56 protein-coding genes (1 of these 56 running past the window's edge) are annotated in these 57671 nt (G+C 41.6%); 45 read left to right on the forward strand and 11 right to left on the reverse strand.

The features are described from left to right. Positions 1-415: 415 nt before the first annotated feature. A complete protein-coding gene (locus ACTWP7_RS09045; protein ID WP_443122914.1) occupies positions 416-1684 on the forward strand; it encodes an L-lactate MFS transporter in 1269 nt (422 codons plus the stop codon). A 48-nt stretch (positions 1685-1732) separates the two neighbouring features. On the opposite strand, the gene ACTWP7_RS09050 is transcribed toward ACTWP7_RS09045, so the two are convergent. The 3 genes from ACTWP7_RS09050 to ACTWP7_RS09060 form a co-directional block, all read right to left on the reverse strand. After that, complete coding sequence (locus ACTWP7_RS09050) at positions 1733-3208, reverse strand: outer membrane protein assembly factor BamB family protein (protein WP_443122915.1); 1476 nt, start codon at positions 3206-3208, stop codon at positions 1733-1735. 229 nt (positions 3209-3437) lie between these two features. Beyond that, the gene (locus tag ACTWP7_RS09055; RefSeq protein WP_443122916.1) at positions 3438-4835 is read right to left on the reverse strand and encodes a hypothetical protein; all 1398 of its coding nucleotides are present in this window, start codon (positions 4833-4835) and stop codon (positions 3438-3440) included. A 130-nt stretch (positions 4836-4965) separates the two neighbouring features. Further along, complete coding sequence (locus ACTWP7_RS09060; protein WP_443122917.1) at positions 4966-5496, reverse strand: YceI family protein; 531 nt, start codon at positions 5494-5496, stop codon at positions 4966-4968. 297 nt (positions 5497-5793) lie between these two features. Here ACTWP7_RS09060 and ACTWP7_RS09065 point away from each other — a divergent pair, with 297 nt between their 5' ends. From ACTWP7_RS09065 to ACTWP7_RS09095, 7 genes are all read left to right on the forward strand, one after another. Beyond that, the gene (locus ACTWP7_RS09065; protein WP_443122918.1) at positions 5794-6735 is read left to right on the forward strand and encodes an N-acetylglucosamine kinase; all 942 of its coding nucleotides are present in this window, start codon (positions 5794-5796) and stop codon (positions 6733-6735) included. Between the two features lie 18 nt (positions 6736-6753). Further along, positions 6754-7662 (forward strand): N-acetylmuramic acid 6-phosphate etherase, encoded by a 909-nt coding sequence (gene murQ, locus ACTWP7_RS09070; RefSeq protein ID WP_443122919.1) that lies wholly within the window; start codon positions 6754-6756, stop codon positions 7660-7662. A gap of 58 nt (positions 7663-7720) precedes the next feature. Continuing rightward, complete coding sequence (locus ACTWP7_RS09075; RefSeq protein WP_443122920.1) at positions 7721-9091, forward strand: extracellular solute-binding protein; 1371 nt, start codon at positions 7721-7723, stop codon at positions 9089-9091. Between the two features lie 83 nt (positions 9092-9174). Beyond that, positions 9175-10068, forward strand: a complete 894-nt coding sequence (locus ACTWP7_RS09080; RefSeq protein WP_224893511.1) for a carbohydrate ABC transporter permease — start codon at positions 9175-9177, stop codon at positions 10066-10068. An 18-nt stretch (positions 10069-10086) separates the two neighbouring features. Beyond that, on the forward strand, positions 10087-10926 hold the full coding sequence (locus tag ACTWP7_RS09085; protein ID WP_014644377.1) for a carbohydrate ABC transporter permease: 840 nt from the start codon (positions 10087-10089) through the stop codon (positions 10924-10926). Between the two features lie 14 nt (positions 10927-10940). After that, the gene (locus ACTWP7_RS09090; RefSeq protein WP_443122921.1) at positions 10941-11807 is read left to right on the forward strand and encodes a MurR/RpiR family transcriptional regulator; all 867 of its coding nucleotides are present in this window, start codon (positions 10941-10943) and stop codon (positions 11805-11807) included. A 181-nt stretch (positions 11808-11988) separates the two neighbouring features. Next, positions 11989-14160, forward strand: a complete 2172-nt coding sequence (locus ACTWP7_RS09095) for an FUSC family protein (RefSeq protein ID WP_443122922.1) — start codon at positions 11989-11991, stop codon at positions 14158-14160. 92 nt (positions 14161-14252) lie between these two features. Here ACTWP7_RS09095 and ACTWP7_RS09100 read toward each other — a convergent pair whose 3' ends face one another. Next, positions 14253-15116 (reverse strand): STAS domain-containing protein, encoded by an 864-nt coding sequence (locus ACTWP7_RS09100; RefSeq protein ID WP_443122923.1) that lies wholly within the window; start codon positions 15114-15116, stop codon positions 14253-14255. A 141-nt stretch (positions 15117-15257) separates the two neighbouring features. Between ACTWP7_RS09100 and ACTWP7_RS09105 the strand changes: the two genes are divergently transcribed. The 3 genes from ACTWP7_RS09105 to ACTWP7_RS09115 are packed head-to-tail and all read left to right on the forward strand — an operon-like array spanning position 15258 to position 16468. After that, a complete protein-coding gene (locus tag ACTWP7_RS09105) occupies positions 15258-15629 on the forward strand; it encodes a DUF3899 domain-containing protein (RefSeq protein WP_443122924.1) in 372 nt (123 codons plus the stop codon). A 21-nt stretch (positions 15630-15650) separates the two neighbouring features. Next, positions 15651-16253 carry a pyroglutamyl-peptidase I gene (locus ACTWP7_RS09110; protein WP_443122925.1) on the forward strand — a complete coding sequence of 201 codons (603 nt, stop codon included), beginning with the start codon at positions 15651-15653 and terminating at the stop codon, positions 16251-16253. Positions 16254-16270: 17 nt separating this feature from the next. Further along, on the forward strand, positions 16271-16468 hold the full coding sequence (locus ACTWP7_RS09115) for a hypothetical protein (protein WP_014644371.1): 198 nt from the start codon (positions 16271-16273) through the stop codon (positions 16466-16468). 41 nt (positions 16469-16509) lie between these two features. On the opposite strand, the gene ACTWP7_RS09120 is transcribed toward ACTWP7_RS09115, so the two are convergent. Further along, a complete protein-coding gene (locus ACTWP7_RS09120) occupies positions 16510-17607 on the reverse strand; it encodes an acyltransferase family protein (protein ID WP_443122926.1) in 1098 nt (365 codons plus the stop codon). Between the two features lie 216 nt (positions 17608-17823). Between ACTWP7_RS09120 and ACTWP7_RS09125 the strand changes: the two genes are divergently transcribed. The 21 genes from ACTWP7_RS09125 to ACTWP7_RS09225 all read left to right on the forward strand — a co-directional run bounded on the left by ACTWP7_RS09125 (position 17824) and on the right by ACTWP7_RS09225 (position 35037). Beyond that, complete coding sequence (locus ACTWP7_RS09125; RefSeq protein WP_443122927.1) at positions 17824-18582, forward strand: fumarylacetoacetate hydrolase family protein; 759 nt, start codon at positions 17824-17826, stop codon at positions 18580-18582. A 339-nt stretch (positions 18583-18921) separates the two neighbouring features. Continuing rightward, positions 18922-19665 carry a gas vesicle protein GvpQ gene (gvpQ, locus tag ACTWP7_RS09130; RefSeq protein WP_443122928.1) on the forward strand — a complete coding sequence of 248 codons (744 nt, stop codon included), beginning with the start codon at positions 18922-18924 and terminating at the stop codon, positions 19663-19665. Between the two features lie 20 nt (positions 19666-19685). Continuing rightward, a complete protein-coding gene (gene gvpA / locus ACTWP7_RS09135; RefSeq protein ID WP_443122929.1) occupies positions 19686-19988 on the forward strand; it encodes a gas vesicle structural protein GvpA in 303 nt (100 codons plus the stop codon). A gap of 67 nt (positions 19989-20055) precedes the next feature. After that, positions 20056-20322 carry a gas vesicle protein GvpO gene (gvpO, locus tag ACTWP7_RS09140; protein WP_014644366.1) on the forward strand — a complete coding sequence of 89 codons (267 nt, stop codon included), beginning with the start codon at positions 20056-20058 and terminating at the stop codon, positions 20320-20322. 17 nt (positions 20323-20339) lie between these two features. Continuing rightward, the gene (gene gvpN / locus ACTWP7_RS09145) at positions 20340-21248 is read left to right on the forward strand and encodes a gas vesicle protein GvpN (RefSeq protein WP_443122930.1); all 909 of its coding nucleotides are present in this window, start codon (positions 20340-20342) and stop codon (positions 21246-21248) included. Beyond that, entirely contained in the window at positions 21233-22027 is a 795-nt protein-coding gene (locus ACTWP7_RS09150; protein ID WP_443122931.1) for a GvpL/GvpF family gas vesicle protein, read from the forward strand. The genes gvpN and ACTWP7_RS09150 overlap by 16 nt, the downstream gene beginning before the upstream one ends. Next, positions 22024-22278, forward strand: a complete 255-nt coding sequence (locus tag ACTWP7_RS09155; protein WP_443122932.1) for a gas vesicle protein GvpG — start codon at positions 22024-22026, stop codon at positions 22276-22278. Before ACTWP7_RS09150 ends, ACTWP7_RS09155 begins: the two co-directional genes overlap by 4 nt. 18 nt (positions 22279-22296) lie before the next feature. Beyond that, positions 22297-23109: a GvpL/GvpF family gas vesicle protein gene (locus ACTWP7_RS09160; protein WP_443122933.1), complete on the forward strand. Its 813-nt coding sequence runs from the start codon at positions 22297-22299 to the stop codon at positions 23107-23109. A gap of 3 nt (positions 23110-23112) precedes the next feature. Beyond that, positions 23113-23373, forward strand: a complete 261-nt coding sequence (locus ACTWP7_RS09165) for a gas vesicle protein (protein ID WP_443122934.1) — start codon at positions 23113-23115, stop codon at positions 23371-23373. Beyond that, on the forward strand, positions 23354-23653 hold the full coding sequence (locus ACTWP7_RS09170; protein WP_014644360.1) for a gas vesicle protein K: 300 nt from the start codon (positions 23354-23356) through the stop codon (positions 23651-23653). The genes ACTWP7_RS09165 and ACTWP7_RS09170 overlap by 20 nt, the downstream gene beginning before the upstream one ends. Before the next feature lie 18 nt (positions 23654-23671). Then, a complete protein-coding gene (gene gvpJ, locus ACTWP7_RS09175) occupies positions 23672-23986 on the forward strand; it encodes a gas vesicle protein GvpJ (protein ID WP_443122935.1) in 315 nt (104 codons plus the stop codon). Positions 23987-24002: 16 nt separating this feature from the next. Beyond that, positions 24003-25271 carry a hypothetical protein gene (locus tag ACTWP7_RS09180; RefSeq protein WP_443122936.1) on the forward strand — a complete coding sequence of 423 codons (1269 nt, stop codon included), beginning with the start codon at positions 24003-24005 and terminating at the stop codon, positions 25269-25271. A gap of 30 nt (positions 25272-25301) precedes the next feature. After that, positions 25302-25667 carry a gas vesicle accessory protein GvpU gene (gvpU, locus tag ACTWP7_RS09185; RefSeq protein ID WP_224893494.1) on the forward strand — a complete coding sequence of 122 codons (366 nt, stop codon included), beginning with the start codon at positions 25302-25304 and terminating at the stop codon, positions 25665-25667. A 261-nt stretch (positions 25668-25928) separates the two neighbouring features. Then, complete coding sequence (locus ACTWP7_RS09190; RefSeq protein ID WP_443122937.1) at positions 25929-27665, forward strand: carbon starvation CstA family protein; 1737 nt, start codon at positions 25929-25931, stop codon at positions 27663-27665. Positions 27666-28335: 670 nt separating this feature from the next. Then, positions 28336-28719 (forward strand): hypothetical protein, encoded by a 384-nt coding sequence (locus ACTWP7_RS09195; RefSeq protein ID WP_443122938.1) that lies wholly within the window; start codon positions 28336-28338, stop codon positions 28717-28719. A 3-nt stretch (positions 28720-28722) separates the two neighbouring features. Next, positions 28723-28986 carry a cory-CC-star protein gene (locus tag ACTWP7_RS09200; RefSeq protein WP_014644354.1) on the forward strand — a complete coding sequence of 88 codons (264 nt, stop codon included), beginning with the start codon at positions 28723-28725 and terminating at the stop codon, positions 28984-28986. Positions 28987-29013: 27 nt separating this feature from the next. Then, complete coding sequence (locus ACTWP7_RS09205; protein WP_443122939.1) at positions 29014-29961, forward strand: ArsA family ATPase; 948 nt, start codon at positions 29014-29016, stop codon at positions 29959-29961. Positions 29962-30109: 148 nt separating this feature from the next. Then, entirely contained in the window at positions 30110-30868 is a 759-nt protein-coding gene (locus tag ACTWP7_RS09210) for a PRC-barrel domain-containing protein (RefSeq protein ID WP_443122940.1), read from the forward strand. 283 nt (positions 30869-31151) lie between these two features. Next, on the forward strand, positions 31152-32069 hold the full coding sequence (locus ACTWP7_RS09215; RefSeq protein WP_443122941.1) for a proline dehydrogenase family protein: 918 nt from the start codon (positions 31152-31154) through the stop codon (positions 32067-32069). A 29-nt stretch (positions 32070-32098) separates the two neighbouring features. Further along, positions 32099-33646, forward strand: a complete 1548-nt coding sequence (pruA, locus tag ACTWP7_RS09220; protein WP_014644350.1) for an L-glutamate gamma-semialdehyde dehydrogenase — start codon at positions 32099-32101, stop codon at positions 33644-33646. Positions 33647-33774: 128 nt separating this feature from the next. Next, positions 33775-35037, forward strand: a complete 1263-nt coding sequence (locus ACTWP7_RS09225; protein ID WP_443122942.1) for a PucR family transcriptional regulator — start codon at positions 33775-33777, stop codon at positions 35035-35037. Positions 35038-35150: 113 nt separating this feature from the next. Here ACTWP7_RS09225 and ACTWP7_RS09230 read toward each other — a convergent pair whose 3' ends face one another. Next, positions 35151-36041: a fructose bisphosphate aldolase gene (locus ACTWP7_RS09230; protein WP_443122943.1), complete on the reverse strand. Its 891-nt coding sequence runs from the start codon at positions 36039-36041 to the stop codon at positions 35151-35153. Between the two features lie 270 nt (positions 36042-36311). Further along, a complete protein-coding gene (locus ACTWP7_RS09235) occupies positions 36312-38042 on the reverse strand; it encodes an alpha-glycosidase (RefSeq protein ID WP_443123098.1) in 1731 nt (576 codons plus the stop codon). 276 nt (positions 38043-38318) lie between these two features. Here ACTWP7_RS09235 and ACTWP7_RS09240 point away from each other — a divergent pair, with 276 nt between their 5' ends. The 9 genes from ACTWP7_RS09240 to ACTWP7_RS09280 all read left to right on the forward strand — a co-directional run bounded on the left by ACTWP7_RS09240 (position 38319) and on the right by ACTWP7_RS09280 (position 48142). Beyond that, positions 38319-39611 carry an extracellular solute-binding protein gene (locus ACTWP7_RS09240; RefSeq protein WP_443122944.1) on the forward strand — a complete coding sequence of 431 codons (1293 nt, stop codon included), beginning with the start codon at positions 38319-38321 and terminating at the stop codon, positions 39609-39611. A gap of 77 nt (positions 39612-39688) precedes the next feature. Then, positions 39689-40978, forward strand: a complete 1290-nt coding sequence (locus tag ACTWP7_RS09245; RefSeq protein ID WP_443122945.1) for a carbohydrate ABC transporter permease — start codon at positions 39689-39691, stop codon at positions 40976-40978. Position 40979: 1 nt separating this feature from the next. Further along, the gene (locus ACTWP7_RS09250) at positions 40980-41822 is read left to right on the forward strand and encodes a sugar ABC transporter permease (protein ID WP_014644344.1); all 843 of its coding nucleotides are present in this window, start codon (positions 40980-40982) and stop codon (positions 41820-41822) included. Between the two features lie 169 nt (positions 41823-41991). Next, a complete protein-coding gene (locus ACTWP7_RS09255) occupies positions 41992-43029 on the forward strand; it encodes a LacI family DNA-binding transcriptional regulator (protein WP_443122946.1) in 1038 nt (345 codons plus the stop codon). Positions 43030-43292: 263 nt separating this feature from the next. Continuing rightward, complete coding sequence (locus tag ACTWP7_RS09260; RefSeq protein WP_443122947.1) at positions 43293-43688, forward strand: hypothetical protein; 396 nt, start codon at positions 43293-43295, stop codon at positions 43686-43688. Further along, a complete protein-coding gene (locus ACTWP7_RS09265; RefSeq protein WP_443122948.1) occupies positions 43640-45301 on the forward strand; it encodes an LTA synthase family protein in 1662 nt (553 codons plus the stop codon). Before ACTWP7_RS09260 ends, ACTWP7_RS09265 begins: the two co-directional genes overlap by 49 nt. 179 nt (positions 45302-45480) lie before the next feature. Continuing rightward, positions 45481-45930, forward strand: a complete 450-nt coding sequence (locus ACTWP7_RS09270; RefSeq protein ID WP_443122949.1) for a hypothetical protein — start codon at positions 45481-45483, stop codon at positions 45928-45930. 155 nt (positions 45931-46085) lie between these two features. Then, positions 46086-46853 carry a hypothetical protein gene (locus ACTWP7_RS09275; RefSeq protein ID WP_443122950.1) on the forward strand — a complete coding sequence of 256 codons (768 nt, stop codon included), beginning with the start codon at positions 46086-46088 and terminating at the stop codon, positions 46851-46853. After that, entirely contained in the window at positions 46850-48142 is a 1293-nt protein-coding gene (locus ACTWP7_RS09280; RefSeq protein WP_443122951.1) for a glycosyltransferase family 2 protein, read from the forward strand. Before ACTWP7_RS09275 ends, ACTWP7_RS09280 begins: the two co-directional genes overlap by 4 nt. Positions 48143-48278: 136 nt before the next feature. On the opposite strand, the gene ACTWP7_RS09285 is transcribed toward ACTWP7_RS09280, so the two are convergent. The 3 genes from ACTWP7_RS09285 to ACTWP7_RS09295 form a co-directional block, all read right to left on the reverse strand. Continuing rightward, the gene (locus tag ACTWP7_RS09285) at positions 48279-49724 is read right to left on the reverse strand and encodes an S-layer homology domain-containing protein (protein ID WP_443122952.1); all 1446 of its coding nucleotides are present in this window, start codon (positions 49722-49724) and stop codon (positions 48279-48281) included. Positions 49725-49840: 116 nt separating this feature from the next. Then, the gene (locus ACTWP7_RS09290; protein WP_443122953.1) at positions 49841-50044 is read right to left on the reverse strand and encodes a hypothetical protein; all 204 of its coding nucleotides are present in this window, start codon (positions 50042-50044) and stop codon (positions 49841-49843) included. 256 nt (positions 50045-50300) lie between these two features. Next, positions 50301-53066 (reverse strand): alpha-amylase family glycosyl hydrolase, encoded by a 2766-nt coding sequence (locus tag ACTWP7_RS09295; RefSeq protein ID WP_443122954.1) that lies wholly within the window; start codon positions 53064-53066, stop codon positions 50301-50303. Between the two features lie 301 nt (positions 53067-53367). Here ACTWP7_RS09295 and ACTWP7_RS09300 point away from each other — a divergent pair, with 301 nt between their 5' ends. The 3 genes from ACTWP7_RS09300 to ACTWP7_RS09310 all read left to right on the forward strand — a co-directional run bounded on the left by ACTWP7_RS09300 (position 53368) and on the right by ACTWP7_RS09310 (position 54650). Beyond that, positions 53368-53643: a YkvS family protein gene (locus tag ACTWP7_RS09300; protein ID WP_443122955.1), complete on the forward strand. Its 276-nt coding sequence runs from the start codon at positions 53368-53370 to the stop codon at positions 53641-53643. Positions 53644-53739: 96 nt separating this feature from the next. Next, positions 53740-54243 (forward strand): hypothetical protein, encoded by a 504-nt coding sequence (locus ACTWP7_RS09305; RefSeq protein ID WP_443122956.1) that lies wholly within the window; start codon positions 53740-53742, stop codon positions 54241-54243. A gap of 143 nt (positions 54244-54386) precedes the next feature. Beyond that, positions 54387-54650, forward strand: coding sequence for a hypothetical protein (locus ACTWP7_RS09310; RefSeq protein ID WP_041601400.1), 264 nt, complete (start codon positions 54387-54389; stop codon positions 54648-54650). A 109-nt stretch (positions 54651-54759) separates the two neighbouring features. Here the strand turns inward: ACTWP7_RS09310 and ACTWP7_RS09315 are convergent, their stop codons facing one another. Next, complete coding sequence (locus ACTWP7_RS09315) at positions 54760-55797, reverse strand: LCP family protein (protein WP_443122957.1); 1038 nt, start codon at positions 55795-55797, stop codon at positions 54760-54762. A gap of 241 nt (positions 55798-56038) precedes the next feature. On the opposite strand from ACTWP7_RS09315, the gene ACTWP7_RS09320 reads away from it, so the two are divergent. Next, positions 56039-57671, forward strand: partial view of an FN3 associated domain-containing protein gene (locus ACTWP7_RS09320; protein ID WP_443122958.1) — the start only. It continues 1643 nt past the right edge of the window; only the first 1633 of its 3276 coding nucleotides appear in the window; the start codon lies at positions 56039-56041; its stop codon lies off the right edge, out of view.

Here is a 57671-nt window from a genome sequence, read left to right on the forward strand (position 1 = left end):
AATGCGAGCTTCAATATATTGAAGGAGATTCAAAGAATCCTTACAACCGTCGGTGCGACGGGGCTAGCCTAATCATTTGAACGAACCGTTAGGTTCGTGCTCTTAGGAATCCCCCAACTTCAAGGAGAGTCAGCGAGTAAGTGGGGGTAGTTCAATTATTATCGTATTAGCGGTGGTCACAGATTTCTTCTGGTTAGATGTAGATCAAAAACGTTGGGGCTGGATGAAAAAAAGAGCTATGTTTCTTCCTAAAATTATCTCTAAAAAAATGGAGGTTCACGAGTACCTGACTCTCCCGATCCTTTACTGGTCGTAGTAAATGTAAATTATATCCTTCTATGCCAAAGTATGTTTGAAAAATCATAAGAAAGGAAAGAGGTAATAGATTCATATTTATCTCGAATGGAGGACAATTATGGCAAAACAGAAGGTGAAGAATCGATGGCTGATTGCTTTATGTGCGGTAGGGATACATATATCCATTGGCTCTGTGTACGCGTGGAGTAACTTTACAAATCCTTTAATAGAAGAATTTGGGTGGAGTTCGTCGCAAGTACAATTTACATTTAGTTTAGCTATCTTATTCTTAGGATTATCTGCTGCTTTTCTTGGCTGGTTTGTGGAAAAATATGGCCCGCGCGTAGCTGGTATTACGGCTGCCATATTTTTTGGAATTGGAGTATTCGGCTCAGGATTTGCTGTTAACCTCGGATCATTGTGGGCTTTGTATTTATTTTATGGAGTACTTGGAGGCATTGGGCTCGGTGTGGGTTACATAGCACCTGTCTCTACATTGGTTAAATGGTTCCCAGACCGACGTGGACTTGCGACCGGCATGGCTATTATGGGCTTTGGTTTTGCGGCCGCAATTGCCAGTCCCGTTATGAACTGGTTAATCGGCTCAGTAGGAATTGCTATGACGTTTTATATTTTAGGAGCTTCCTATTTTGTTATTATGATTCTATCTTCTCTCTACATGTCACGTCCGCCAGAAGGATGGACGCCGGAGGGGTATGATGACTCCGAGGAAGAGGATGTAGATAAGATGGACCTTGCCTTCATCGGAGCCAAGGAAGCCTTAAAGAAGAAGCGTTTCTATTATCTATGGATCATGCTGTTTATTAATGTCACCTGTGGAATCGCTGTAATATCCGCTGCAAAACCGATTGCTGAGAATACAGTAGGAATGACTTCAGCAGCTGCCGCTTCGCTGGTAGGAATTATGGGACTTTTTAATGGCGGCGGGCGAATTGCATGGGCCACAGCATCCGATTATATTGGACGTTCCACCACCTACTTGATTTTCTTTGCCCTGCAGATTGTGTTGTTCATCCTGTTACCAATGACCACATCTGTTACACTATTCGTCATTTTCTTCGGGATTATTTATACGTGTTATGGTGGAGGATTTTCAACTATTCCCGCCTTTATTGGCGACTTGTTTGGAACGAAGGAACTTGGAGCAATCCACGGCTATATTTTGACTGCCTGGGCAGCAGCTGGTTTAGTTGGCCCTACATTTGCAGCCTTCATGAGAGACACAGTAGGCAGCTATGAGAGTAGTTTAATTTATTTTGCTGGTTTATTCGTCATTGCTTTAATTGTCTCGATTTTAACGAAAGTGGATATTCGACGCTTAAAGGCGAATATAAGACATTCAGAAGATCAGAGAAAAGCTCAATAACAGAAATCAAAAGCCGCTCTTACGATAAGAGCGGCTTTTTTAATGTCATTATTTTGGCTGAGAGTTCTTTTTTTCAGAGTTTTTACGATACCAATAGATCCCTAAGAAAATGACTAGGGCTAATACGACAAGGATGATGATCAGGGTGGTGTTGGAGTTGCTGGATTCTTCAGAGCCTTCGGATGAAGATGTGGAGTCCCCCGCGTTTTCCTGATCCGATGATACCTCGGTAAATTCCTCTGACTTTTCGCCAGTGTACAGTTCGGATTCACTTAGGGTTCGAATATCTTTAAGCGGCTGAATGTAAACATTTCCGTCCTGGCTTCCAGAAATATAGTGCTCGTTCATAATAATCGCGCCGGCCGGGGCAAGCGTACCGCCAAGCTTCATCTGGTTAACCAATTCGCCGGATTCTGCTTCAAAGGTGAAGACGTCTCCCGCTGCGTTACCAAAATAAACATATTCGTTATAGGCAACAGGAGGGGCTTTATTGACGCCGCCTTCATACTCCCATTTCATCTCTTTAGCTTCCGTATCAAAGGCGTAGAATTTTTGTGTAATCGGGCTTCCCACAAAAATGGTTCCATCCTGCAGGACAGGAGCGCCGGATTTATTGTTTTTTACATGCTCTCCTGTGCCCAGGGATTCTTTATGCGTGATTTCACCCGTTTCTTTGTCCATTTCATACAGCATATGTTCATACATATTGTCTCCCTCGGCTTTTACGAGGGCAGTGGTATAGATCGAAGTTTCACTTACGACAGGGGGCACGTCATCCAGTCCTGCCGCCACCTGGTCAAATTCCGTTTCCCATTTTCGTTCCTGATTGGCAAGATTGATGGCGTTAAAATGAAACTGCTCTGCACTTCCACCTCCGCCTACATAAAGAGTATCCCCTTCAATGACGGGAGAGGACATACTGACGATACTTCCAAGATCAAACTGCCAGTCCAGTTCCCCTGATTCACGGTTCACGCCATATAGCTGTTCATCACCTGCCGTGATATAGACGTGATCTCCATGGATGGCGGGGGTAGGCATGACTTCTCCATTCGTATCAAACTTCCATACGGTTTCTCCTGTTTCCGCATCTACAGCCAGGACTCCGCTTTCACCAGTTCCGCGGTTACCATTCTCCTGATAATAACGGTTCCCGTAGCCGACAAAAAGAACACCGTCTTTGTATATCATTTCTGAATGTACCCAGTTAGGGGCAGAAGACTTCCATAGACGCTCGCCACTTTTCACATTAAAGGCTTGCAGGCTTCCGGTATTGTGGTTTCCGATGTAGAGGGTGTCATTAACCACTACTGGAGTAGCCCTGAGCTGGTTGTCGGTGGGGTACTTTTTTCGGATGGCTTCATCTACGGATCCTCCGTGGACAGGGTTATTTGTTTTGTTTAACCGGTATTGTTCCCAGGAGTCTGGACCGAACACTGCGGCTGAAACGTTGACAGGGAGCAGAAAACTTAGCAGTAGCCCAAGTCCTGTGAGACAAATTAAATGTTTAATTTTTACTTTCAATTATGTACACATCCTCTCTTGTTTTGGTATGTATTCCCTTATATAAAAGCCTAACACTCTTTTTTTACCCATGCACCACTGAACAAACCATACGTGGAAAACGGTACAAATTGCGGAGATACTCCTAGTTAATGGTATATTTCTTGATAAGGAAGCGTTCAAATTAAATATGTCAGCAAATAGAAAAAGCACAACACACTGTAAGTCTCGTGTTGTGCTTCTTGAATCTTTATGCTCGACGTTTCACCATATCAATGTACAGCTGTTTGTAGGCGTGATGTTCTTCTTTCATGCCCACTTCATGATACAGTTTAGCAAGCCACTGGACCGGTCGATGGTCTTCTTCACGAAGTTCCATATCAAAACTCATACATTCAATGGCTTTTTGAGGCTGGCGGAATTCATGATAAAGTTCGCCTAACTTCATTTGCTGGTTAGGATCCTCGATTAGTTCGTTCATCAGGTCAACTTTTTTTATAACGGGTTCTGCCTGGGGATGGTGCTTGAGAGGCTCTGCCCATTTTTTGATATAAGAAACTTCATGTTCATCCAGCAGGGAACTGACCGCCCGGGTAAGAATCTCAGCTGCCTCGGGGTCGCCGCTGTCCAGCAAATGCTCGAGAAGCATTCGTAATTCCTCAGGGGTCAATTCCTCAGCTGCGTCCTCATTTTCTTTAACCATCTTCACTAATTGACCAGACTGGTGAGAGGTTAGAGTGAGTCCGCTCTGGTGGATTAGTTTTAGTATGTCCTTGAATTTTTCATTTTCGATATAAGCATGCAGTAAATCCTGCTGCAGCGTCTCAAGGGCCAACCCGCGTTTATGCAAATCTTCAAGCAGGTGGAGACGGTCTAAGTCCTCGAATCGATTGTCTATCAGCGCATGCAGGGCTGCATAATCTTTTGGCTCCTGCGTGTGCACAGCTTGCTGAATGGAGATCGCCAGCAAGTCATTTATTCGGCCTTGTTTAGTATACATATTTGATAATTTCTGAAATGACTGATCATGGTGCTTGGAAGAATACAATTTTTTCTCCATATAAATTGGGTCGGAGGATAGAATAGTCTCATCATTGTTTTTGTAACGCTCATCATATCGGTTGAAATCAAGATCTCCTGAAAAAGCGTCCACTAAACGATGATGTGGGGAGAAGTCTTTAAGGATGTGAAGAATTCGGTAACATGACAGTAACTTTCCGTCACGGCGTTCTTTGTAAAAAAGGCTTTCGATAAAGTTTGATAATTTTTCTTTATTAATAAAGGATTCGAAGTAGGTGGCAATCAAAGCCGTTTCCTGCAAACTATAATAGTTCTGGAGTTTTTTAAATAATCCATTAAAACTTCGCTTGCTGAACTGAGGCTGGGAGGAGAGGACGAAATCAATCAGCGGGTGAGGAGGTAGGAATACGATCCCTTTTTGGAAGGCTTTATTCACATAAGACCGCTTGGTCAATTTCTTCGCGGAAGCATAATTCAAATACTGATCTTTATGAAAAAAAAGATAGTACGTTTCATCTTGATCATTGACGGCTTCAATAATTTTACACTGATTGAAGATCGCCATACGTTGGACTTGCAACTGGGATTCCTGCTTGTTTTCTTTAACCATTACAGTAGAAAAGGGCATAAATCAACCTCCTTATCGTTACTATTATCTTACCACGAAAGTGAGGGGGAATGATAGTTGGGGCATTATGTCAGAAGAGATAAAAAAATTCCAACCCTCTCGTGCATGAGGATTGGAATTTTTACCTGTATTATTCAGATACGATAAATTCAAAGTTTCCTTCGAATTTTACATCTTTACCTAGCATAAGGCCTCCGGTTTCCATGGCAGCGTTATACGTCATGCCATACGCTTCGCGGTTGACTTTTCCGTTTACGTCGAAGCCAGCTACCGTACTGCCGTCCAAAGGACTCTTGGAAGTTCCGTTATATTCTAAGTTGAATGTTTCTTCGTTCGTTACCCCTTTAATCGTAAAGTCTCCGGTGATTTTGTACTCGTCATCATCTACTTTTTGGATGGATTTACTTTCGAAAATCATATTCGGGTACGTTTCCGCTTCAAAGAAGTCACCAGCGCGAAGGTGATTATCACGGTCTTCATTTCCAGTATCAATGGATTGTACAGGAATGGTTGCTGTGATTTTAGCAGATTCAAGATCTGTAAAGTCACCATTCACCTCTATATTAAAATCAGTAAATTCTCCTTTAGCCTTCGAAACCATCATGTGTTTAATCTGGAAGTCGATAGCACTGTGTGCTTGGTCTAGTGTTAGTGTTGACATTTGGCATTCCTCCTTATGTTTTTATCTGCACGATTAAAGGTAACGTAGTTAATAGTTTGAAGTCAAGATATATGATTTAAGAGTATATAGCAAAGTTATTCAATGTAAACCACTGATCCAGACGTAGTCAATTATAATATTCCACATTGTTCCACCTCAGGTCATCCATAAAACCCCAACTAACAGTCTGAAACTATTTAACGCTAATAAAATTTTATGTCGAAATATAAATAGTTTTATTGACATAAAAAATCACGAACGTTATACTAAGTTCATAAAATAGTTTGGGGGATGGCCATGAATTATGTCATTGGGATTGATGGCGGAGGTACGAAAACGACCTGTTTGTTTATGGAAGACGGCCAAAACAAGCTCCCGGCCCAGCCGAAACGAATAATTGGAAAAGGTACCAATCCTCATATTATTGGTTTTGAAAAAGCAGGAGCAAGACTTGTTAGTTTAATCAGACAGGGGCTTGCGAAATTTATGATTGCGCCACATCAGATTGTTGGAGTGGGATGCGGACTGGCTGGCGTTGGACGCCAGGATGATGAAGAACATATGACAGAGTTACTGAGAAAAAAATTTTACTCTCTAAATTTTTCTGAAAATTTCCATTTGTTTGTAACCTCGGATAGCGTGATTGCATTGAAAGGGGCTCTTCCTGAAGAAGCTGCGAGCGGCATGCTCGTTATCGCTGGTACCGGATCCAATGCGATTGCCGTGGATGAATGCGGAAAGATCATTCGCTGCGGCGGTTGGGGACACCTGATTGGCGACGAAGGAAGCGGTTATTACATATCTTTGAAAGCGCTGTCAAAAGTGTCAAAAGCTGCGGATGGTCGTGGGCAGGACACCGCGATTACTTCTTTACTTTTAAGCGATCTTCATTTGGAGCAACCAGCGCAGCTTATATCGTATTTATACGGCCGTCCCCATGAAAAGCACGAGATTGCGCGATTAGCCAGGCATGTAATTGCAGCATCAGAGCAGGGAGATGAAGTATCGATTGCTCTTTTGCAGGAGGCGGCGGAGGAACTGATCCTTCATGCAGCAAGCTTGTATCGGGAATCTTCATCGTTTACGTCAGAAACACCGGTTACGGTAGCGGGATCTATTTTTCAACATTCAGCGGTTGTAAAACAGCATTTCATTGAACAATTACATAAGCGGAGGCTGGGAACTTATTGTAAAGCTTTTGGACCGCCGGAATTCGGGGCCTATTTACTCGCAAAGTAAAGAAAGGTGGTAAGGAATATGGAAGATTCTTTAGCTTTATTAACTACAGAGCAGCGAAATCTGCGGTCAAAACATATGGATCAAATGTCGACAGGTGAAATCCTCAAGGTTATGAATGAAGAAGACCAGCAGATTGCGGAAGCTGTGCAAACCGTATTGCCACAAGTGGAGGAAGCAATTAAGCATATTACCACAGCTTTAAAAAAAGGAGGACGATTGTTTTACGTAGGGGCAGGAACAAGTGGGAGACTTGGAATCCTGGATGCGTCAGAATGTCCCCCTACGTTTATGGTCCGGCCGGATAAAGTCCAGGCTGTTATGGCAGGCGGAGGCGATGCGCTAGCCCGTGCGCAGGAAAATACAGAGGACAATGAGCAGCAGGGAAAAATGGATCTCAAAGATAAACAGCTCACTGACCTGGATGTGGTGGTTGGAATTACAGCAAGCGGCCGTACGCCGTACCCTATTGGAGCTTTGAAATACGCAGGGGAGAAAGGTGCTTATACGATATCGCTCTCGTGCAATCCCTTGTCGGAAATCAGTGCTTTTGCCGAAACTTCCATTGAAGTAGTGGTAGGACCAGAAGTATTAACAGGATCGACCCGGTTGAAAGCAGCAACCGCCCACAAGATGATATTGAACATGATCAGCACCACAACGATGGTTCATCTCGGAAAGGTATATGAGAATTTAATGGTCGATGTTCACGCGAGTAACCATAAGCTCCGCGAGCGGGCCAAACGGATTATTGTGGAGTGCACGCAGACATCTTATGAAAAAGCTGATCAGGCCTTAGTGGAGGCGGATTTTCAGGTTAAGCCGGCTATTGTCATGCTTCAGTCAGGCGTTTCTTATGAAAAAGCACTTAACCTGCTGGATAAGAACGAGGGGCATCTGCGGCAGGCACTGAGAACACAGGATGAATGATTTGAACACCACACTGTGGGTTTCAAATAAATTTACCAAATAAAAGGGGGAGCTTGCATTGACCATTTGGCGAAAACAATCGGCCTGGTTCATGTTGGTGGCATTTTTGGTTTTAGTTTTAGCAGCGTGCGCTCCGGGAGCAGGATCGGAGGACACAAGTAGTGAAAGTGAAGGTTCTGATTCGGAAGGAAGCTCAGAATCTGGTGGAGACGGAGAAATTTCAGGAGAGCTTGAAATTCAGTATTTCGTTGGAGGGTATGGAGATTCCTGGTGGAAGGAAGTTATCGGTGATTTTAAAGAGAAATACCCTGATGTAACCATAACGGAACATGCGGGTCCAAATATCAATGAGGAGATGCGTTCGCGCTGGGTATCCGATGATCCGCCTGATGTTGTCTATATTGATGGTGCAGGATCCAGTGAAACTCAAATGGTGGAAGATGGTCAGCTGATGAATCTGACGGACTGGATGAACGGAATCGAACTTGAGGACGGTACACCGTTAAGTGAAAGTTTTATTGTAGATCCGGCTAAGTATGATGGCGATGTTTATAGTCTTCCACTCGTTTTTGATACGTGGGGCACATGGTATGACAGTGCCTGGTTTGAGGAAAAAGGCTGGGATGTGCCGAAAGACTTCCCGGGTTTCATGGATACGATGGGACAGATTAAACAAGAAGAGGACATTGCTCCATTTGTAACCACGGGCCAGTATCCTTATTACTTCTTACGCGGCATGCTGTATCCAGCATTCGGTGCTGCAGGCGGTGACGAACTTCTAAATAAGGTCATCACAGGGGAAGAAGGCGCCTGGACCAGTGAACCGGTACTTAATGTAATGAAAAAAGTAGAACAGATGCAAAAAGAGGGTTACATTGATCCTGGATTTGGCGCTTTAAACCATACGCAGTCGCAAATGAACTTCCTGATGCACGATAACGCGTTCATTCCTGTTGGGTTCTGGCTTCCAAATGAAATGGAAAAAGATACGCCGGAAGACTTCCAATATGGTTTTATCCCGTCTCCTATGCAGGATGAAGGAGAGCCTTATGCGATTGTACCGGACCTCAGACCGCTTGCTATAGCTGAGAAAGCGGAGAATCCGGAAGCAGCCAAAGCTTTCGTAGAATTTGTATTTACGAAAGAATATGCGAAATTGTTTTCTGAACACACGGGTGCGATTATGAACCTTCAGGGTGTTGACTTAGCGTCCAGCGAAGACGTGCCTCAGTTCTTAATTGAAGCGAATAAGATGATCAACGACCCTGATCAAGTGCAAATCTATCAGAAGCCACATCCAATGAGTTCAAATTTAGAAACTCCAATCAGCAATTCACTCGTTTCCCTGATGCTAGGAAATATTACAGCTGAAGAATTCGTAGAAGAAGCTGAACAAGCAGCCAGTGAGTATCGCAGTAATTTGGAATAGTGCATAAATGGGATGGAATGTGGAGGCTCAAGCCAATTCCACATTCCATTTTTTCTTACCTATCCTGAAAAGAGGTGAAAGAGATGGTTCAGTCGAAAAAGCAGCGTAATTTGTTTCTTGCTTTTTGTCTCGTACCGACGTTTTTAATGTTTTCGGTATTTACTCTCTATCCGTTGTTCAATGGATTGTATTACTCCTTTTTTGAGTGGTCGGGAGCATCGTCTCTCGCAGAGTTTGTTGGTTTTGATAATTATAAACGGCTGTTAAACGATGAAATTATCCCCTTAACTATACTTCATGATTATTTTCTTGTGGTTACGAAAGTGATCGGTATTATGATTCTAGCTACGTTTTTTGCTGTCGCGTTAACCCAGATGAAAATAAAAGAAGCCCCTTTTTACCGCATCGTCTTTTTCTTCCCGAATATTATGTCGGTCGTGGTTATTGGTATTCTGTGGATGTTCATCTACAACCCGAGTCTTGGCCTCGTCAACTCAGGTCTGGAATTTATCGGCCTTGAGAGCTGGACAAGACCATGGCTTGGAAGTGAAGACTGGGCACTGCCAAGTCTTGTACTGCCTTCCGTCTGGGCGGGAATAGGGTTATTCATGCTCATGCTGATGGGTGGAATTTCAAATATCTCAAAAAGCTACTATGAAGCCGCAGAAATTGATGGAGCGACGGAATGGCAGCAGTTTTGGAAAGTAACGCTTCCGCTGATTTGGCCGCAGATTAAAATATCCATTTTATACATTATTATTACTACATTGAATGGATCTTTTATTATCGTTCAAGTAATGACAAAGGGTGGTCCGAATAACTCAACACACGTGATGGGGTCATACTTATATGAACAGGCGTTTGTAAAATACAACTTTGGCTACGGGGCGACGATCGGTGTCATGATCCTGATTTTATCGTTAATCACCGTGCTGATTATGCAATTTTTTATGAGAAGAGAGAAAGTAGAATATTAACCGGCAGGAGGGGACACAGTGAAACGTAAAGGCGGATTTTTCTCACGATCTATTGTGCGCATTCCACTCATTATTTGGTCGCTCGCTGTTTTATATCCGATCGTATGGATGATTCTCGGTGCCTTTAAATCCAATGCTGAGATTTATTCCAATCCCTGGGGTATGCCTGAATCATTTAATTTCGGTAACTTCGTGGACGCATGGACCAATTATAATATCGATATCAGTGTATTTAATAGTTTAATTGTTACCGGTCTTGGGGCGTTATTGACGCTTGCTATGGCCATTCCGACTTCTTATGCTCTGGAGCGGATGAGGTTCCGGGGTAACCGGCTGTTATTTACGTTGTATATTTCAGCAATGATGATTCCGATGGTGCTCGGGTGGATTCCGTTATTTTTCTTATTGATGCAACTGAATTTGCTTGATAATATCTTCGGCCTCGCGATTGTTTATGCCGTGAGTCAGCTTCCTTTCAGTATTTTTGTGCTAACCAGCTTTATGGCAACGATCCCTAAATCATTGGAGGAGGCTGCATCCATTGATGGGATGAGCCCTTACGGCATTCTATGGAAAATTATCACACCACTTTCGACCACAGGGATTATTACCGTAACCATCATGAACATGATACAATTTTGGAATGAATACTTTATGGCGTTGATTTTTTTACAATCCGAAGAGAACTATACGCTGGCACTCGCCATTGATTACATTAGTAATGAGACGCAATATACCAATGCATGGGGAACGCTGTTTGCAAGTCTTGTCATTGCGATTGTTCCAGTCATTATTCTTTATGCGATCTTCCAGCGCAGGATTGTGAAAGGCATGACTGAAGGAGCTATTAAAGGATAAGCGGGGTGATATGGATGAAAAATTCTTTAACCGGCGGACTCGTGATATTGAACGAAATGAAGGATAAGCTTCCTCCATCTGAACGTAAAATCGCGCAGTTTATACTTGATCAGCCCCATGAGGCGATCCATTGTACGGCCAGTCAGCTGGGAGAATTAAGTTCTACCAGCAGCGCGGCGGTTATGAGATTGTGCAAGTCTCTGGGGTTAAAAGGATTACAGGAGCTTAAATTGCGCATATCCGGTGATTTACAGAAAAAGCCCGGCTCCAAATACCGGGATATTCAGCCGGGCGAGCATCCGGACTCTATTGTTGAAAAAGTAACGAGTAACAGCATGCAGGCAATTAATGAAACGACTGAGTTGGTCGATTATCAAACTTTGGCGCGGGCGGTTGAGGTGCTTAAGAACGCCCGGAGAATCCACTTCTTTGGTGTGGGGGCGTCTGGCATTGTGGCTCAGGATGCTCAGCAGAAATTCTTGAGGATGAACAAAAGTACGTCCGCCTTTACAGACCTTCACAATGCGGTCATGAATATTGCTAACGTGGATGAGCAAGACGTGGTCTTTGGAATTTCATTTTCAGGGGAGACGTACGAAACAGCTAAAGTTATGGAGATCGCGAAGGAAAAAGGGGCAAAAACGATCAGCCTGACAAGATACGGTCAGTCACCGGTGACGAATTCAGCTGATATTTCCTTGTTTATTTCCGCTTCCCGGGAAATACCAGCACCATTCAGAAGCGGTGCGACTTCTTCCCGTCTAGCCCAGCTGCATATGATCGATATTCTGTTTGTGAACTTAGTTACGGAGGAGTACGAGCAAGCCTCCGCCTACTTTAATGAAATTACAGATGTGATGAACCAGCTGAAAGGAAAATAACAACTCAATCCATTAATTTCCACCTCAGGTCTTGCATAATTTCCCATTTATCCATCTACTTGCGGATCTGCAGGTGTTTTTTCGCTTTTCAGTCAGGGCATAAAAGTTGTTCAAAAAGCTAAAACCCCTTACCATAGAAGGAGTAAATTTAAGCAATGAACATGAAAAGGTGGATGCTGCAGTGAAGCAATTCCTATATAGATCCTATTGGCTCCGCCGGTTACTAGCCTCTGATCCTGGACGGAAACGTTTGAATCAGGCTGGTAAAGCGACCATTAGTTTAATTTCCTCCGTTTTTACAACTACTCTTATTTTAAATCTCCTGGGTCTTGAGCCGCTTTTGCCATCTATCATCTCAGGAATTGCCGGACTTATGGGAATCATGGTCGTAATGGATGATACAAAAGAAAAGAAGCAAGTGACTACCCTGCTGCTTGCGCTTTCCGCTGGGTGCGGCGTGACGTTAGGCTCCTTATTAGCCTGGAACGCCGTCCTCGTTTCCGCATTAATGATTGCCATTATATTTAGCGGCTTTTATTTCTCAAGGTATGGGAGCCGATACTTTTCTCTTGGTATGATTGGGTTTTTTACAGTCTATTTTTCCTCTTTCTTAAAACTATCACCCGCCCAATTTCCCTTGTTTTATTTGGCCATCGCTATTGGAATCATCTATGCATACCTCTATAATTTTGTCATTTTCAAGGACTCCGTTCAGCTTCTCAAGCGAAGTATGCGTTCTTTTCACCGTCAGGCAAACCTGACGTTCCAACTCTTGATTGAAATTATTCAAGATCCTGAAACGAATGAATCACGAAGAAGAAAGCTTGAGTACAACGTTCGGAAGTTAAGGGAATACGCGAATAATGTTTCCACTGACTTAAGTGCTCAGGATATTAAAGGGATCTGGCCAGGTCTCACAGCAAAGCAGCTTAAGCTCTATGTGTTCGATACGGCTATGTTTGTGATGACGCTGGCTGACAGCTTACAAAAATTGAAAAAAGACGATGCGCTCGAGATGGCAGAACTACGTAAGTTGCTTGTTCAGGTTATTTCCACATTGCAGGCAGCCGAGGTTCTTGACCAGGACTATAAGGAGAAAAATCTCGCGGAAGCGGAAAGTGTCATTAGGTCGTTGCAGTCATTCATAAATGATCTATTTAACAAACAGTCTTCCCGTCCGGAAGGGTGGATTTACTTACTTCGCCGCATAGAAGCCATTGCGAGTCATGTTACTGAAGGAGCACTCCGCATCCAGTATTCCCTTCAAGCGATCGACGTTCAGCATGCAGATGCAGAGGATGAAGCGGAAGAAGACGAGGAAGATGATAAAGAGGAGAAGGGGCTGAAGCCCACCACCAAAAAAGCAATTCAATCTCTCATTGCCGGGACGATTGCCATTATAGTAGGTTATCTCATCTCTCCTATTCAGCCATATTGGGTACTGCTGACTACATTTATTGTTCAATTGGGCACAGAGACGGTAGGCCGGACTTATTTGAAAGGATTAGAGCGCTCGGTAGGAACGCTGATTGGTGCCATAATTGGTTTTATCCTTGCTACTCTTGTCTCCGGAAACTCGACGCTTGAAGTGATCCTCCTGTTTTCTGTGATTTTTTTAGCTTTTTACTTATTAACGGTTTCCTATACCATTATGAGTCTGTTTATTACCATGCTGATTGCCTTTATGTATGACCTGATCCTCGGCGGAATTAGTATGGAACTGTTAGGGGCCCGGGTTATGGATACTATTGCAGGAGGCGCTATCGCTCTTGGAGTTTCCGCTTTTATTTATCCTACCAAAACCATGGACAAGGTATCGGAAGCTTTTACGGATTACTTAAATGAGCTGGATTCTTATGTCAAGCGGTATATTCACAGTCTAAAGCAGCCGACAGGTGTTAAGGACATGGCGGATATTGCCTTCGAACTGGACGGTAAGATTCAAACCATTGAAGATGAATCGAGACCTGTTCTTCAGGGACCTGGCGCCCGAAAATATTCCGGACTTCCACGCTGGATTACCATCTTTACCGCCATTAACTATTATGCCAAGCATTTGGTCGCCTCTTCCTACCAGAAGAATTTCCACTATCCAAAAGAAGTAAGCAGTGTTTTTCTAACGGTGGAAGAGAAGTTTACGCATAATATTCAAGTGTTAACAGAGATGATTGAAACAGATGAATGGACAGGGACAATGCATGATTTACAGGAAGAACGTGAAAAAATTGAACGCTTCGCCCCTGGTCATCAAGACAATCAAGGCGATCTTGTTCATCATCTATACTATATTTGGAAAATTAATCAGTCCCTCTTGATGTTAGGTCATCATATGGGAATTGACAGTGAAAAATAACAGTAGAAAAATTCATTATTCCATACATGCACAAAACGAGCAGCTTCCCCATCCAGGGAGCTGCTCGTTCTTATGAACTATTTAGATGGTGTTTACGTTTCCTGTTTTTCTATTAGTCTAAATCCAATATACTCAAGCGCGGACTCCAGATTCGGCACTGTTTTAGTATTTAGATGAAGAAGCTGAGTATTGTTAACTTCATGTTTGGCAATTTCCGGCGTAATCCCCGTCATAATAGTTTCCATTCCCATTAGCTTTAAAGATCGCACCAGTTCAATCAGCACACTTGGAAAGGTGTTATCCACGATTACCAGTCCGGATAAGTCGATAATGAAAGAGTCGATGTCGTGATCAACTCCGTACTGAAGTACCGTTTCCATAATTTTATCGGCTCTGTACCCATCAATAATACCTTGCAGTGTTAAGATAGAAACGCCGCTTGTAATCGGAATAATAGGGACGTTTAAAAGACCCATGTTATATTTTGTCTCATCCAAGTCAATAAGATGAGAAAGAATGTCCGCCATTGACTTTAAATATTCTACATCTTCATTACTGAAGTCCTTTTCTTCTTTATCCATCACACATAAGGTACCGAATACGTGACCATCTGTGTTTTTTAACGTGACACCAAGAAAGCCTTTCACTTCCAACTGGGAGGTAACTTCGAGTTCTCTAGTTAATTCATCTTTTGATAAATTATTCGTGTGCATGAAGTTGTTATCTTCCGAGATAATCAGTCGGCAGTAGGTGCCGCCATACTCCACGCTATAACCTTCTGGAATTATTTCGTCCTCTCTATTAAACGAGCTAAGAACCGTCATCGCTGTGTCGCCACGCTTTGTAACATATGCTGTATTTACATTTAATTGCCTGCTGATGATTTCAAACATTTTACTGGACACCGATTTTAATGAATGAAATTCGGAAGAGGCTAAATTATATTGACTGGACATACATACCTTCCCCTTTACCTCTTATGGTGAAAAACCTTATTCTATTCTACCATAATAATCAACCAGAAGAATGATAGATTGGTCCTTTCTTAAAGAGAAGGTAAGTCTTGTCTTATCTATGTCCGTGAGAGGAGCATCTACTTGAAAATCTACTTTATTGCATTGTTACTCTCATTTTCTGCATGGTTTTTGATCCAGAGGGGAATGGGTCTTGAGGAAGCAGAAGTAATCAACGAATCATTTTATTGGGGGCTCATTCTTCTTATTATTGGAGCCAGCTTTTATATTGGCCAAACGGGATTTCTTCAACTTTTTTTCGGAGGTTTTAAGAGACTCTCTCAATTGATCGTTCCACATTCGAGAGCTCAGGAGCGCGCAGATGAGAGAATTGCAGAAGATTTCGAATGGAGAGATTGGAAAGAAGTATGGCTTAGTCGCGGTAAGTTGATCTTCTTAGCAGCAGGGGGAGGATCCATACTGTATTCTATTATTCTTTTGTGTCTCCTCTCATAAAGTAAGAAAGGCGGTCTACACATGAAAAAATTATTATTAACAGGTTTTGAACCTTTTTTAAATTTTGCGTTCAACCCGACCGAATCCATCGTAGAATATCTGCATGGAAGGACGATCGGAAATTATACTATCCACGGGGTGGTCCTGCCCGTAGATTTTAATCGTTCAGCTGAAGAGCTGATTACTCATTATCACCACATTAATCCCGATGCTGTCATCACATTAGGAATGGCGGCTCATCGCAAAAGAATTACACCCGAACGGGTAGCGATTAATATTAAAGACGGTGCTCCTGATAATGATGGATACGTCCCCGAGGATGAACCGGTTCAGGAAAATGGGGCTGATGCTTACTTTTCTAAGCTTCCTATTAAAAATATAGTTACATGTCTAAGAGAAAAAGGAATCCCCGCTGCAATTTCTAACACGGCGGGTACCTATCTTTGTAATAATGTTATGTATTCGCTGCTGCATGAACTCCATCAAACGGATAAAACGATCCCAGCAGGTTTTGTCCATATACCAGCATCTTTTGAAATTGCGATGGACGAGCCTGAGATGCCGGCTTGGCCTTTATCAACCCTGCAAGAAGGTATCGAAACGATGATTCAGACCCTGGAGTAAGAAGGAGGATCAAATTTATGGTAGTATCTGGGCAAATTCATTATAAGAACCATCAGATTGACTTTGAAGTTAATTACCAGCACGAGGATATTTCAGATCGTGGAATCAGGAGTGAAGAGGCGAAACATGGCCTCATTCATGCGATTAATCGAAAGTTTCGTGTGAAATACCCACTTTCAAGTGAGATCGATCAGATTCGAGTCAGCCGTTTTTAATATGGAATATAAAAAGGCACCCCGGGATGGGTGCCTTTTTATTAGGATGCTTTCCCTTTGTTGACAGCTGGTTTTTGAGAAGAAGAGGAGCCGAGCTTCGGCATATTAATTCGTCCAGTTACTAAACTCCCAAAAGGAACCAGATTAAATAGATAACTCATAACGATAGGGCCTGCTACACCTAAAACAAAGAATGCCAAAATATAAACGACTAAATTAGATGGCAGCTGAATGGACTCAAACCAGCCGACCGCATTGTATTGAAATAAGGGGTGAAGCAGATAAATGCTGTAGGAACAGCTGCTAATCCAAAGGACAGGCTTCGGTACCTTATTTAATTTCATAGCAATCAGATAGAGGACACAAAATACAAGGAACGTGTAGAAAATGATATCAAACCTTTTTGAGCTGACAGCGGTCAATATGCCGGATATTCTTAAATAAATTGGAATTATGCCGGCAAAGACTGCTCCACCGATAACCCAAAATCTATATTTCTTCAGATAGAAAAGAAACTCGTCGAGGTGTTTTCCTGCGTAATAAGCAACAGTGAAGTAGAAAAACCATCCGAGAAACGGAAGTTGATAATACTCCCACATAAATTCAAGACCTGAGATCGTACCTTTAAAGTTAAAAAATCCAAGATACATAAGGTTAATCATTAAGGCAAATCCGATCACCAATAGCGGAGGAAAGCGGTCAAAGGATTTCTTTAACAAGAAGTGCAGTGCATAAAACTGAAAAATAATCAGTACGAAATATCCGTGCCAGGCGCCAAGGAGTGTTTTCTTAAAGAATAACTCGCTAAAGGCTGCCCATGTTAATCCGTCGATGCCAAGCGCATACATGGAATATACAGCTGCGAGCACGAGGTAAGGAACCAGAATATATAGTATTCTTTTCTTCCAAAATGATTTCGGGAGGCGGTCAGGATAAGAGTAAGATAGCAAAAACTCCGAAATCATGACGAAGACCGGTGTGGCGAACATCATGCTCATATTAATTATATAGGTGACGCTTGTTGTAGAAGCTGATACGTCGAGGTTGCTTCGGGCCATTGTAATAGAATGAATAAGAACAACACACATACAAGCGACAAATCGAATAAAGAAAATTTCGTTTACAAAGCCTTTTTTCAAAAGTCGAGGCCTCCTTTTATTATACTCTGTCATTGTATTACGATTTCAGCTAGATTGATATAACAATTTCATGATATTTGAAAGTTTACTACAGGTATAAATTTCCACCTCAGGTCATCCAGAATATGGATGACCTGAGGTGGAAGGTTTTGGTAGGATTAATCTGCTATGGTGATTTATACTAGAGTTATTACTAGAGTAGAGGAGAGTTTTTCAATGAAGTATATCCGCTATCGTAAAGAAGGTACAATCTATTATGGGGTGCTTGAAGGGGAAACGATTACCCGGCTCGATGGCAATTACATAGAAGGTCGTGTTCAAAAGATATCTGCGACCGATTCGCTGGACGAGGTGGAGGTTTTGGCCCCTACTGAACCGGGCCAGCTTATTGCTATAGGTCTGAATTATGCACTTCACGCTGAAGAACAGGGAAAGCCTCTGCCTGAGGAACCGATGATGTTCATGCTGTCACCGACAGCTGTCATTGGACACAACGCTGGTATTACCCTGCCCACGGAAGACCATCGTATCGATTATGAAGCAGAATTGGCAGTGGTAATTAGTAGAGAAGCGAAAAATGTAACCAGGGAAGAGGCTTTATCTTACGTATTGGGTTATACGTGTGGAAATGATGTATCCGATCGTCACCTGCAAAAGAAAGATGGACAGTACACCCGCGCCAAGTCTTATGCTACCTTTAAACCGATCGGTCCAGTAATTGAGACCGACCTTGACCCAAGTCAAACCCCAATCAAACTTACACTTAATGGGGAAGTTAAGCAGGATTCTAATACAAGTGACTTAATCCATAGTGTAGAAGAAATACTCGTACAGGTCACTAAAGTGATGACATTAAAGCCAGGTGATGTGCTTATGACAGGAACGCCATCAGGAGTTGGACCGCTTTCTCCTGGAGATGAATTAGAAATTGAAATTGAAGGCATAGGTAGGCTGCGCAATTATGTAAATCAATAAGAAAAAGAGTCTTGCGAACTATCTCGCAAGACTCTTTTTTTCGCAAATTCCTTTATTTTAGATCTTGGAAAACCAGCTTGTAAGAAGCCGACCTCTTAAAAACTATTTTTATATAACTAAAATGTAAAAAAAGTAATATATGAATCAATAAGCCTTTCAACCCCTTGGAATTACTGAGGTGAAAGTTGGACTCCTCTGTAATAATTAATGAAAAATTAACCATTTTTTGCTTATATCCCTTTATATAAGGTTTTAATATAGCTCTCATGGGAACTAAGGATAAAAAATAGCACAATATTTGTTAGTCGATAGTTAAATAAAGGAAAAGAGTTGATGGAAGTGAGCGAAGAAAAATCTAATAAAGAGCAATCTTCTAACGACGATTCCCTCCTTAACGATCTTGGAGGAGGTGTTAAGGAGAAAGCGAAAAGCTTTCGTGAAAAAGTTCCAAGTGTCTCTGAACTCAAAAGGAGAACAGAGCACCCTTTTGAATTCGCGGATGAAGCCACTGATGAAATCCAGGATGCTTCTCAAGAAGTTACGGAAGAAGCGCAGGATGAAGCCAGTGACTATTTAGCCCAGCAATATAAGGAACAACTGCGAAGAGAAATTGAACAATTAAGAAACAACCTCGAAGAGAAGAAGCAGGAAAACGCCAGTCAAGTTCATGAAAGAGCTGAAGAAGCAGAGGAAAAGCTCCAGGAAAAACTCTTGCAACTCCGTGAAAAGATTGCTTCTGTAAGAGAGTCTGGCGAAGAACTTCAAGAAAAGATAAAAGAAAGCCAACGCTCTCGAAACTCTGACAGAAGAACTAAGGGCGTAGAAAGCATTAAAGGTATATCGAACGTCAGGAGCTCGTCCAAGCTTAAAGGTCCTTCTAATATAAAGGGGCTTAGTCAAATGAAAAGTGCTCCTCAGGTAAAAAGCTCCACCGATCTAAAAGGTGTGAATGAGCTCAAGAGTTCCAACAGCATTAAGGGGCCAACAGATGGTAAGGGGCTGAATGACATCAAGAGTGCTCCAAATGTCAAAGGTCCTAAAGATGTGAAAGGAATTGAAGATATCAAAACATATCATGGATAAATTTTGAAAGGAGAATGAAAATGGCTATACAAAAATCAACAGATAGTTCAAGTCTCGCAGAGGTAGTAGACCGTATTCTTGATAAAGGGATTGTAATTGATGCGTTTGCACGTGTATCTGTCGTCGGTATCGAACTAATAACGGTAGAAGCAAGAGTGGTTATCGCAAGTGTAGATACTTGGCTCCGTTATGCAGAAGCCGTAGGTCTTCTTCGCGATGAAGTAGAAGAAGAAGGTATTGGTGGCCGTCTCGCAGAACAGCGTCTGGGCTCAGAATCTCAAGATTCTGAGGAATCCAATGAACGAGGCGAATTTAGCATTTAAAGCAGTGGAGGGTTGGTTTTTACCAACCCCTTCTCTATCTATTCAGTAGAAAGGCGGGACGTTCCATATGAAACTGTTAGACAACGTTACTCAATTTTTCAATCAGAATATTGCTCCTCCTCACAAGATTATTTCTGCTAAGAAGCAGGATGACGGCTGGAGAGCATTAGTTGAAATTATTGAAGAAAAAGAATATATGAAAAAATACGCCAATGATCAAATGATTGGACTTTATGAAGTATTTTTAGATAACAACCATGAAGTAACTGGTTTTTCCAGAATAAGTTTACGCTACCGCAGTGATTTAGAAGAAAAAACTGAAGTTGAACATTAAGAAACGGAGGGGTGGAAATGACAAAGTTAACGGAAACAAAAGCTGAACCTCAAGAAGATCGAGGCGTGTACGCCCATCCCTTCTTTCAAAATTTGATTAAGCGTTCACAGCGTTATTTATCGTTAGGTTATCCAGTGCACTTTACGGGTCCAACAGGGATCGGAAAAACGACGCTGGCTCTCCATATCGCTAAATCCAGAAAACGCCCAGTAGTATTAATCAGTGGGAATAAGAGTTTATCAAACGCTGAATTAATTGGTGCATTTAAAGGCTATAACCGTAAAAAGGTGAACGATAATTATGTGCGGACTGTAAGAAAAATTGAGGAAAATGTTACGGAAGGCTGGGTTTCAGGTCGTTTATATGAAGCTGTAAAAAATGGATACACCGTTGTTTACGATGAATTTACCAGATCACAGCCGGAAGTCAACAATCTGTTTTTATCCGTCCTGGAGGAAAAAATTCTACCATTATACGGAACGAAACGGAAGGATTCTCATATAAGAGTTCACCCCGATTTTTCAATCATTTTCACCAGTAATCCAGCAGAATACGTAGGTGTATATCAAACACAGGATGCCCTTCTGGATCGTATGATATCGCTGCCGCTCAAGTCGCTGGATCAGGAAGCCGAAGCCGGTATTGTGTCTGAACGGACGAATATTGATGAGGATAAAGCAAAAGCCATCGTAGGTTTTGTTCATCAAGTGAAAGATTTATGCAAAAAACGAGATTCTTCTTTAAGTTTACGTGCATCCATCATGATTGCGGATGTGGCTGAACGTTATAAACTGCCGATTGATGGAGATTACAAAGAGTTCCAGGAACTTTGCCTTGATATCACATACTTCACCTTGGATTTATGCACGGACGACCAAGAAGAAGATCTACAAAACAAGATTATAGAGGCATGCAAAAAGGTGTAGGAGGCGTAGAAGACATGGCTGAAGAATTAGGTATTTATGTATTTTGCTGTATTCAAACAAACGAGGGAAAAAGTTTTGGCACCATTGAGTTTGAAGGTGAAGAGCGTTCTATTTTTACCATCCATTATAAAGATGCTGCGATGGTAGCCACTGAAGCACCGGTGAAAATTTACACTCCGAAAAAAGATCATTTAATGACTCACCAAAATGTTATTTCCCGGGTGATGGAAAGTGAATCCTCTGTGGTACCAATTAGTTTCGGGAATGTATTCCAGACCCGAGAAGATACAGAAGTCCTTCTCGAAAATTTATATCCTCAGTTAGCCCGCTTATTTCCAGAAGTTGAAAACAAAATCGAAATCGGGCTCAAAGTGGTGGGAAAAAAAGAATGGCTCGAAGATGAAGTTAACAAGAATAACAAAGTAATGAAGCAAAAAGAAACGGTCTCGAGTAAATCAGAAGACGCTGGATATTTTGACCGGATCAAACTCGGTGAAATGGCCCAGGATTTCTTTAATAATTTGAAAATAGAAATCGAAAAAGATATTCATGCGCCGCTTGTAAGGTTGTCTGAATCGTCGAAGTCCAATGAAACGGTTGGAGAAAAAATGTTGCTAAATGGAGCTTACCTGATTGATCGGGGCAATGAACAGGCGTTTGACGAAAAAGTAAACGAACTACACGAACGCTGGAAGGATCGTGTGGAATTTAAATATACGGGTCCGTGGCCTGCTTATAATTTCATAAATATTAAATTGAAGGTGGAGGAAACGTCATGATTCATAAACTATTCACTTCCCCGATTAATTTGATTGTTAAAGTCGGCGAGCACGTTAAGGAAGAAGTGGATAAGGAGATGTATGACTTAGAGCATATCCAGAAAAAACTTGTCAATCTTCAGATGATGTATGAACTGGATGAAATCTCACAAGACGTTTATGAAGCACAGGAAGAAAAATTGCTCGAACGATATGAAGTTGCCAAGAGAATGGAGCTCGAGCAATGGGAGGAAATGACGAAACGGCGATAAGATTGGAGAGTTTGAGAGATGAGCGAACTAATTTATTTATACGGCATCGTACCTATTCAAAAAGAAGAACAGCCCTTCTCTGACTTGACAGGCATTGATGAAGAGCATGTTCTTCATACGATCAATTTTGATCAATGTGCGGCTGTAGTGTGCCGTGTTGATGAGAAAGATTATGGCGAGAAAGTCCTTGAAGAAAAAACGAAGGACATGGAATGGGTGAAAGATAAAGCTTTCCATCACCATGAGACATTAATTAAACTGCGAGAGCGGACAACGATTATTCCAATGAAATTTTGTACGATTTACCAAACTGAAAATAGTCTGGGAGATATGGTGAGTACCTACGCAGGTGACTGGGTTCAACTACTTGATAATCTAAAAGAAAAAGAAGAATGGAACTTTAAAATCTATTGTGATCGGCCTTCTTTAAGAGAGAAAGTGGCCGAGCATGATTTAACGATAAAAGAGAAAAAAGAAGAAATCGAAGGTATGTCGAAAGGTAAGCAGTATTTGCAGCGTAAAAAGCTGGACCAGCTTGTGGATGAACAAGTTGAAAAAGAACTAAATTCTTTTTCTAAAAGCTTTCATGATAAATTGAGCACGTATTGTGATCAGGATGTGGTGAAAAAGACTTGGAACAAAGATGTCACAGGTAAAGACGAAGAGATGTGCTGGAACAGCGCTTTTCTACTTCCTTTAGATCAGGTGGAGGGCTTTTTAGAAGAAGTGACGAAAGCGAACGAAGAGCACCAGCACGCCGGCTGGAAATTCGAAGTGACCGGTCCATGGCCGGCCTACCATTTTGTCAATCTCTCAAAAAGCGAGGTCTAAGTGATGAGTGAAAGAGAACAATATGAAAATAAAGATATTTCTCTGATTGATATCCTGGATACCGTTTTGGATAAAGGTGTGGCTATTAAAGGAGACTTAGTCATTTCCATTGCTGGGATTGATCTCGTCTATCTGGATTTACGAGTATTGATTTCAGCCGTAGAAACCTTAGTGCAGTCGAACCAGAACGGAGCAAAATCCATTTCCTCTGAACGTATGGATGAAGAAAAGGAGGCACTCGAATATGTCACAGAGCGATCTTGAGCATCAGCCGGTCAAAAGCGGACGGATTGAATTAGATCCAGAAGGGGCAGAACAAGGTCTCGCCCAGCTGGTATTAACGGTTATAGAATTACTCCGCCAGCTTGTGGAACGCCACGCTATCAGAAGAGTAGATGGCGGCACCTTAACTGAAGAAGAAATTGAAAAATTAGGGGTAGCGCTCATGAATCTGGAAGTAAAAATGGATGAACTTAAAGATATTTTTGAATTAGAAGATGAGGATTTGAACATCGATCTGGGTCCATTAGGAAACTTATTGTAGGAAAAGGAGGTTCAACCCATGGCTATCGAACAGTCAACACAGTCTAATAGTATCGTAGATGTACTGGAAACGGTTTTAGATAAGGGTGTTGTGATTGCAGGTGATATCAGAGTCGGTATAGCGGATGTAGAATTATTGACCATTAAAATCCGACTGATCGTTGCTTCTGTAGATAAAGCAAAAGAAATTGGTATGGACTGGTGGGAAACAGACCCATTCCTAAGCTCCAAAGCCGCTGAGCAGAACACGAAGGAATTAGAAAAAGAAAACGAACAGCTTTCCAAGCGTTTAGAACAGTTAGAAAAAAATATGAACCAAAACAGTCGATATTAAAAAAGGAGGACCAATCATGAGTGATAAAAAAACCAGTCTGCAGAATGAAGACGACAGTGCAAAGAAGTCAAAATTTGACGTAAATAGTAAAACGTCAAGAGCGGTCATTGGAAGCGCCATAGGTTTGGCAGCCGGGTTAATGACAACGGCTAAGAAACTAAAATCATCTGATGATGAGAATACCTCTGAGAAGCGAAACGATAACTCAGAAGCTGACCATCATCATGCAAATGATCATGAACAAGAAGAGGAAGGAAGAAGTAAACGAGCCTTTTTGAAGGAGAACGTAAGTAAAGCTGGCACAAAAGTTAGTAAAGCAGGTACAATAGCTGGGTCTAAAATTAGTGAAGCCGGCAGTAGAGTAGGAGAAGCTACTTCAAGTGCCAGTACGAAGGTGAGTGAAGCAAGCTCTAAAGCCGGTTCTAGTTTTAAGAGCTTTAGAGATAAAACGAAGGAAAGGACCAGCGATGTAGCCAGCCGATTCAGGAGATCCGAAAATGATGCTGCAAAAGGAAGCTCCAAAACGACATTAATCAATACGAATCCTATTGAGAACCAACAGCAATCAGACAATGCTTCACAGGACAATAATGAGCAGAATCAATCAAGCAACTCATCAGAGGATACGCAGCAGCAACCAGGCGGTAACTCTGAACAATCCAACCAGCAATCAGGTACTTCTCAAAATAGAGGAGAGCAGAATGAGCAGAGCAATTCCGCTCCCTTAAATGAAGAACAGCAGTCAAGCAACTCATCAGAGGATACGCAGCAGCAACCAGGCGGTAACTCTGAACAATCCAACCAGCAATCAGGTACTTCTCAAAATAGAGGAGAGCAGAATGAGCAGAGCAATTCCGCTCCGTCGAATGAAGAACAGCAGTCAAGTAACTCATCAGAGGATACGCAACAGCAACCAGGCGGTAACTCTGAACAATCCAACCAGCAATCAGGTACTTCTCAAAATAGAGGAGAACAAAATGAGCAGGCCAATTCTGCTTCAGCCGGTAATAATCAACAGGCAAACAGTTCTTCAGGAATTAAGCAGTTCGAGCCAGATAATAATTCCTCAGAACAGAACCAGCAGTCAAGTAATTCTGGAGAAAGCAAGCAGCAAGAAGGGAATTCTTCTGACAGTGAAAAACAGCCTTCAGCCACTCAAGAGAAGATAGCAAATTCTTCACACGAAGAAGTAGCAGCATCCAAAGAACAGAATAAAGAAAACAAAGATTCCAAGAGTAATAAGCAGAAAACATCACTATCAACCAATGATGATACAACTAACTAAAAGTAGTAATTATAGAAGGGAGAAGATAATATGGACGATTTACTCATGACTTATGTAAAAGCTGCCAATCAACACGGTTTTTCCCTGGATATCACTCTGAACATTAATGGTGCTTTAGTAACCGGAACAACGGTATCAGCTCAGAAATATCTCGATTCCGCCAGTCAATCTTTTGAAGGGGGAAATGATGTTTCAAAGCAAATCAGCGAAAAGCTGTCCCAGGCCAGTCAGAATGCTGAGGATCAAAACCAAGAAGACGTAAGCTATATTCATCTGAAAAATGCTCAAGTTTATAACGGGGATTCAAGCCCTACTCCCGCTGAAGGTCAATTTTTCTGGCGTGGAAGAATGGATCAAGTTGACGGCTTCTTCCTGGGCCGTATTGCATCAGAATAGTTTTTGTATTTACAGGCTTACAGGCTCTTATTCAAATGGAGTCTGTAAGCATTTTTTATGCGTTCTTCTGCTTATTAACCTTAAAAGTCTTCATTCTTATCTGTCTAACTTGCTAGTCCATCTTTAAATTCCATAATCGACAATACCTCCTACATTCGGCTGAATTTTTTGATAAATCAGTCAATGACGTTGATGAATAGGAAAAAATTGTAGTATAATACCATAAGTATGGAAGCGCATACATAATAGAGGAGGGGTATTGTGAGTGGTATTTGGCTTGCGGTAGTTGGAGGTATTGTTTTTATTCTCGGTTACAGGTATTATTCGAAATTCATTGCTGAGAAAATCTATAAGCTGGATCCGAATTATGTAACACCTGCCCATCAGTATAAAGATGGGGTCGATTTTGTGCCGACCAATAAGTTTGTCCTCTGGGGGCATCATTTTACGTCTGTTGCTGGAGCTGCGCCAATTGTCGGTCCAGCTATTGCCGTGTATTGGGGCTGGCTGCCAGCTGTTCTGTGGGTGTTACTTGGTACCGTATTTGCAGCGGGAGTCCACGATTTTGGTACATTAGTATTATCGGTTAGAAATAAGGGACAATCAGTTGGTACCCTGGCTAGCAAGCTGATCGGTCAAAAAGCGAAAGTACTGTTTTTATTTATAATTCTATTATTAGTACTGATGGTTAATGCTGTGTTTGCCTGGGTTATTGCAAACTTGTTTATTTCATTCCCGGCAAGCGTCGTATCTGTATTTATTCAAATTCCACTGGCCATTTGGATTGGCTACAGCGTGTATAAGAAAAAAGGGAATATGCTGCTTCCGTCTGTTATAGCGCTTGCAGTTATGTACTTGGCAGCTATTGTGGCAAGTTATGTTCCCGTTTTGCAAATTGATTTAGTGAAATATTTCGGGGGCGAAGGTGCATCCTCGGCCTTTGGACTTAGTGCTACATCCATGGCCTTTTTCGTATGGATCGTTGTGTTAATGGCTTATGTTTATATCGCTTCGACTCTTCCTGTCTGGAAACTACTTCAGCCGCGTGATTACATTAACTCTCACCAGTTGATCGTCGGGCTGGGTTTACTGTATTTAGGGTTACTTTTTACGAACCCTGAGATTACGGCTCCTGTGACAAATTCGACAGCAGATACATCATGGTTTCCGCTGTTATTCATTACGATTGCGTGTGGTGCGATTTCTGGTTTCCACGGGCTGGTATCATCCGGTACTTCTTCCAAACAGCTGGACAATGAAATGGACGCCAGATTTGTAGGTTATTTAGGTTCTGTAGGGGAAGGGGCGCTCGCGCTCGTTGCTATTATAGCCGTCGTTACGTTCTTCCCAACAGCGGGAGAATTTACAGCCACTTATAGCAGCTTTACGGCTGCAAGCAGTGCTGGTCTTGGGGTGTTTATCCAGGGGGCCGGACAGCTCGCTTCGGGTCTTGGGATTCCTGTTGCAGTGGCTTCGACGATTGTTTCCGTTATTGTAGTTAGTTTTGCAGCAACCACGCTGGACTCGTCTGTCCGATTAATGCGTTATATTATTGCAGAGCTTGGGACTGAGTATAAGGTAACTCCTCTTTCGAAAACGCATGTAGCTACTACAGTTGCCGTAGTTTCCAGTGCCGCTTTAACTTTGATTCCTCAGGGACCGAAAGGGTTTGGTTCCGGCGGTTATCTATTATGGCCGTTGTTTGGTACTTCCAACCAGCTGCTTGCGGGTATTAGTTTACTGCTTGTGTCTATATGGCTGAAACGACTGGGACGAAGCTACTGGCCAACCCTGATTCCGATGGTTTTCCTCATGTTCATGACCTTATGGGCGATGATTACTCAGGTACTTGGAGAATGGGCGCCATGGGCTGAAGGCAGTGACTGGATGTTGTTTACTTTTGGAGCCATCATCCTTGTCTTTACTTTCTGGATTCTACTCACAGCTGCATCAGCTATATTCAAGAATGACCGCGACTCTGTACAAAAGAGTGCGTAAAAATAAGAGTCGCACGTCCTGCGTGCGGCTTTCCTATTTTCAGATTGTATAAAAATAAAGAGGTGCTTATTAAACAAAAGGGCCGGTTACTTGAAGACTCAGTTTCGAGATATTTTTATGAGAAGAATGGTCCTGCGGGGGATGATTCGCTTTCCGCGGACATGTGATGAGCCTCCTCGAGCTAAAGCTCTCCGGGGTCTCACCGATCATGTTCATCCCGAAGGAGTCTTCATCATCCCCCTCCGGACCTGGCCAAATCAGATGCTCGAAATCACTTCAAACATACCTGTTTGATGTGGATTTAAGACGTATGTTTTTACACCTGTTTTCAGGATATAACGATGCACAATAGCCTGTTATAAAAGCATTTAATGCAGATTAAGGAGAAGAACTTTCCTCTTCTGGAAGGGTCCGTTTACTAGATATCGTTGGGATGGCGGAGGAAACGACGAGACTCCCATGGGAGAAGGGACTAGGTGAGATCCCGCAGGGAGTGAAACGAGCGAGGAAGCTCACCGTTCCCCCATAGGAAAGCGAGTTGTTTCCGTAGCCGCCCTCATCTATTGTTTGCAACGGACCCCCACTATCTCGAAATCAAGTCTTCAACAAACGGGAGCTTTACTGTAAAACTAACATGGATTTTAGAGTGGATAAAAAGGAGGACTATATAATGGTGGAAGTCATGATTATTCGTCCGGAGCAGGAAGTCGGGATGGGATGCTGTGGAGGGATTTGCAGTGACCGTGATGGACTGATTCATATGCAGGACGAATTCAAACATCATGAAGAGGACAGGGAAGCCTTAGGAAGACTGTATCAGGAAACAGAAAGCGAATACGGCGACCTGGTGCAGATCACCTTTCTTGACCCGAGAAATGTGCTGGCCATCTTCCTCTACTTTCTAAAACAAGTGAAGGAGCGGCATCTGTCTCTTGTAAAAGCCGGGAAGTACATTCTTTTTCACATGAAATATAATGCTATTTTTATAAATGGAAAACTCGTTGAAAATCATGAAGCCTATAAGCGCGAACTTCAAGCTGAAACAGGAGGGTAATGAATGGATAAAAAATTTTCATTGAAGAATCTTATTGAGTGGTACGATGAAGTCCTCAGTCTCCCTCACAAGCAGGAAATTGCCAGAGAACTGAGAGATGAAGATGACTTATTTATGCTGCTGGTCTATTCAGACATGCTTGGAATCCCGAACCCTGCATTTTATTATACGTTGGAACTGTACCCTTACATTATCGAAAAATTTCATGACTGGCATTTGCGGATGGGGATGGAGAAATCACCGCTCGATGGAATACGCTGCTGCTGAGAGAGAAAAGAAAGGAAGAGATAATCTATGAATCACCTACAGGGAAATAAAATTGTATTTGTCGGTGGTAAAGGAGGCGTTGGTAAATCTACGTCCTCGGCTGCGATGGCAGCAGCATTTGCCAAAGAAGGGTATCAAACGCTAGTTGTTTCCACAGACCCTGCTCATAATCTCGGTGATATATTCCATGAAAAGCTCGAGCATGAGAAAACAAAACTTGACGCTAATCTGTGGGGAATGGAAGTGGATGCGGAGCAGGAATCAAAGCGCTACATTCAGGAAGTAAAAGATAATCTGCAAGGATTGGTCAAATCCAAAATGGTGGAGGAAGTGCATCGTCAGATCGATATGGCTAGTGCTTCCCCAGGAGCAGATGAAGCGGCCTTGTTCGACCGGTTGATTTCAATCATTCTAGATGAAGCACCAAACTTTGATAAAATCGTGTTCGATACGGCTCCCACCGGTCACACAGTGCGGCTGCTCTCCCTGCCTGAACTGATGTCCGTCTGGATAGACGGCATGCTGGAACGCAGACGAAAAACGAACCAGAACTATACCGAACTGCTTAATGACGGCGAACCTGTAGAGGATCCTATTTTTACTATTTTACAAAAACGAAAAGAAAAATTTGCAGCTGTCCGTGAAATCATTCTCGACGAGAAGCAGACGGGATTTATTTTTGTGCTGATCCCAGAGCGACTGCCTATATTAGAAACGAAGCAAGCGATCAAACAACTTGCCCAGTATGACCTTCCCATTCGGACACTAATTATAAATAAAGTACTGCCCTCACACGCTGATGGCACGTTCTTAGAGCGGAGGAGACAACAGGAACAGACCTATCTGAGACAGATCAAAGAAAGTTTCTCAGAGCAGGAATTAGTAGAAGTACCTTTATTCGAAGAAGATGTATCGGATATGGACAAGCTGCTGGCGTTTGCCGATCATTTACGAAAAGCTGTCGTTGGAAGCTGAATCTATGTTTATTCTAGTGCCCTGGAAAGTATAAAAAACTTTCCAGGGTTATTTTAATATAACAAAAACCACTATTTTCCCGTTTAACCTCTAAAGTGGAGTGGGAATTGTCTAATAAGAAACAAATACTATTAAGAGGTGAATAACTATGTTTTTGAATGCTACTAGTTTAGAAAAACTGACACTCGTAGCTCAAGATGGAGAAATGGGAAAAATTAAAGATTTATATCTTGATGATGAAAATTATACAATCCGTTATTTGACCATTGCATCCGAGAAATGGTTCCCAGATCAAATTATCTACTTATCACCTTCAGCAATAAGCCGGATTGATTTCGATAAGAAAGTTATTGAAGTCGATCACACTCGTGAAGACTTGCGGGAAGGGGCCGGCTTAAGCAATGAGAAAGAAATGAATCCAGAAAAAGAAGCTGAGTTTGCTGACCGTTTCAACTGGAGTCAGTACTGGGCTGGTGAAAGCGTCTGGGGTGAGCAGGATACACCGCTCGCTTCCGAATCAGAAGCAGCAAGCCAGCAGACAGCCGTCAGTACACCGGATCGATCTGATCATTTAATTAGTGTCAACTATATGAAAGGCGTCTTCAGTCACGCGGATGTATTTGCGGGTGAGGAACATGCCGGTTATATCACAGATGTTTTAATAGAAGAAGAAACATGGATCATCCGTTATTTTGTAGTCAGTACAGGCAGCTGGTCAACCCACGCATTTTCGCTTATTTCCCCAGATTGGATTGAGGAAGCTAATTGGAACGAGGATCAAATCCAGATATCCTTGACCTTAGAAGGCATTGAGAAGGGGCCGCTGTACCAGAAAAATAAAGCGGTTACCCGCGGATTTGAGGAAAAATTGTATCAGAGCTTTGGAAAACCGGCCTATTGGAAATAAAAGAAAAGAATGGAAATGGTTTGATCCTATGTGGAAGTGGGAACACCTGCTAGTACGCTTGATATATTGAAATAATAGTCAGTTTATATAGTTCGGGTACGCAAAAAATGACTCGTCATTGTGGGGTTACCATAAAACAAGGTGGTAAAGATTGTGGTTGGAGCACGTTGATGCTTCAACCCATTAATCGTTATAATTTTCTTAACAGATGAAATTGTTTGAATTCCATCGAAAGCAAACTCCACATAAGCAAGAAATAGAGGATTGAAGGAGTGTGGTGGTCTTGGAAGCCATAAGTAAGAACTTTTTCTTATACCTGTCGAATAACAAGGTATTAGACCGCTTAGCAAAACGATATGGATCAAGATTTGGGGCTGACAAGATTGTAGGCGGAGAGAAATTCTCGCAGGCAATTCCATTGATTGAGCAGCTTAACGCGGAAGGATTGGAAGTTACGGTGGACCACCTGGGTGAGTTCGTCAATTCCGAAGCGGAAGCTAAAGAGCGAAAGCAGGAATGTATCGAAACAATTCAGTCTATTGCTCATAATCAATTGAACTCTGAAGTTTCCTTGAAATTAACTTCACTGGGGATGGATATCAGTGAACAGCTTGTTAAGGAAAATATGGAAGGGATCTTGGCAGAAGCCCAAAAACACGGTATAACGGTAACGATTGATATGGAAGACTCTTCAAGGTGCCAGGCCACCCTTGATATGTACAAAACCTTGAAGGCAAAATATGACAATCTCGGAACCGTGCTTCAATCGTATCTCTACTGTACAGAGGAAGATTTGAAAGATCTTCAGCCCTATGACCCTTACCTCCGATTAGTGAAAGGTGCTTACAAGGAATCAGGGAAAGTAGCCTTCACGGAGAAGGAATCAGTAGATGAAAATTTAAAACGGTTGATTAAAACAAATCTTCTGAATGGTCACTACACAGCTGTTGGAAGTCACGATGATGCGATCATCGACTATACAAAGAAATTAGCTGAAGACCATGGAATTTCCAGAGATCAATTTGAGTTTCAAATGCTATACGGCATGCGAAACCAGATGCAGAAAGATTTGAAAGATGAAGGGTACACCGTACGGGTCTATCTTCCTTATGGAGAAGACTGGTATGGATACTTTATGAGGCGCTTAGCAGAAAGGCCAGCCAACATAGCCTTTGCTATAAAAGGAATCTTTAGTAAATAATTTTTAATTCTTTGAAGGGAGTTTTTATCATGGTCACACCATACAAACACGAACCATTCACAGATTTCTCAAAAGAGGAGAATGTTAAAGCATTTGAAGAGGCACTAAAGCAAGTAAAAGAAGAACTAGGTCAAAAACATGACTTATTAGTAGATGGGGAGCGCATTCGTACGGATGAGCAAATCGAATCCACTAACCCGGCTAATACGAAGCAGCTTGTAGGCTCTGTTTCTAAAGCTAATCAGGATATTGCTGAAAAAGCGGTTCAATCCGCATCAGAGGCTTTTAAAAGCTGGAGAAAATGGTCTGCGCGCGCACGTGCTGAACTACTTTTCCGTGCAGCGAGCATCATTCGCCGCCGTAAGCATGAATTCTCTGCCTATTTAGTTTACGAAGTAGGTAAACCTTGGAAAGAAGCAGATGCTGATACAGCTGAAGCAATTGATTTCCTTGAATATTACGGTCGCCAGATGATCGAATTGAAAGATGGTAAACACGTAGAGAGTCGTCCAGGCGAGCAAAACCGTTACGTTTACACTTCTACTGGTGTAGCTGTTGTAATTCCACCTTGGAACCTTGCTTTTGCAATTATGGCAGGTACAACGGTAGCTCCACTTGTAACTGGAAGCACAGTAGTCATGAAACCGGCAAGTAACAGCCCGGTAATTGCTGCTAAATTTGTAGAAGTGCTGGAAGAAGCCGGCCTTCCAAAAGGTGTATTAAACTATGTACCAGGAAGCGGTAAAGATGTAGGTGACTATCTTGTCGATCATCCGAAAACCGCATTAATCTCCTTCACTGGTTCCCGCGACGTGGGTACACGTATTATCAAGCGTGCAGCCGAGCTTCAAGCTGGTCAGAACCACTTGAAACAAGTTATCGCTGAAATGGGCGGTAAAGATACCGTAGTTGTCGATAATCAAGCGAACCTAGAAACGGCAGCAGATGCCATTATCACATCAGCATTCGGTTTCTCCGGCCAGAAATGTTCATCCGGTTCCCGTGCTGTAGTCCATCAGGACGTTTACGATGAACTGCTTGATATGGTTGTAAAACGCACGAAAGAATTAACAGTAGGAAATGCCTCTGAAGGCAATGTATATATGGGACCTGTCGTGGATCAGGCTGCTTATGATAAGATCATGGGCTATATGGAAGTAGGTAAAGAAGAAGGTCGCTTAATGACCGGCGGTAAAGGTGATGATTCCAAAGGTTACTTCATCGATCCTACCGTATTCGCTGACCTTGCACCAAATTCCCGTATGCAGCAGGAAGAAATCTTCGGACCAGTGGTCTGCTTCACCAAAGCATCTGACTTCGATGAAGCAATCGACATTGCTAACAACACCGAATATGGTCTGACAGGCGCAGTTATTTCTGACAACCGTCAGCATTTGGAAAAAGCAAAAGAAGATTTCCACGTGGGTAACTTGTATTTCAACCGTAACTGTACAGGTGCGATTGTCGGTTACCAGCCATTTGGCGGTTTCAAAATGTCCGGTACGGACTCTAAAGCGGGCGGACCAGATTATCTAGCGCTTCATATGCTAGCGAAGACCATCTCAGAAAAATTCTAAATTGAATGAGTATAAAGCTCTCCCGTTTTCGGGGGAGCTTTTTTCTTTTGCTTTTGATTTCCTGATGAAGTCGCTATAATGGAGAATAAATAAGTGAAACCATTCTACTTGGAAAGGTAAGGATTGAGATGGAAATTAACGAGTTAATTCTTCAAGTAGAGGATATCCATAAAGCAACCGAGCTGATCAGTTCCAAACTTCGTAAGCCTGTCATTATTGAAAATAAAAACTTCGAATTGATTTCTTACAGCTCATCGATTGAGGAATTTGATCTCACGCAGCAAAAGACGATTCTCTCCAAAAAATGTCCACTCTTCATCATTGATCGGTTAAAAAAAGAGGGAATTGTACAAAGACTTGAGAAGCGCCAGGATCCAATCCGTATTCAGCCAATTGAGGAACTTGGTTTTCACCAGCGCATTGTTATATCTGCCAAGCATTTAGGGTACACGATGGGGTACATTTGGGTTCAGGAGTCCGATGAACTGCTCACAACAGAAGAACTGACATTTTTGGAAGAGGTAACACCTCATCTTGGCAAATTAATCTATGATGTTTATGAACGGATGAATGCGAAGGAAGGAAGGAGAGAGGATCTCTTATGGAAACTTCTCCACCATGAATACGACAGTGAAAGCCAGTTTCGTCATGATGCTACTCTTGCTAAGCTTACCATCCCCGATCGTTTTTCGGTTGTCGTTTTTTCAGTTACGGCTCCCCGGTATAAGTACATGCTGGATTATCTGCAAAAAGCTATACAGGACTTTTCCTTAAGAAAAAGCGTGCATTTTCTTAAGACCGAATTCCAGATGATTCTTGTTATTCACGGTGTTCAACAGGAAGAGTTCTCCTCACGCAACCTGGCGAGGTTCTTGATTGATGAGATCAAAGAGCATAGTGAGGAAGATGAATTTTACAACTTTCTTATTGGGGTAGGGAAAGAATATACCATCCTAGCCAATATGCGAAAAAGTTTCCTGGAGGCCCTTGAGGTAATCGAGATTGCGAACTTTATTACTCCTCGTCCAGAAACGATGCCTAGAGAGTTTTCCAAGCTTGGCATCTACCGCTATTTAGCGGCATTATACGAAAAAAACAGCTCTGAAGACTACTACAGCGATGATTTGTTGACTCTTATCCAGAACGACAAGGAGAAACAAACGGATCTTCTGCGTACGCTGGAGGTCTATCTTGCGAACAATGGAAAAGGTAAACAGACCGCGAACGAGTTGTTCATACATCCGAATACGCTTAACTATAGGATTAAACAAATTCAAGAGCTGACCAATATTGATTTTAACGATTTCAATGTAAAAACCTATTTGTACACAGAGCTTTTGCTGCTCAACAATGTTGAAGCTTATTATCAGAGGTACAAAGAAGCGTTATAATCTAAAACATTTAATACCATCATTGCCTGGAAGCAATGATGGTATTTTTATTTTTGTAAACATAAAAAAGTGCCGGGTTTACTTTTAAGTAAACCCGGCATTTTCAATGTGATTTATTTCTTATTAACAGAAGCGTCATGAATAGAGTCTACAGCACTTTTCAATGATGCATTAAATTCTTCTTCAGACTGATTGGCATTTAAATCAGCGATAAGCGCTCTGGAGAAACTTGCAATAAGACCATGGTTTTCTTTCAGTTTTTCATTCGCTTCATCACGGGAATAACCGCCTGATAGAGCGACAACGCGAAGTACGCGTGGGTGGTCAATCAATTCTTTGTATGTGTTTGCTTTCGTTGGAATGGAAAGCTTCAGCATAACATTTTGATCTTCACGCAATTCATTCAACTGTTTAAGAATTTCATCCTTTAAGATTTCTTCGGACTGTTCTTTATCCTCGCTGTGAATGTTAACTTCTGGTTCGATGATCGGAACTAAATCATAGTCCAGAATCTGTTTACCGATTTCAAATTGCTGTTCTACGACAGCCTTGATACCGATTGTATTCGGTTCGTGGATGACAGAACGCATTTTTGTACCGAAAATATTACGTTCATTAGCACGGCTCAGCGTATCATCTAAATCATGAATAGGCTTCATAAGCTGAACGCCAGTTTCCTGATCGGCAAGACCTTTATCTACTTTTAAGAAAGGTACGATCCCTTTATCGGACAGGTAATCGGCCGTGTACTTGCCTTCAATTTCGCGGTCCATGGTTTGTTCAAATAGAATGACCCCTAGAATTTGATCGGAATTGAAGGAAGGTGAAGTAATAAGTCTGGTACGCATCTGGTGAACCAAATCGAACATTTCGTCCTCATTTGAATAAGAATCTTCCGGTACACCGTAATCTGCTAATGCCTTTGGCGTACTGCCTCCGCTCTGGTCAAGCGCAGCGATGAAACCTTCCCCGTTCTTAATCTTGTCAAAATGACTGTTGTTCATGTTATCCACTCCTTTTCTGATTCTTTCTCAAAATGACTTCCTTATACAGTCTTCCCATTATTTCAGGTAACCTAACACCAAATGTGCTTCAGGAAGAAGAAATGTCACTCTCTCTATTATGATGGATAATAAAACAAGCGTCCAGGCTGAGTTTTCTGAATGCTTACCGATTTTTTTAATAGAAGCAGCCTGTACAGTTATATCATGAAAATGATTTAGATCCTCATCATTTTTTTATTTGGTATATAACGTATAGTTGACACTTCACATTTATTTTTCAATGATGACATAACCATATGGAGCTATAACTATTCCGTCATTTTGAACGGTTGAATAATGGTCGCTTTTCATAACTTTTTTTGCAGAAACCTCAGCTGTTTTAGATTGCTCAGAAGGGTTAATGAAAAATAAAAGTGTCTGTTCCTCAGAACGTTTTTCATAAGCAAGCAGTTCTTCACCGTAATCTACAAATTGAAAGCTTCCCCCGCTGCCAAATGCTGGTTCTGTTTTGCGCAATGAAATCATGGTTTGAAGGAAAGTGAATAATTCCTGGTCCTGTTCATTTTCCTCCCATATCATACATTTCCGGCAGCCAGGATCTTCTCCACCGGTCATACCCACCTCATCTCCATAGTAGATGCAAGGTGTTCCTTCGTAAGACATTTGGAATAAGTACATGAGTTTTGCGGTTGGTTTATGCTCCTCTGCATAGGTCAGAACCCGCGGTGTATCATGACTGCCAAGCAGGTTAAAGGATACCTCATTCACTGGAGCTGGATACATATGCTGTACGTGAGCAAGCTGATGCTTAAAACGTGTAAGGCTTATGTTACGTTTAGCGAAAAAGTGAATGACGGCATTTGTAAACGGATAATTCATCACAGCATCAAATTGATCTCCCTGAAGCCACGGCATAGAGTCATGCCAGATCTCGCCCAGGATATAGGCATCTGGCTTAATTTCTTTTACGGTGCGGCGGAATTCCCGCCAGAAGGAATGATCGACTTCATTTGCTACGTCCAGTCGCCAGCCGTCGATATCAAATTCCTCAATCCAGTAGCGCGCAACGTCCAGCAAATATTGCTTTACCTCAGAATTCTCGGTATTCAGCTTAGGCATATACGATTCAAAAGCAAAGGCATCGTAATTCGGTGCAGGAGAAGTGCTCACTTTGTCTTCCCAAAGGTGGAACCACTCCGAATATGGAGAGTTCTTTCCGCGCTTCAGTACGTCCTGAAAAGGTGAAAAATAAAAGCCGCTGTGATTAAAGACCGCATCAAGCATTACACGAATTCCTCTTTCATGACAGGCCTTTACCAGCTTGCGGAAAGTCTCTTTATCTCCAAATTGTGGGTCAATTTCCATATAGTCCGTTGTGTCGTATTTATGATTGGAATGAGCTTTAAAAATCGGAGTAAAGTAGATCCCGGTAATTCCAAGTTGCGTTAGATAATCCAGGTGATCGATTACGCCTTGAAAGTCTCCGCCAAAAAAACTGTCCTGCTCCGGTTCTTCACTTCCCCAGGGTAAAGTGCCTTCCGGATTGAGGGAAGGGTCTCCATTCCCAAACCGTTCCGGAAAAATCTGATACCAGATCGTGTCTTTCACCCATTGGGGAGCCTTGAACACATCTGCTGAATTTAGAAAAGGAAAGCAAAAGTGGTAGTCGATTTCATCGAGGGGTACTTCAGTGAAGAATCCTTTTTCTGTAAATACAGCCGTTTCTTTTTCATTTTCGAGCTTGAATGAATAACGGAGTCGTCGATATGGAGGTTGTAAGGAGGTGAACCAGTAATCAAATAAATCGTCACTTCCGGTCTTTTCCATTGGCTTTTCTTCTGTTTGCCATTCCCCTTTTTTCCATATATACGGATCTCCATGAATAAGAGTTACCCTTCTCATATCCTCTTTTTTCGTACGCAGTCGAATATGAATGGTTTCAGAATCATATGCATAGGCAAAATTATTGCCGGGTCTGTGAAAGACGGCTTCTTTTATCAAAATCATCATCCTTTCTGAACAACCGATTGCATTAATTTTTCTGGCTATTCTAATAATCTATAACAGAAAACAGCGGTCCGTCAATCTTAAGAATAAGTGTATAATTGATTATTTTGTGGGGATTTTAATTCTACTATTCTTTTAATACCAATCTAATGAAACCGCTTGCATTATTTGTAAAAGCTTGTATAATAAAAATCAAGATGTGTGCAATCGGTTTCACTAGATTGGTAGATCGCATACATAGAATAGTAAATAATTAGGGGGTCTAGGTTGATGAAGAAATGGTTAAGTGCGTTGTTAATCGCTTTTCTGACCGTAGGAATTTTGGCTGCTTGTGCACCAGAAAGAGAGCAGGAAGCGAACTCGGATAGTGAAGAAAACAACAGTTCTGCGGAAGGTGAAATGCCAGAAAAACCAGAAAAACTGGTGATTTGGGAGGATAAAGACAAAGGTGTTGCTCTTGAGCCGGCAATAAAGAGTTTTGAAGAAGAACATGGTATTAAAGTGGAGTTTAAAGAATTGGACATGTCTTCTAAAATGCGTGAACAACTGCGTTTGGACGGTCCGGCAGGCACAGGACCGGACGTATTGACACTGCCTCACGACCAAATCGGTCAATTGGTCATTGAAGGCCTGATTTCTCCTCTTGAATATGAGCAATCCGTTACGGACAAGTATACGGAAGCTTCTGTTAAAGCTGAAACCTATGATGGAAAACTTTACGGTCTTCCAAAAGCAACAGAAACCCCGGTATTTATCTACAACAAAGAACATATGGACCAAGCACCTGAAACCTTTGAAGAAGTATTCGAATTTTCTAAAGACTTTACACAGGGTGAACAGTACGGCTTCCTTGCTTTATGGGATAACTTCTACTTTGCTAACTCTGTTATGAGCGGGTATGGAGGCTATGTATTTGGCGAAGAAAACGGTTCTCCTAATCCACAGGATCTCGGGTTAAGCAATGAAGGAGCTATCGAAGGTGCCGACTACATTCAAAAATGGTATGAAGAAATTTTCCCGGCCGGTATCGTTGGGGAGAGTGGTGGATCAGCGAAAGATGGTCTTTTCCAGGATGGAAAAGTTGCATCCATGATGGATGGCCCATGGGCTTTCCAGGCTCTTAATGAAGCGGGTATTGATTATGGTGTAGCACCACTTCCTAAACTGCCTAACGGTGAATATCCACAAACCTTTGTTGGTGTGAAAGGATGGCACCTATCTTCAGCTTCTGAAAATAAAGAATGGGCTTCTGAACTAATCAAGTGGATTGCGAACGAAGAAAATGCGAAGATCCGTTTTGAAGAAACGAATGAAATTCCACCGATCCAATCATTAATTGAGGATCCAATTATTGCTGATGACGAAAGAGCGAATGCAGTAGCAGTTCAATCTGAACGTGCTATTCCAATGCCGAATATTCCTGAAATGAGTGAAGTGTGGGAACCAATGGCTCAGGCGCTTCAATTGATCGCCACCGGAAAGTCATCACCAGAAGATGCTTTAAATGAAGCAACAGAGACCATTAGTAAACAAATTGAACTGAATCACTCAGGGAACGAATAGGGCTGTGCAGTACCCCTTTATCCGGGTACTGCTTTCCTTTTTCACACATACATACAGAAAGTGAAAGGAGACTGAACATGGGGGAGCAGGGAAAAAAACCTTCAACAAATAAACGCAAAATCGCGCTCGCACTTTCGATCATTCCAGGCTTCGGTCAATTTTATAATAAACAGTGGCTGAAAGGATTGATCTTTCTCGTATTAACTGGTTCCTTCTTCGTGGCCTTTTCGGATTTACTCCAGTTTGGATTTTGGGGATTAGTTACCCTTGGAAGCGATCCCGCATATGATCACTCTATTGTCCTGCTTGTAGAAGGGATCCTTACCGTATTAATTACCATTCTTGGTCTCGGTATCTACGTATTAAATTTCAACGATGCCTTTAAAGTGGGTAAACAAAGGGACTTGAATGAACACCCTAATTCCGTCCGGCAGCAATATCAGAACCTGGTAGGCGGAGGCTTCCCATATTTAATGATGACCCCCGGTTTTCTGCTGCTGATATTTGTGGTTATCTTTCCAATTCTTTTTGTAATCTTATTAGCTTTTACTAATTATGATTTATACCATTCTCCGCCTGCCAATTTAGTAGAGTGGGTCGGATTCCAGAACTTTATAGAGATCTTCCAAATCCCGATCTGGCGGAACACGTTCTTTAGTGTACTTGCCTGGACCATTATTTGGACGTTTGGTGCCACTACGCTGCAAGTAGCTCTTGGAATTTTTCTTGCGGTCTTAATGAACCAGAAAGGAATCGTGCTGCAAAAAACAATTCGTACCATATTCATTTTACCGTGGGCCGTCCCGGCATTTGTATCTATTCTTGTATTTGCAGGGATGTTTAACGAAACGTTTGGTACGATTAATGAAGACATTATGGCTATTTTCGGCCTGGGTGATATTCCATGGCTGACCAATCCTACCTACACTAAGATTGCTTTAATTTTGATTCAGACCTGGCTTGGTTTCCCGTTTATCTTCGCGATGGTTACAGGGGTTCTGCAATCGATTCCGAATGAATTATACGAAGCGGCAGAAGTCGATGGAGCAACGATTATGCAGAAGTTCAAAGCCATTACACTTCCGCTTGTTCTTTACGCCACTGCCCCTATTATGATTACGCAATATACGTTTAACTTTAATAACTTTAACGTTATTTTCCTTTTTAATGGAGGAGGTCCGGCCGTTCCCGATCAAAATGCAGGAGGAACCGATATTTTGATTTCCTGGATCTACTCCCTTACCATGACGTCGGCGCAATATGGAAAAGCGGCCGCCATTACCATGATCCTTTCCCTTATCGTTATAACTGTGGCCTTATGGCAATTCAGAAGGACGAAATCATTCCAAGAAGAGGATATGATGTAATATGAGATCAAATAAACAAAGATTTGTACAGTTGACCTTATCCTATGTAGTGATCATTGCCATGATTGCCATTATCCTGTATCCGATTCTATGGATTGTCGGTTCTTCTCTTAACCCTGGAAATAGTTTATCTGGCTCATCGATCATTCCATCCGATGCCACTTTTGAGCACTATCAAGAGTTATTCGATTTAGAGAAAAGTAATTATTTGCTGTGGTATTGGAATACAATAAAGATCTGTCTTTTAACGATGGCGATTTCCGTAGCACTAGTCTGTATGACAGCTTATTCTTTTTCCAGGTTTCGTTTCTACGGACGTAAAAACGGACTGATGACCTTCTTGATCCTGCAAATGATTCCAAACTTCGCCGCTCTTATTGCGATCTATGCATTAGCGAACTTAACGAATCTATTGGATACACATCTTGCGCTTATTCTGGTGTACACAGGAGGAGCCATACCGATGAATACGTACCTAATGAAAGGGTATTTAGATACGATACCGAAAGAGCTGGATGAATCAGCACGTATGGATGGAGCTGGAAACTTGCGCGTTTTCTGGCAAATCGTTCTACCTCTTGCAAAACCAATGATTGCAGTTGTTTCATTATTTACTTTTATTACTCCATTTACTGACTTTATTTTAGCCAGGATATTACTTCGGACAGAAGAGAAGTTTACGTTGGCTGTAGGGTTATATGAACTAATTGCTGATCAATTCGGGAATGAATTCACTCTCTTTGCAGCGGGATCGGTCTTGATTGCCCTGCCAATTTCTATATTGTTCCTTTCCTTGCAGAAGTACTTTGTCTCGGGATTGACAGCCGGAGGTACGAAGGGCTAACCTGTAAGGTATTCAGATTAATTGATGGAGGATGCCTTTTGTACTTACATGGGGCATCTTCTTTTTGTTAATGAAAACAGGTGGTTTCTATAAGCCTGCCTGGATTTCTGTTATTATTAGAGATACCATTTAAAAAAAAGACTGTTTACAAAAATAGAAGGTGATCGTGTTGGGAGTAACCATTAAACAAGTAGCTAAAGCTGCAGGAGTAGCGCCGTCCACCGTTTCACGTGTGATTGCGGACCACCCCCGGATCAGTGCGGCAACGAAGAAGCGTGTAAAAAAAGCGATGAAAGAAATGGGATATTATCCGAACGCCAATGCACGAAACCTGGCTAATCGGTCCACCCAGTCCATTGGAGTGGTTATGCCTACCAGTGCAGACAAGGCGCTTCAAAACCCATTTTTTCCAGAAGTGTTGAGGGGAATCAGTGCGGTTGCTCATCACTTAGATTATTCTCTACTTCTGAGTACAGGGGAAACAGATGAAGAAATGCAGGAAGGTGTCGAACGGATGGTCTACAGCAACCGTGTCGATGGCATTATTCTTCTATATTCCCAAATCGATGACCCGGTTGTGAATTTTTTGCTTGAGCAGGATTTTCCCTTCGTCATTGTTGGAAAACCATCGGAGCGCGTGGATGAAATCACACATGTGGATAACGATAATGTAAGAGCTGGCAAAGACATTACCAACCATCTGATTAGCCTCGGCCATAAAAATATCGGTTTTATCGGCGGCTCTAAGGACAGAATTGTGACGGTAGATCGAATGCGGGGTTACGAGCTGGCCTTAAAAGAAGCAGGTTTGCCTTTTTTAGAGGATTATCGCATTCATACCGAATTCTTAAAATCAGGCGGGAGGCAGGCGGTGCATGAGCTGTTTAATCTCCCTGACCCTCCTACCGGCCTCGTAATTGCAGACGATTTAATGAGTATTGGTGTGGTGAATATGCTTGAGGAATTCGGTAAACGAGTGCCTCAGGATGTTTCGATTGTTAGTTTCAACAACGTGTATTTGTCCGAGGTCACCAGACCGCCGCTTACCACTGTAGATATTCACATTTATCAGCTCGGCAGCCAGGCGGCTAAGTGTTTAATTGAAAAAGTGAAAGATCGGTCGGAGCCTGCGAAGCGTATCATTATTCCTTATGAGATTAAGCATCGTGCGTCTGCGACAGAAAAGGAAGCATCCTCTAAAGTGTAGAGGTGCTTCTTTTTTTGTTTAAAGAACTACCAAAAACCCCCACCTCAGGTCATCCAAATTATGGATGACCTGAGGTGGGGGTTTTTGGTATGTGGACATTATCAAAACTCTTAATTATAAAACTATGATTCATGAATTGAAAGATAATTATTGAAAAATTTACATAATCTTTACATAAATATAGATTTTATTTACATTTAATACTAAAATGAGAAGAATTTAGAACTATTTCGTAATTAATAGAGAATGGGGAGGTACCTTGGATGGGAAAGAGTTTGATTCGTACATTTCCGTTATTTCTTTTCTTTACTGTAGCGTTAGGCTTATGCTACACCATTCTTACGTATTCCATTTCTTCGGGATGGAACACTGTAATAGACTGGGCTCAAATTCATACAGTTGTCCTCGGAACATCTATTCTAGTACTTTCGTTGGTTATGTGGGGGGCAGCTACCTGGTGGCTGCATAAACGAAATAAGATAGACACTTTATATAAATCTCGTATATACAGAGTTGCAACAGCCTTGCTCGTTTCGGTAATGGTTGGCGGGGCTGCTTCCTATCTATTTATGGTTTTCCATTTGGATTTTACGATAGGCAGAGCAACGGAATGGGTCAGGAATATCCTGATCGTTATTTCTTCACTGCTTTTTTGTTAAGTTTATTTACTTTTGCGCTTATCCTTCTAATCGGAGAAACTTACATAGGAGGAGGAATCGGCCTATTAGTCTATTTTATATTGGCTCTCGTCAATTACTATAAACAGATATATAGAAATGAACCATTATTTCCAAATGATTTTATTCAAATTGGTCAGTTGCAAAATGTGATTCCGTTAATTTCTGAATCAATTTCCATAACAGCTACTCTACTAATCATAGGCGTCATTGTAACTGGTTTGTTTGCCTGGTATAAAATGCCGAAAATAAAAATTGGGTGGATTACCCGGCTGGTTATATTTGTGCCGGTGGCTTATCTACTTTATTCCTTTCTGCTTTATGATGATCGTTTTACAGAAAGCTACTATGAAGAATATACAAGCTTCATGCCTTGGAACCAGCAAAACAATTATTATTACAATGGTCCTGTGCTTGGGATGATTTCTAACATTAAGTTGGATGTAGTAGAAAAGCCTGATCCATACAATCAAACAGTAATGGAAGATTCTGTGGTAAATGCGAATGAAGTTTCCGCACGATCAGATGATGAAAAAGAAAAAACGGTGCAGCCAAATATTATCTTTTTTATGAATGAGACCTTCTGGGATCCAACTAATCTGGATGTCAAGTTCTCAGAAGACCCAATGAAAAATACAAGACGTCTAATGGAAGAGTACCCTTCAGGGCAGATTTTGAGCCCTTCTTTTGGAGGTGAAACGGCTAATGTAGAATTTGAGGCATTGACCAGCTATTCTATGAGTTACATCAATCCGGGAGGGAATCCATTCAATCATATTTTAGCGAATGACAACTATCCATCGGTTGTGTCGTATTTAAATGATCGTGGATACTACAGTGAAGCTATTCATCCAAATGGAGGCAATCTGTACCGCAGACAGCGAGTGTATCCGAATCTTGGATTTGATCAATCTACGTTCCTCGATGATATGACTTATACGAAAAAAGATAATAAACAGTTCGTTTCAGACAGATCTGTAGTGAAAGAACTGCTCGATACGGTAGAACAGCAGGAACAACCGGCCTTCATCCATGCGGTCACAATCGCCAATCACCTTCCCTATAGTGAAGATAAGTATGAGGGAGGAAGCACGATTGATGTGAGCGGAGAGGGGCTTTCTCCTGATACCGAGAGACAGATTGAAGTGTATTCAGAGGGGATCAAACGATCAGATGAAACACTCAAAAAACTGAACGAAAGTATTCAGGAAATGGACGAACCGACCGTAGTAGTTTTCTTTGGTGATCACCTTCCTTCCATTGGCGCAAATTTGAAAGCTTATAAAGAGACAGGATTTGGGAATGAGGAGGACCAGAAACAGCAGGCGAAGTTCTATGAAACTCCATTAGTATTTCTGTCTAATTTCGAAATGGATATGAAAAAGGAAGTTGGAACAGTAAGTCCTGTTTACCTCGCACCTATGCTGGCAGATGCTCTTCATTATGAGACACCGAAATTTTACGGCTTTTTAGAAGGAATGCAACAGAAGCTCCCGGCTTTTCGAGACATGATTTATATGACTCCAGATGGCGAAACCGTTCCTTCACCTGATGAACTGCCTTCATCCACACAAAAGATATTAAAAGATTACTAGCACTTTCAATATGATGTGCTGACCGGAAAGCAGCACGTTACCCAAGAATTGTACGATTTAGAATAAAGCTAATTTATGGGACCTCAGGACATCCAGAATATGGATGTCCTGAGGTCCCATTCGTATTCTAAGCTTTGGGTGCATAGGGTAATAGGGAGTCTGAAATAGGAGGATGAGTGATGAACGGCAAGATAGCGCTGATCATTGGGATACTGATTATCGCGGGTGGAATTACAGGTGTAGTGATGTATAAGACAAGTCCTGCTCAACAAGCGAAAGCAGTGGTTGAGAACTTCTATTCGTTTGAACAAAGAGGTGAATACTCGCATTCCTGGAAGCTTTTTCATCCCCTTATGAAAGAAAAATTTGAGAAGGGCCCCTACATTCAGGACCGGGCCCATGTATTCATGAATCACTTTGGGGTTGATACCTTTACTTTTACCATAGAAGAAATGAAGAAGGTCAAAAATTGGCGTATGGAAAAGGGAGCCAAACCTTTTCCAATTGCTTACAGCATGACGGTGGCTCAGACTTTTCGAGGAAAATATGGCCTGTTCACTTTACATCAGAAGGTAGTGGTCACAAAAGTGAAAGAGAAGTGGGTAGTGACGTGGGATTATAAAAAATAATCATAGCAGGGCAAATTTTAAAACGACACCTTCGATGTCGTTTTTTTATGTATAAATCTTTATACCTATACGTAATATGCTGATTAGGTAATTTTATAGGTTCCAAAGGTATCATATATACATTATAATGAACAATTAATAAGGGGGTTATATAATTGGTAAGACGAAGTATTAGTATTGCGTTTATACTTTGGGTATTCAGTTTCCTCTTCTTGTACAATACCTTAAATCCTGTTACGGATCCTGTGTGGATATTGATTTTTTTAGTTCCTCCTATTTTATTTTTAGTAATGAGTGAAAAAACAACTTTTCTTCTTTTTATCGCTTTTACGGTTATTTCTTCGTTAACTATCTTAGGTATGGCTTTTGTATTAAAATGGAATTCTTATACTCAAATAGAGTGGGTAATACTTCATGCGCTTGTTCTGGTTAATCTATGGTCCGTTTATGTGTTGGCAAAGTGGAGTACTTCTTTATCAAGAGATAATAAACAATTACTGAGCCGTGTAATCGAACTGGAAGAGTATATTGCAGATACCAAATTACTATCAAAACGCGAGTTTGAAAAACAAAAAGAAATCATCGTAACTTCCATGGATCGCAAGAAAGAAAAAGGATTCCTTCTATATATAGGAATTGAAAAGCTGCCCCGTCGGGTTAAGCAAACCAGTTTTGTAAAAGTTTCCAATGTAATTTATGAATCGGTCAGAAAACATTTTGATATTGTGGGAAAATATGATGATCAAGTCATTGTATGTCTTTTACAAAACACAGATGAAGATGGTTTGGAGATTGTAAAAAATAGAATTATCTCTCGATTAAAAATCATTTATACTCCCGAAGCTTTTGATAAGCTACAATGGAATACTGAAGGAATCGGATACATAGATTTTCCAGCCTCCAAAGAAGGTCCGCAGATATGAGAAAAGTGTTAATTAGCATGGTGTTTGCCAGTATTGTGATAATTATTGCTGTTTTCTTTGACTTAATAACTATGAAAAATTTATTGCTATTCACAACTGTTTTATTTTTAATTTTAATGGTGTACTACACTTTGCTAACGAACGCGGGCTTGTATTATCGTACAAAAGAACAAAAGTCTATTTATCTTGAGAAATATCCAAGTGTTGATATACTGATTCCTGCTCATAACGAAGGTGTTGTTCTTAAAGAAACGCTTGATGCCATGGTAAAGCTTCATTACCCTGGAGAACTTAATATATACGTACTTAATGATAATTCAAAGGATGATACCTCTGATATTGCAGGAGAATACGATGAAACCTATCACCGCGTCCATCATATACTTGTCCCACCAGGTGAACCTAAAGGAAAGTCCAGAGTGCTGAACTATGGACTGCAGATTTCTAACGGAGAATATTTCTGCGTCTACGATGCGGACAATCAACCTGAAGAAGAAGCACTGGTGCAGTTAGTTGAAATGGCTCATAGTTACACAAATGCTGCCGGTGCGGTAGGATATGTTCGTACATTAAATGAAAGGAAAAACTTTCTGACTCGAATGATATCTATCGAGTTTCAAGTTTTCCAATTACTCATGCAGGCTGGCAGATGGCACCTGTTTCGAACAGGATCTCTAACAGGAACGAACATGCTAGTGAAAAGAAAAGTAATACAAGAACTAGGAGGATATGATCCCTACGCTATCGCAGAGGATGCTGAATTAACTTTGAGAATTACTCAACAGGGCTTCTTTCTCCCCATTGTGCCTCAGTCTGTAACCTGGGAACAGGAACCTGAAACGATGCAAGTGTATATCAAGCAGAGGACAAGGTGGCTCCAGGGAAACCTTTATATTGTTGAAAAAACCCTAACTGTTCCTGGTTATTTTAAAGGTAAAATGATGGTCCATTCTATTCATCAGCTGATGGTATATGTGGTGTTTTGGTTCTTTTTAGTGCTCTCGTATGTATGGTTTGTGCTAGGAGTGTTTGATTTGCTTTACATAAGTTATACAATTCCGTTAATGTTTATTTGGTACGTATCCTATATTATATATACGACTCAGTTAATGAGCGCTCAAGCTGCTGAGAACAGCTTTACCCCTAGGAATATTTTTACCAGCTTTATTATGTATTTTACTTATGCTCAGTTGTTTTCTTATTTATTCGTAAGAAGTCTTATATCTTACATGAAAGCAAAGAAAAAACAGCAGGTTATTGGCTGGGATAAGACTACTCGATTTAAATAAAAGAGACTCGGACAAAACGCTATCCAAAAGAATTAAACGCTTGAATACAGTTTTTTAAAATCTGATTTCAAGCGTTTAATTATTTCATAATTGATCTTTAACAGTAATTAAATATTTATTTCCTAGTCTTTTTTATTTACTTCATACCTAAATAATCTTCCAGTTTAGCGATCCGAGCTTCACGTGTTGGAACTGTTCTAAAAGGAACGTGCACACCTTCTGGAACAATTTTATCCATCAGCTGATAACTTGGCAGATAGTCAGGAGAATTTATTCGTTTCATACGGAATAAACCGTTATTTAAATCAGATATCCCGGAACGAGTTGTAAGCGTTGCTTGGTAACCCAATTCTTTCAGAACGTTTTCTGTAGTTTGGTTATAAACGCCATAAGGGTAGGTGAACAACTCCGGTTCATACCCCAAGTTTTCTTCAATTAGCTGGTGGATTTTCATCGTATCCTTTTTAAAACGCTCAGCGTGTTCCTCTGTCCTCTCTCCCTCACGTGGAAGTGTTCCTTTTGCATAGCTATCCGAAGTACCTGGATTATGAAGATTGAACGAATGACTTTGGATATCCACATGACCGCTGTCTACCATTTCTTTTGCCTCGGCCCATGTGAAATGAGGAGTGATATCAAGCTCATCGCCTAAATCAGTCGTACGCCCTACACTCCATCCAATAATAGAAATGACGGCTTGCATCTCGAGCTTCTCAAGCACAGGATAGGCATATTGGTAGTTGTTACGGTAACCATCATCAAACGTAACCATCACGGGATTCTTGGGTAGTTCAGCTTTCCCGTTTTTTGCATCGATTAATTGCTGAGAACTAATTGTAGTCATATCCAATGCTTTTAAATATAACATTTCCTCATAAAATTTGGCTGGTGATATGGTAACCGAGTTCCAATCTGCAGGGTTCTTGGACAAACTGTGATACATGAGCACAGGAATCCTTTGTTCATTACTCTCAGCATTGACTTTAAAACGGTCATCCAAAATTCGTGCTAAAAAGCTTGAGAATTCAGCTCTGGATACATCTCGGGATGGGCGGAAGGTCCCGTCTTCATATCCGGTTGTAATATGATTGGTCAAAAGCGCGCTTACGTGAGGAAAAGCCCAGTGATTTTTAGATAAATCAGAGAACGTGGAAGAACTGCTTCCTTCCAATTGATACGCCCGTGTAAGGATAACAGCCAGTTCGGATCTTCGTAGGGTATGATTGGGTTTGAACTCTCCATCATCAAATCCGATAATAATATCACGTTCCGCAATGGCGTTAATATAAGATTCTGCCCAATGACCGCTTGTATCTGGAAAAGCGGAGGAGTTCGTCGATTTCAATCCCAACTGATTGGCAATGACTTTAGAAGCCTCTGCCCGTGTGATAGATTGGCTGGGTCTAAATGTACCATCCGGATACCCATTTAATAGCTCGTGATCGGTAAGATAGTTAATTTCGTCATAAGCCCAATGTTCTTCTATATCAGTAAAACTTGCTGAAGCTGTTACTGGGAAAGCGGATATAAACATGTAGATGGTTAGAAATATAAGGTGACTGAGCAATAGGTGTTTTTTCATAGTGGTCCTCCTGTATGTAGGGATAAACGTGGCAGGGGGTGCGGTTAGCGAAGCGTTAACATACCCAATTGGGTACAAATGGTAATATAATATATTAGCGAAGGAAAAGCAATAGTTTAATAGATATGAAAAAGCCTGCTGCATGGGAGGACACTGAAAAACTCCTTTCTATCACGAGAATTGGTTAAAGGTTCTTGTTGATTCTCCCGAATCGCTTGTCGATGGATGCTTGCCGCGGGCACGGCCTCAGCTAATTTGGTCAAGAAAATCACTTGACCAAGTGGATCTTCGGCTCGCGCTGTTCCTGCAGGCGTCACCATCGAACGCTCATCGTGGAATCAATGTGGACCATCTTCGGGTCTTGAAGGCATGCACCTTCGGGGCGTCATGGCGATTTTTACAGCGAATGTGAAATGAATCAGGAAACTAATGAAGGATTAGAGAGGACAAGCCTCATGATAATAGAATAAATGTGGATGGTATAGAAGAACATTCCATACCATCCGCATTTTGGATTCTACCTATTATAAATCTTCAATTTTTCAGTGGCCTCGCCGCATGCGGCAGGCTTTTTTCTTATGAAGCTTTTCCGAGATTAGCTGACTCAGAATAAGGGAGGACGGTTATCCGATATTGATCTTGAGGATTGAATATGAATATATAGTCTCCGTCCATTTCGGGAGTGAATGTTAGATTGTCCCCTTCCAGCCATTCTCCATCTCGTACATATTTAAATTCGATGGTTTCATCCGCCTTTAACTGGATGGGGTCACTTTTCCAGACATGCTCACTGTCATCATAGGATAACAAATTGGCATCGGATTCCCAGTCAAGCGGTTCAGATCCCCGTATAGCCACTTTTGAATACTTCTTATACTCGTCAGGTGTCTCCAAGCGGAGCTTTCCTTTGACTTCATAGATGGAAACAGAATGAGCCTCACTCTTCAATTCAAGCGAACCCTTGTGACTCTTCAGTTTTTTACCATCTGTTAATGAGGTCAGCTTAACACGATTCGGTGTTTTCTGGTTGTACAGATCAATAAGATCAAACTGGCGTTGACTCTCTCCTTTATTGATGACGACAACGACCTGATCTTGAGGAAGCTTTCTTTCGAATACAAGAAGATCATCATCGGAATAAACCATTTCCAGGTCGCCATCGGTCAATGCTTCATGTTCCTGTCGAATATCAATGAGCTTTTTATAATGAGCTTTCACATCCTGATCCTGTTCCGACGGTTTCCAAGGCATCATTTCACGGTAATAGCGATCCTTCCATTCATCAACGGCATTATGATCGCCGCTCTGTGAAAGTCCTACTTCGTCACCGTAGTAAATGACCGGAGCTCCGGGCAGTGTGAATTGCAGAGATGCAGCATTTTTCAGAGTCTGCGTGTTGCCGTCTGCTTCATATAAGAAGCGCGGTACATCATGACTGTCTAAGAAAGTAGCTGGTACAAATTCTTCACTATAGGCATCATGAATCGTTGTTAAGGAAGAAGCCAACTGGTTCATGCTGCCATCCTTAATAAAAGCATTCTGGATGGCGGACTGAGTTTCAAAATCGATAGCACCGTCCAGTTTTCCTGTATAGGATGTAATCTTATCGAGATTATCCCATACTTCACCGAAAATAAAAGCGTTCGAATCCAATTCCTTTACTTTATGACGAAAGTCAACCCAGAAGCTCTGGCTCGGGCCTTTAGCATAATCCAGCCGGAAACCATCTACCCCAATCTCTTCCATCCAGAATGGAACAACTTCATCTAACATATATTCTCTGGTTTCTGGATTGTCATTGTTAAGTTCAGGCAATTCCTGAACATCATAGAATGTATCATATTCGTTTGGCCAGTTAGTGAATGAGTACCAATCATAGTAAGGGCTGTCTTCTCCTTTTTCCACTGCATCCTGGAAGAATGGATGCTGATTTGATGTATGATTCGGAACTAAATCAAAAACAACTTTAATATTACGTTTATGTGCTTTTTTCACCAGTTCTTTCATTAATTCGTTGCTTCCGAAGCGTGGGTCAATATTCATAAAATCTGCTGGATGATAACCATGAGAGTAAGGACCTTCGTAAATTGGAGAAATCCAGATGGTGTTTACACCCAGACTATCGATGTAATCCAGCTTTTCTAATACTCCCTGAAGGTCGCCGCCCATCCAACCTTTAAGTTGTTCGTCGTAAGGAAGTGAAGGGTCCACGGGTGTATTGTTGCTATCAGTGCCATCACGGAAGCGGTCTACAAAGACTTGATATATGATCGCTTCTTTCGCCCAATCCGGCGATTGATAATCCTCTACATAATAAGCAAATTCTGTGGCATTCTCTGACGTGAGTGCATTGTTATCGGCGAATTGTGAGCCTTCACTCTCAGAATTCCACACATCAGTTTTATACTTAACCCGTGTTTCATTTTTTTGGTTCGGTATTGTCCCTGTAAGGATAGAAGTTTTTAAACCGTTATTCTGCGTTGTGGTTTCGGTTACTTGAAGGTCAGCTGTTTTTCCGTTCTCGACTTCTCCTCTTTTTCCAACAGGGCTGGACCCGTCTGTCGTATAGTAGACAGATCCTTCATCAATCGGTCCATAATGATCTACCGTTACTTCTACGGCTACGTTATCTTTTTTGTCAGGTGTATAAGGCTTATGGTTGAAGTCGTGCGTAACATCCTGGGCTACGGGGATTGTTTCCCATTCTGTAACGGTATCTTTTTGAACGTGAGTATCTTCTGTAAACACAACTGAACGGGGTTCTTCGCGCACTTCTTTATAAGGCTCGCCGCCTAAACTGTAGAAGTAGGATAGTGTTTCTCCGGATTCTCCATTCACTCGAATTTGATAAGTACGTTCGTCAACTTTACTGAGGGGGCTTACCTTATAATTGAAGTCATTCATATTAGAAGCAAGGGTAGGCACCACCCAATCTGGAGTCGCCTCAGGTACAGTTAACTCTAACGTTACACTTCCAGAAGACGTGTTTGCTGAACGTACGTCAACTGTACGTTCATTTTCGGGATAAAAAACAAACGTATAATCACCATCTTGAGGCGGCGTATAAGTTAAGTTGGCTCCTTGCATCCAGCTTCCGTCATATACGTATTTAAATTCGACTTCATTTCCGCCTTCTAGTGCGACAGGATCACTTTTCCACACGCCTTCTTCTGAATCATAAGCCAGCGGGTGATCATTAGAACTCCAGTCAAGAGAAGTAGCGCTTCCTCGGAGTACGACCGTATCATAGACTTTGTCATCAGCAAAAGCGTTCAGTGCAAACGGTTGCGCAAATGACAATAAGAAAAAGACTATACCGATGAACCAATAAAATTTCTTCAAATTATTTCCCCTCTTTCCTAATAATGTTGAAACCGTTTTCATAATATACTATATACCGTCAAGTGTCCATGGTACGAATAGACTACACCAATTTGTATAGAATTCCAATAACTGGATGACCTGAGGTGGATATAAAAGTAAATTTAAAAGAGGTACATTCGTTTAATTCTGTCTGACTTACCATGGTCTTCTTGACTATTAGCAACACTTCAAAATTTGTAATAGATATTTCACAAAAACAATAACGTTTGACTTGTAATTATTTGTCGAATAAAGTAACATATTCTGTAAATGATTTTATTTGAATTGTTTGTCAATTTTATGTAAAATCGGTTCATTAAAAAAAGATAGAGAAAGGGTAGAGATTATGATACAACCTGATGATAAAATCGCGACTCCCGGACAAGTAGTCAGTTTTGAAAGAAACGATATTACTTTTACGGGAAAAGTGATTCCTAGTCAATGCCAGCGTTCTGTAATTGTGGATCTAACAATTATGGACAATTTAGATGAAATTGATTTTGAATATGATAGAACGGTTGTAGCTCATACCAACTATCGTATTATAGAAGAATAAAAATATAATCAGCCCTCTTCTGCGTGAAAACGCAGAAGAGGGCTTTTCTGTGCTATACTCTGTAAGAGAAAATAGAGTGGAGGAAATGGCTTCAATATGAAAAAAATTCTTTTGCTTTTCATGGTAGTTGTAATAGCGATAGGCGGATATTTTACATATGTGTTCTTCATGCAGTCACATGATACAGCTGATGAGGAAGTTGATCAGTTAGCAGATGAAACATACGAAATTATCCTGCCAGATGATAGTGCTGAAGGAAAAATGAATCCTGCTGAACGAATTGCATCCTATGAAACTTCATATGAACAACTCATTGATGAAGCCGAAAGAAGAATGGATGAAATCGTTACAGAAGCCCAAAAAGAATATGTGACTAAAAAGCAGAATGGTGAAGACATTTCCTTCAGTTATTTTTTCAGCAAGTATAATTCAGCAGCCGATCGTCTGGAAGCGAGTACAGATGAAGGTTTTCAAACCATTCATGAAAGTGTCAAAAAACACATTGGTGCAGAAAAAGCGACGGACTTAAAAGAAGAATATAGACAGAAGAAGAAACAGTGGCGTGCGAACCTCTTAGCTGAAGTAAAGGAGTCTTTCTGAGAAAAAAATCGAATTTTGTAGTTCTCGTGTCTTATTTTACCTATAAAGACTTTTCAAATTATAGAAATTTTATTATATTATGGATACAGGGATAGGGTGATGTGCTAAACACTTCTTATAGAACACAGAGAGGATGAAGTGGATTGGCACAATTATCAAAACTATATTTAGACAGAGAAGAATTACACATTTTAGGCCGTTATTGTGTACGGATTGATCGAACGATTGTTGTCGAACCTTCCCGACAGTTAACGGAAGATACATTTCAACGCATTATGGTGTCGAAGCCGACGATTAGTAAAATCAGCATTCAAAATGAAGATGTTGTGCCCCTGATCGAGTATGATGGTCCATACACCTTCGAAAGAGTCTATGGCGTGCTTGTTTTTAAGCCCACGGGCTCTTAGCGCGTTTATGTTTAAGAAAAGGATCTCCAGTGAGGAGATCCTTTTTTAATAGGAATAGTATAAACGCCCCGTTCGATGACCGAACGGGGCGTCAATTTCCCTATTACACTCACTCAGATGATGAGTCCTCTTGAGATACTGAAACTGAAGCACCAGGCAGATCAAGTTCCTGCTTCAACTTGGTTTCAACATCCTGCAAGCTTTCTTCATCCGGAACAAAATAATAGAGTCCATTTTCGAGGCGTTTGTTTTCCCCTTCGATTGTAAATGACTTTACGTCCGAATTTTCGGAAGAAAAGGCTTTCTGTAATGCATAAATCTCTCTGGGCGATAGATTTGTAGTGATGTTCTTCCCGATAACATCCGCAATTTCACCGGCTTTAAAAATGGTGCCCGCAGAGATCGCTTCGTCGATTGCAGCTTGGATAAATTGGCGCTGGCGTTCTTCTCGAGGATAAGTAAGGGCTGCTTCTCTTTTCCTCATTCTAACAAAAGCTAAAGCCTCTTCGCCGTTCATTGCTGTCGGACCTTCTTCAAACTCAATCTTTTTATTGTAATCCTGGCTGCTTCGTTCCCAGAAGCCCTCTTTTACATCTACGGTTACCCCGTTTAGTAAATTCACGACTTCCATGAATCCTTCAAAATTGACGGTCGCAAATTTATCTATAGGAATGTCGAGATAGTTTTCCACGGTTTCTACTGCAAGTTTTTCAGATCCATAACCTGAAATTTCTCCGATAGAGTAGGTGGCATTTAACTTATGCTCTCCTGAATACTTCTCGCCGACTTTTTCTTCTGGGAGCGTAATTTCTGTATCCCTTGGAAGACTGGTCATGGTAATCTGATTTGTTTTAGGGTCCAGCGTCATCACAATTTGTGTGTCTGCCCGGCCTGCTGCACCGTCTGTTGAATAATCCTCTACCCCCATTAAAAGTATAGAGATGGGGTCATCTCCAATGTTTACAGCTTCCTCTCGAAGATCAGATTTTTCTCCTCTATCTAAAGCCTGGAAAGATGCTGTATAGACCTGGGATACGTAATAAAACGTGCCCCCGGCAAGAACGGCCAGCATCAAAAGGAATACACTTATGCGCCTGATTTTCTTCTTTCTTTTTCTTTTGCGAATACGAACTTTTCTGGAATTCATCGAACACACCTCATTCTTCTAACCTCTCAAATTTATATTTTATCATATATGAAAACACCCCAAAGGCACACTTCTATCGTCCGACAATGTGTAAATTATTTGTCATAATTAGTTATTTTATCCTGATACATTGGAATTAATTATCTAATTTTACAAAATTACAACATATTTTGGAGGCTGGATATTTTATACTGGAAGAGTATTGGCCAACACGGCATAAATTTCCAGGGAGGCGTTATCAGTGAAAAAAGTAGTTGCTGGATGTTTAGTAACGGTACTGACGTTAAGTTCTACAGCGATTCCGATGTCTGACGTTAAGGCAGCGGAAGCACCTGCGGACTTGTTTATTTCTGAATATGTGGAAGGATCAAGTTATAATAAAGCGCTTGAACTTTATAATGGTACAGGAAGTGCTATTGATTTATCGGGTTATACGCTTGAACTCTATTCCAATGAAGCCGCTGAAGCTTCTCAGACTCAGGAACTTGAAGGAACATTAGCAAGCGGTGAAACATTCGTCATTGCAGACAGCCAGGCGGCCCAGGATATTATAGACAAAGCCGACTTAATTGATGGCATTGTGAGCTTCAACGGAAACGATCCTCTCGTGTTGAAAAAAGACGGAGAAATTATCGATTCATTTGGGCAAGTTGGTAATGGTAGCGATTTTGCTAAAGACGTCACACTGGTTAGAAAAGCTTCCATAACCTCGGGAGACAAAGATCCAACGGACGATTACGACGTTTCAGCCGAGTGGGACAGCTATGCCAAAGATACATTTGATTATCTGGGTTCTTACGAAGTTAATGACACTCCGGCCACTCCCGTAGAGACAGTATCTATTGCTGAGGCTCGTCAAAGTGAAAAAGGTTCCACTGTAAGTGTACAGGGAATTGCTACGGCAGCGTTTGAATCTGGGGGACAAACGAACTTATACATACAAGACGAGTCAGCAGGCATCATTGTTCGAGCTCCCGGGATTACCGCACAGGTTGGTGATCAGGTCACAGCTTCAGGGGAACTAGGTGATTATTATGGAATGGAGCAAATTCAAACCTCTTCAGCCGCTGTCGAAGTTACAGAAGAGGATGCGGGTGTTCCTGAACCTGAGAAAGTAACGGCACCCCAATTTTCTGGTGATCAAGGAGAAGCCATTGAAGGCGAATTCGTAGAAGTGAATAATGTAGAAATCACCGATGTGGATGAATATGGAGATTTTACAGCGCAAGGAGCTGAAGGAACATTCCTAATCACCCCGGCTGAAGAGAGTCTTCTTAAGGTTGGTGAGACCTACGAGCAGGTTAAGGGTGTCGTGAATTATAGCTACAATAATTATAAGCTGGTTCCTCGTTCAAAATCTGATATCGTGCAAGAAGCCTTCGCTGTCACAGCAAATAAAGAATCCGGTTCAGTAATTACAGGGACAGAAATTACTCTCAGTGCCGCTGAGCCAGGTGTGACGATTCATTATACCACGGATGGAAGTGAGCCTACAGCTGAAAGTAAAGAATACACAGAACCGATAACAATCACGGAGGATACTACGATCAAAGCTGCAGCTGTCCGTGAAAATGGAGAAGTGAGCAAGGTTTCTACGTTTTCTTATACGGCTCTAAAAGCTGCTGACTCCCTTGAAATCCATGATATACAGGGAGCTTCGCATACTTCTCCTTATGAAGGCGAAGTCGTAAAAAATGTCGAAGGTGTAGTCACGAAGCTTGATGGCAGCAATGGTTTTTACATGCAAAGTCTTGATCCAGATGAAGACATAGCTACGTCTGAGGGGATTTACGTTTACAAGCGTTCTTCTAATGTTGCTGTTGGTGATGTCGTAACGACGACCGGAGAAGTTACGGAGTGGCGGGAAGATGGAT

Origin of the sequence: Halobacillus sp. B29 (assembly GCF_052246755.1) — a bacterium.
Classification (GTDB): Bacteria; Bacillota; Bacilli; order Bacillales; family Halobacillaceae; genus Halobacillus; species Halobacillus halophilus.

What these genes read in the sequence shown, in the direction of transcription:
- ACTWP7_RS09045 (WP_443122914.1), top strand. Translation starts at nt 416, where the DNA reads ATGGCAAAACAGAAGGTGAAGAATCGATGGCTGATTGCTTTATGTGCG.
- ACTWP7_RS09055 (WP_443122916.1), bottom strand. Translation starts at nt 4,835, where the DNA reads ATGCCCTTTTCTACTGTAATGGTTAAAGAAAACAAGCAGGAATCCCAG.
- ACTWP7_RS09060 (WP_443122917.1), bottom strand. Translation starts at nt 5,496, where the DNA reads ATGTCAACACTAACACTAGACCAAGCACACAGTGCTATCGACTTCCAG.
- ACTWP7_RS09065 (WP_443122918.1), top strand. Translation starts at nt 5,794, where the DNA reads ATGAATTATGTCATTGGGATTGATGGCGGAGGTACGAAAACGACCTGT.
- murQ (WP_443122919.1), top strand. Translation starts at nt 6,754, where the DNA reads ATGGAAGATTCTTTAGCTTTATTAACTACAGAGCAGCGAAATCTGCGG.
- ACTWP7_RS09080 (WP_224893511.1), top strand. Translation starts at nt 9,175, where the DNA reads ATGGTTCAGTCGAAAAAGCAGCGTAATTTGTTTCTTGCTTTTTGTCTC.
- ACTWP7_RS09090 (WP_443122921.1), top strand. Translation starts at nt 10,941, where the DNA reads ATGAAAAATTCTTTAACCGGCGGACTCGTGATATTGAACGAAATGAAG.
- ACTWP7_RS09100 (WP_443122923.1), bottom strand. Translation starts at nt 15,116, where the DNA reads ATGTCCAGTCAATATAATTTAGCCTCTTCCGAATTTCATTCATTAAAA.
- ACTWP7_RS09110 (WP_443122925.1), top strand. Translation starts at nt 15,651, where the DNA reads ATGAAAAAATTATTATTAACAGGTTTTGAACCTTTTTTAAATTTTGCG.
- ACTWP7_RS09115 (WP_014644371.1), top strand. Translation starts at nt 16,271, where the DNA reads ATGGTAGTATCTGGGCAAATTCATTATAAGAACCATCAGATTGACTTT.
- ACTWP7_RS09125 (WP_443122927.1), top strand. Translation starts at nt 17,824, where the DNA reads ATGAAGTATATCCGCTATCGTAAAGAAGGTACAATCTATTATGGGGTG.
- gvpA (WP_443122929.1), top strand. Translation starts at nt 19,686, where the DNA reads ATGGCTATACAAAAATCAACAGATAGTTCAAGTCTCGCAGAGGTAGTA.
- gvpO (WP_014644366.1), top strand. Translation starts at nt 20,056, where the DNA reads ATGAAACTGTTAGACAACGTTACTCAATTTTTCAATCAGAATATTGCT.
- gvpN (WP_443122930.1), top strand. Translation starts at nt 20,340, where the DNA reads ATGACAAAGTTAACGGAAACAAAAGCTGAACCTCAAGAAGATCGAGGC.
- ACTWP7_RS09150 (WP_443122931.1), top strand. Translation starts at nt 21,233, where the DNA reads ATGCAAAAAGGTGTAGGAGGCGTAGAAGACATGGCTGAAGAATTAGGT.
- ACTWP7_RS09155 (WP_443122932.1), top strand. Translation starts at nt 22,024, where the DNA reads ATGATTCATAAACTATTCACTTCCCCGATTAATTTGATTGTTAAAGTC.
- ACTWP7_RS09160 (WP_443122933.1), top strand. Translation starts at nt 22,297, where the DNA reads ATGAGCGAACTAATTTATTTATACGGCATCGTACCTATTCAAAAAGAA.
- ACTWP7_RS09165 (WP_443122934.1), top strand. Translation starts at nt 23,113, where the DNA reads ATGAGTGAAAGAGAACAATATGAAAATAAAGATATTTCTCTGATTGAT.
- ACTWP7_RS09170 (WP_014644360.1), top strand. Translation starts at nt 23,354, where the DNA reads ATGTCACAGAGCGATCTTGAGCATCAGCCGGTCAAAAGCGGACGGATT.
- gvpJ (WP_443122935.1), top strand. Translation starts at nt 23,672, where the DNA reads ATGGCTATCGAACAGTCAACACAGTCTAATAGTATCGTAGATGTACTG.
- ACTWP7_RS09180 (WP_443122936.1), top strand. Translation starts at nt 24,003, where the DNA reads ATGAGTGATAAAAAAACCAGTCTGCAGAATGAAGACGACAGTGCAAAG.
- gvpU (WP_224893494.1), top strand. Translation starts at nt 25,302, where the DNA reads ATGGACGATTTACTCATGACTTATGTAAAAGCTGCCAATCAACACGGT.
- ACTWP7_RS09195 (WP_443122938.1), top strand. Translation starts at nt 28,336, where the DNA reads ATGGTGGAAGTCATGATTATTCGTCCGGAGCAGGAAGTCGGGATGGGA.
- ACTWP7_RS09200 (WP_014644354.1), top strand. Translation starts at nt 28,723, where the DNA reads ATGGATAAAAAATTTTCATTGAAGAATCTTATTGAGTGGTACGATGAA.
- ACTWP7_RS09205 (WP_443122939.1), top strand. Translation starts at nt 29,014, where the DNA reads ATGAATCACCTACAGGGAAATAAAATTGTATTTGTCGGTGGTAAAGGA.
- ACTWP7_RS09210 (WP_443122940.1), top strand. Translation starts at nt 30,110, where the DNA reads ATGTTTTTGAATGCTACTAGTTTAGAAAAACTGACACTCGTAGCTCAA.
- pruA (WP_014644350.1), top strand. Translation starts at nt 32,099, where the DNA reads ATGGTCACACCATACAAACACGAACCATTCACAGATTTCTCAAAAGAG.
- ACTWP7_RS09225 (WP_443122942.1), top strand. Translation starts at nt 33,775, where the DNA reads ATGGAAATTAACGAGTTAATTCTTCAAGTAGAGGATATCCATAAAGCA.
- ACTWP7_RS09230 (WP_443122943.1), bottom strand. Translation starts at nt 36,041, where the DNA reads ATGAACAACAGTCATTTTGACAAGATTAAGAACGGGGAAGGTTTCATC.
- ACTWP7_RS09240 (WP_443122944.1), top strand. Translation starts at nt 38,319, where the DNA reads ATGAAGAAATGGTTAAGTGCGTTGTTAATCGCTTTTCTGACCGTAGGA.
- ACTWP7_RS09245 (WP_443122945.1), top strand. Translation starts at nt 39,689, where the DNA reads ATGGGGGAGCAGGGAAAAAAACCTTCAACAAATAAACGCAAAATCGCG.
- ACTWP7_RS09250 (WP_014644344.1), top strand. Translation starts at nt 40,980, where the DNA reads ATGAGATCAAATAAACAAAGATTTGTACAGTTGACCTTATCCTATGTA.
- ACTWP7_RS09260 (WP_443122947.1), top strand. Translation starts at nt 43,293, where the DNA reads ATGGGAAAGAGTTTGATTCGTACATTTCCGTTATTTCTTTTCTTTACT.
- ACTWP7_RS09265 (WP_443122948.1), top strand. Translation starts at nt 43,640, where the DNA reads ATGGGTCAGGAATATCCTGATCGTTATTTCTTCACTGCTTTTTTGTTA.
- ACTWP7_RS09270 (WP_443122949.1), top strand. Translation starts at nt 45,481, where the DNA reads ATGAACGGCAAGATAGCGCTGATCATTGGGATACTGATTATCGCGGGT.
- ACTWP7_RS09280 (WP_443122951.1), top strand. Translation starts at nt 46,850, where the DNA reads ATGAGAAAAGTGTTAATTAGCATGGTGTTTGCCAGTATTGTGATAATT.
- ACTWP7_RS09285 (WP_443122952.1), bottom strand. Translation starts at nt 49,724, where the DNA reads ATGAAAAAACACCTATTGCTCAGTCACCTTATATTTCTAACCATCTAC.
- ACTWP7_RS09290 (WP_443122953.1), bottom strand. Translation starts at nt 50,044, where the DNA reads ATGGTGACGCCTGCAGGAACAGCGCGAGCCGAAGATCCACTTGGTCAA.
- ACTWP7_RS09305 (WP_443122956.1), top strand. Translation starts at nt 53,740, where the DNA reads ATGAAAAAAATTCTTTTGCTTTTCATGGTAGTTGTAATAGCGATAGGC.
- ACTWP7_RS09315 (WP_443122957.1), bottom strand. Translation starts at nt 55,797, where the DNA reads ATGAATTCCAGAAAAGTTCGTATTCGCAAAAGAAAAAGAAAGAAGAAA.